33 protein-coding genes and 1 tRNA gene (2 of these 34 running past the window's edge) are annotated in these 57,671 nt (G+C 63.8%); 20 read left to right on the top strand and 14 right to left on the bottom strand.

What is annotated here, in order from left to right:
* A protein-coding gene (locus OVA24_RS15240) for a LamG domain-containing protein (RefSeq protein WP_267670779.1) crosses the window boundary here: on the bottom strand, window positions 1-3,076 show its 5' portion. Its footprint begins 155 nt before the window's first position; 3,076 of the gene's 3,231 nt are visible here — the first part of the coding sequence; it begins with the start codon at window positions 3,074-3,076; the stop codon falls past the left edge of the window.
* 42 nt (window positions 3,077-3,118) lie between these two features.
* Between OVA24_RS15240 and pyrF the strand changes: the two genes are divergently transcribed.
* From pyrF to OVA24_RS15220, 4 genes are all read left to right on the top strand, one after another.
* Window positions 3,119-3,934 (top strand): orotidine-5'-phosphate decarboxylase, encoded by an 816-nt coding sequence (pyrF, locus tag OVA24_RS15235; protein WP_267670778.1) that lies wholly within the window; start codon window positions 3,119-3,121, stop codon window positions 3,932-3,934.
* Between the two features lie 40 nt (window positions 3,935-3,974).
* Entirely contained in the window at window positions 3,975-4,901 is a 927-nt protein-coding gene (locus tag OVA24_RS15230) for an MBL fold metallo-hydrolase (protein WP_267670777.1), read from the top strand.
* 118 nt (window positions 4,902-5,019) lie between these two features.
* Entirely contained in the window at window positions 5,020-5,580 is a 561-nt protein-coding gene (gene msrA, locus OVA24_RS15225) for a peptide-methionine (S)-S-oxide reductase MsrA (RefSeq protein ID WP_345783445.1), read from the top strand.
* Window positions 5,581-5,878: 298 nt separating this feature from the next.
* Complete coding sequence (locus OVA24_RS15220) at window positions 5,879-6,853, top strand: D-2-hydroxyacid dehydrogenase (RefSeq protein ID WP_267670775.1); 975 nt, start codon at window positions 5,879-5,881, stop codon at window positions 6,851-6,853.
* Window positions 6,854-6,971: 118 nt separating this feature from the next.
* On the opposite strand, the gene OVA24_RS15215 is transcribed toward OVA24_RS15220, so the two are convergent.
* From OVA24_RS15215 to ftsH, 3 genes are all read right to left on the bottom strand, one after another.
* Window positions 6,972-8,093, bottom strand: a complete 1,122-nt coding sequence (locus OVA24_RS15215) for an SGNH/GDSL hydrolase family protein (RefSeq protein WP_267670774.1) — start codon at window positions 8,091-8,093, stop codon at window positions 6,972-6,974.
* Between the two features lie 36 nt (window positions 8,094-8,129).
* Entirely contained in the window at window positions 8,130-9,104 is a 975-nt protein-coding gene (locus OVA24_RS15210) for a glycoside hydrolase family 43 protein (protein WP_267670773.1), read from the bottom strand.
* A gap of 380 nt (window positions 9,105-9,484) precedes the next feature.
* Entirely contained in the window at window positions 9,485-11,833 is a 2,349-nt protein-coding gene (gene ftsH / locus OVA24_RS15205; RefSeq protein WP_324287863.1) for an ATP-dependent zinc metalloprotease FtsH, read from the bottom strand.
* 299 nt (window positions 11,834-12,132) lie between these two features.
* Between ftsH and OVA24_RS15200 the strand changes: the two genes are divergently transcribed.
* Window positions 12,133-15,723 (top strand): ATP-binding cassette domain-containing protein, encoded by a 3,591-nt coding sequence (locus tag OVA24_RS15200; RefSeq protein WP_267670772.1) that lies wholly within the window; start codon window positions 12,133-12,135, stop codon window positions 15,721-15,723.
* Between the two features lie 7 nt (window positions 15,724-15,730).
* Here OVA24_RS15200 and OVA24_RS15195 read toward each other — a convergent pair whose 3' ends face one another.
* The gene (locus tag OVA24_RS15195; protein WP_267670771.1) at window positions 15,731-16,378 is read right to left on the bottom strand and encodes a hypothetical protein; all 648 of its coding nucleotides are present in this window, start codon (window positions 16,376-16,378) and stop codon (window positions 15,731-15,733) included.
* Window positions 16,378-17,169, bottom strand: a complete 792-nt coding sequence (locus OVA24_RS15190; protein WP_324287862.1) for a ParA family protein — start codon at window positions 17,167-17,169, stop codon at window positions 16,378-16,380. Before OVA24_RS15190 ends, OVA24_RS15195 begins: the two co-directional genes overlap by 1 nt.
* 119 nt (window positions 17,170-17,288) lie before the next feature.
* Between OVA24_RS15190 and OVA24_RS15185 the strand changes: the two genes are divergently transcribed.
* Genes OVA24_RS15185 through hisH form a run of 4 tightly spaced genes read left to right on the top strand, consistent with a single transcriptional unit; the run spans window position 17,289 to window position 21,763 of the window.
* Complete coding sequence (locus OVA24_RS15185) at window positions 17,289-19,448, top strand: DUF255 domain-containing protein (RefSeq protein WP_267670770.1); 2,160 nt, start codon at window positions 17,289-17,291, stop codon at window positions 19,446-19,448.
* 42 nt (window positions 19,449-19,490) lie between these two features.
* The gene (locus OVA24_RS15180) at window positions 19,491-20,549 is read left to right on the top strand and encodes a PTPDL family protein (protein ID WP_267670769.1); all 1,059 of its coding nucleotides are present in this window, start codon (window positions 19,491-19,493) and stop codon (window positions 20,547-20,549) included.
* A gap of 9 nt (window positions 20,550-20,558) precedes the next feature.
* Window positions 20,559-21,152, top strand: coding sequence for an imidazoleglycerol-phosphate dehydratase HisB (hisB, locus tag OVA24_RS15175; RefSeq protein ID WP_267670767.1), 594 nt, complete (start codon window positions 20,559-20,561; stop codon window positions 21,150-21,152).
* Window positions 21,149-21,763, top strand: coding sequence for an imidazole glycerol phosphate synthase subunit HisH (gene hisH / locus OVA24_RS15170; protein WP_267670766.1), 615 nt, complete (start codon window positions 21,149-21,151; stop codon window positions 21,761-21,763). Before hisB ends, hisH begins: the two co-directional genes overlap by 4 nt.
* A gap of 413 nt (window positions 21,764-22,176) precedes the next feature.
* On the opposite strand, the gene OVA24_RS15165 is transcribed toward hisH, so the two are convergent.
* Window positions 22,177-24,891 (bottom strand): MGH1-like glycoside hydrolase domain-containing protein, encoded by a 2,715-nt coding sequence (locus OVA24_RS15165; protein ID WP_267670764.1) that lies wholly within the window; start codon window positions 24,889-24,891, stop codon window positions 22,177-22,179.
* A gap of 183 nt (window positions 24,892-25,074) precedes the next feature.
* Between OVA24_RS15165 and OVA24_RS15160 the strand changes: the two genes are divergently transcribed.
* Window positions 25,075-28,062, top strand: coding sequence for a c-type cytochrome (locus OVA24_RS15160; protein WP_267670763.1), 2,988 nt, complete (start codon window positions 25,075-25,077; stop codon window positions 28,060-28,062).
* Between the two features lie 47 nt (window positions 28,063-28,109).
* Here OVA24_RS15160 and OVA24_RS15155 read toward each other — a convergent pair whose 3' ends face one another.
* Genes OVA24_RS15155 through OVA24_RS15140 form a run of 4 tightly spaced genes read right to left on the bottom strand, consistent with a single transcriptional unit; the run spans window position 28,110 to window position 31,336 of the window.
* A complete protein-coding gene (locus OVA24_RS15155) occupies window positions 28,110-28,700 on the bottom strand; it encodes a riboflavin synthase (RefSeq protein WP_267670762.1) in 591 nt (196 codons plus the stop codon).
* A gap of 44 nt (window positions 28,701-28,744) precedes the next feature.
* Window positions 28,745-29,452, bottom strand: a complete 708-nt coding sequence (locus OVA24_RS15150; protein WP_267670761.1) for a hypothetical protein — start codon at window positions 29,450-29,452, stop codon at window positions 28,745-28,747.
* A gap of 18 nt (window positions 29,453-29,470) precedes the next feature.
* The gene (locus OVA24_RS15145) at window positions 29,471-30,175 is read right to left on the bottom strand and encodes an SDR family oxidoreductase (protein WP_267670760.1); all 705 of its coding nucleotides are present in this window, start codon (window positions 30,173-30,175) and stop codon (window positions 29,471-29,473) included.
* Window positions 30,176-30,205: 30 nt separating this feature from the next.
* Complete coding sequence (locus OVA24_RS15140) at window positions 30,206-31,336, bottom strand: M20 family metallopeptidase (protein ID WP_267670759.1); 1,131 nt, start codon at window positions 31,334-31,336, stop codon at window positions 30,206-30,208.
* A 139-nt stretch (window positions 31,337-31,475) separates the two neighbouring features.
* Between OVA24_RS15140 and OVA24_RS15135 the strand changes: the two genes are divergently transcribed.
* Both OVA24_RS15135 and OVA24_RS15130 read left to right on the top strand, forming a co-directional pair.
* A complete protein-coding gene (locus OVA24_RS15135) occupies window positions 31,476-31,799 on the top strand; it encodes a YegP family protein (RefSeq protein WP_267670758.1) in 324 nt (107 codons plus the stop codon).
* Window positions 31,800-31,951: 152 nt separating this feature from the next.
* Window positions 31,952-32,026 (top strand) — tRNA-Val (locus OVA24_RS15130).
* Between the two features lie 66 nt (window positions 32,027-32,092).
* Here OVA24_RS15130 and OVA24_RS15125 read toward each other — a convergent pair.
* On the bottom strand, window positions 32,093-32,782 hold the full coding sequence (locus tag OVA24_RS15125; RefSeq protein ID WP_267670757.1) for a hypothetical protein: 690 nt from the start codon (window positions 32,780-32,782) through the stop codon (window positions 32,093-32,095).
* 647 nt (window positions 32,783-33,429) lie between these two features.
* Here OVA24_RS15125 and OVA24_RS15120 point away from each other — a divergent pair.
* Window positions 33,430-33,813, top strand: a complete 384-nt coding sequence (locus OVA24_RS15120) for a hypothetical protein (RefSeq protein ID WP_267670756.1) — start codon at window positions 33,430-33,432, stop codon at window positions 33,811-33,813.
* Between the two features lie 316 nt (window positions 33,814-34,129).
* Entirely contained in the window at window positions 34,130-39,031 is a 4,902-nt protein-coding gene (locus OVA24_RS15115; protein WP_267670755.1) for a beta strand repeat-containing protein, read from the top strand.
* Between the two features lie 48 nt (window positions 39,032-39,079).
* Here OVA24_RS15115 and OVA24_RS15110 read toward each other — a convergent pair whose 3' ends face one another.
* Together OVA24_RS15110 and OVA24_RS15105 are read right to left on the bottom strand one after the other, a co-directional pair.
* The gene (locus OVA24_RS15110; RefSeq protein WP_267670753.1) at window positions 39,080-45,316 is read right to left on the bottom strand and encodes an immunoglobulin domain-containing protein; all 6,237 of its coding nucleotides are present in this window, start codon (window positions 45,314-45,316) and stop codon (window positions 39,080-39,082) included.
* Window positions 45,317-45,564: 248 nt separating this feature from the next.
* Window positions 45,565-46,866 (bottom strand): alpha/beta hydrolase family protein, encoded by a 1,302-nt coding sequence (locus tag OVA24_RS15105; RefSeq protein WP_267670752.1) that lies wholly within the window; start codon window positions 46,864-46,866, stop codon window positions 45,565-45,567.
* A 202-nt stretch (window positions 46,867-47,068) separates the two neighbouring features.
* Here OVA24_RS15105 and OVA24_RS15100 point away from each other — a divergent pair, with 202 nt between their 5' ends.
* The 6 genes in view from OVA24_RS15100 to OVA24_RS15075 are tightly spaced (at most 47 nt apart) and all read left to right on the top strand, a layout consistent with a single transcriptional unit that may run on beyond the window.
* The gene (locus OVA24_RS15100; protein ID WP_267670751.1) at window positions 47,069-47,608 is read left to right on the top strand and encodes a sigma-70 family RNA polymerase sigma factor; all 540 of its coding nucleotides are present in this window, start codon (window positions 47,069-47,071) and stop codon (window positions 47,606-47,608) included.
* Window positions 47,605-48,966 carry a FecR domain-containing protein gene (locus OVA24_RS15095; protein ID WP_267670750.1) on the top strand — a complete coding sequence of 454 codons (1,362 nt, stop codon included), beginning with the start codon at window positions 47,605-47,607 and terminating at the stop codon, window positions 48,964-48,966. The genes OVA24_RS15100 and OVA24_RS15095 overlap by 4 nt, the downstream gene beginning before the upstream one ends.
* 39 nt (window positions 48,967-49,005) lie before the next feature.
* Entirely contained in the window at window positions 49,006-49,929 is a 924-nt protein-coding gene (locus tag OVA24_RS15090; protein WP_267670749.1) for a hypothetical protein, read from the top strand.
* Window positions 49,930-49,953: 24 nt separating this feature from the next.
* Window positions 49,954-54,372, top strand: coding sequence for a PVC-type heme-binding CxxCH protein (locus OVA24_RS15085; RefSeq protein ID WP_267670747.1), 4,419 nt, complete (start codon window positions 49,954-49,956; stop codon window positions 54,370-54,372).
* 5 nt (window positions 54,373-54,377) lie between these two features.
* Window positions 54,378-56,273 (top strand): hypothetical protein, encoded by a 1,896-nt coding sequence (locus tag OVA24_RS15080; protein WP_267670746.1) that lies wholly within the window; start codon window positions 54,378-54,380, stop codon window positions 56,271-56,273.
* A 47-nt stretch (window positions 56,274-56,320) separates the two neighbouring features.
* A protein-coding gene (locus tag OVA24_RS15075) for an FAD-dependent oxidoreductase (protein WP_267670745.1) crosses the window boundary here: on the top strand, window positions 56,321-57,671 show its 5' portion. Its footprint extends 770 nt past the window's final position; the window shows 1,351 of its 2,121 coding nt (coding positions 1-1,351); it begins with the start codon at window positions 56,321-56,323; the stop codon falls past the right edge of the window.

Raw genomic sequence — 57,671 nt, 5'->3', positions numbered from 1 at the left:
CCTTGCCGTTGGCGTCGTGGATCCTCACCCGCAGCGGGATCACCGCATTCACCGGTTGGTCGTTGTCCGTGGTGATGCGGACGCGCAGTTCCGCCGTTTCGCCGCGCTTGATGCTGTCCGGCAGATCGGCGGAGACCGACCGGAGAGGGGCGGGGAGAATCATGAAAATACGTCCGTCACACGGGCCGAGATCCACCGGGAGCTGTGGTTTTCCGCTTTCGCCGCGTTGCGGCTGGAGCTGGCGTCCGCGGGTGAGGTCATACACCGCGCCGGCATCTATCGGGAGAGTCACCATTGTCCGGGTGGGCAGGCCGTTCTCAAGCACCAGCCCGTTCTGGCCCACGTAGTTGCCGGCCTCACGGCGGTCGTTGATGACGAAAAGATAGCGGGCATCTCCGGAGCGGCGCATGCGCAGGATGGCGTCCGGGGTGTCGGCCGTGACGGCCGGGACATGGCCGCTGGCGGTCATCCGTGAGGAAAGTTCCCCGGCCATGGCCAGCAGGCCGGTGCGGTCCACGGCGGCACTCCGTGTGCGCTTGTAGGCAGGCAGCGGAACGTCCGCCTTCAGGGCCGGGCAGAGGTGTTCATCCGCGATGATCTTTCCACCCTCTTCCTGCCATTTCCGGATGCGTTCCACCACCGCTGCGGTGAGTACATCACAGTGGGGCATGACGAGGAAACGCCGTCCTTCCAGGCCGTCCTTGAGGAGCGTTTCCTCATGGAGGATGTCCGTGCGCACGTGTGCGTGCTGGAGTGCCAGCCAGACGTCCGTGGGCCAGCCGTTGTTGTAGCCGTAGCCCCCGCGTTTGGAAAACATCTGGGCGGTGAAGCTTTCCAGAAATGCCACGTCCGCAGGGCTGTCGGGAACCGCCATGAGCGTGGGACCCAGCGGGCGGACGACGTCATGGATCAGCTCCCGCAACACATGGACGGTGTTGGGATTGGTGAACTTGTAGGCGCTGGCGCTTTCCGTGGGGACGAGTGACTGCCAGCCATGGTACATGATACCGCTGACGGGGCGGGAAAGTTTTGTCCAGAATGCCTCCCGCAGGTGCATGGGGGCGATGGTGATGTAGGCGGCGTCCGGGTCCTGGTCCACCCACGGCACGGGGTCATCCGGCGCGGTCTTCGTGACCGGTGCGGTCTGGCTGCGGTACCAGATGAGCTGGGTCATCTTCATCACCTGCTGGCCTTTGCCGGAGGCCTCGCTCATCGCGAGGAGCTGGTCGGTCGCCAAGCCGATGCGCTGGGGGTCCGGATAGGTGTAGGTCCAGTGGGACAGCACGTCCACATTGCCACCCGCGCCACTGATCGCAGGCTGGCGCACGGCCGGATCATGGAAGGTCCAGTGGCCGGGGCGGGCGGTTGCTTTCACCCCATCGCTCAGGGCGGTGTGGAGGGCATTCCAGCCGTCCCCGGTGGTCCAGAACCAGCGGTAGTAGCTTAGGATGGGATGGTCGTCCGGGATGACGCGATCCGTGGGAAAGTCCGCGAGTGTCCGCCAGTCCACGCCACCACGGGACTGCACCTCCGCCGGGATGTCCCTGCCGGAAAACGCACGGTAGGCGTCCACCTCCAGCGGTGAGAAGGATGGCTGGGAAGCGTCCCTCACCTCCGTGTTCACCAGGGTGGCGCTGAAGGCGGGATGACCTCCATAGGTGGTTCCCAGGCTGCGGCCCACCTTTTCGAAGAAGGGAGGCAGTTCGGGATTCAGCGCAATGATGTCCTTCCGCGCGAGCGGCTTGCCATCCCTGCCCACGCGGAGCATGCCGGGAAGGGTTTCCGCATACCCACGCGGGGAGACCCGGGCGACCACCCGGATACCGGCGGCCAGGGCATCATCCAGCAGAGCCATGTTCCTGCCGATGGTGTCCGGCGCTCCCGCGGGTGGTACCGCCGCGGTGTCACGGCGGGATTTCCAGATCTCCCCCATGTTGTCCACTCCCAGGGCCATGTAGTGGGTGAAACCGGCGTCCTTCATGCGCGGGATGTCACCCCCGCCCCAGAGGATGACGGGCATCGCCGGAGCGGGACGGGGGACGATCTCCAGCGGAGTCTTCTTCTCCACGGTGGTCCCGCCGCTTTCCAGGCGGGCGGCCAGGGTATAGGCGGCGGGCTTCAGGACGGTATCCACGGGGATGGGGAAATCATGGCTTTTCCCGGGTTCCAGTGGCGGAATCTCCAATGTCTGGATTTTCTCCCCCAGAATAATGGTCAGGCGTGACCCGGTGACGGTTTTCCGCTGGAGGTTGGTGCAGGTCACCACGATGGGTTCCGCCTTTTCCATGCGTTCCCACACATGGCGTGTGCTCCGGATGTGGAGGCCGATGCTTTCGAAGCGCAGCGCGCCTTCGCTCAGCCTCACCTCATCGATGATGCCGGGAAATCCCGAAAAGGTGCTGCCCACCCGGTCTCCGATGTGGAGGTTCTTCGGTCCCGGTTTCACCGCTCCGAGGCCGGGTCGGGTGGATTGGCTGACCAGCGAGCCGTCCCGATAGAAGGTGACGGTCCCTTTCGCATCATAGGTGACGGCGACGTGCTGCCAGCCACCCGCCTCCAGCTCCATGGGTTCCGAGTGGAAGGTCTCCGACATGGAGCCGAAGCCGAGGGCGAGCGACATGCGGCGCAGGCCGGATTTTTCCGCCTCCATGAGCTTCCACGCATAGTCCGTGTGGTTGTCCGGAGTGTAGCGTTTGTCCACCAGGTGGCAGGCCGCGGGGTTGCCACCGGGGTCGGGTTTCACCCACATTTCGAGGGTGAACGGGCCGGAGGGGCTGAGGCCGCCGCCGCTGGCTCTGGCGGAGTGGGAACTGGTGGGGGAATATCCACACTTCAGGCCACCGCCGGAGCGGCCCTCCACCCCGGTGGCGGCTCCCGACAGGGTGAGGTCATGCCCTTTTCCGGAGCTGTCCCGCAGCTCCGCTCCGGAGGTGAATTTCCAGTAGCCCAGCACGTGCGCGCCGGTGGCATCCTTCCCCTCATAGCCGTCCAGCCAGGTTTCCTGGAGGTCGGCGGCTCCTGCCGGTGGCAGGCCAAGGAACGCCAACAGGAGAAAAGCGCGGGTGGTGATCATCATGAAACGTCGGATACCTCAGGGCACCGCTTTCCGTTTCATGAAATGTTCGACTGGCGGCGGCGCGGCGATATCATCCGCCCGATGACCTTCACCGAACGCCTGCAGCACCGCATCGACACGACTTGCTCCCGCCTCTGCGTGGGACTGGACCCACGGCCCGGAGATGGCGGCGCCTCGTTCGCGAGGAATTTCCTCACCCAGGTCATCGAAGAGACCGCGCCCTGGGCGGCGGCGTTCAAGCCGAACATGGCCTACTTCGAAGCCATGGGCATCGAGGGCATCCAGTTGCTGGAGGACCTTCTGAAGATCATCCCCGGCGAGATCCCGGTCATCCTGGACGCGAAGCGCAGCGACATCGGCGAGACGCAGAAATACTACGCGCAGGGTTACTTCTCGAACTGGAACGTGGACGCGGTGACGCTCAACCCGTTCCTGGGCTATGATTCCATCGAGCCGTTCCTCGATTGGGAGGGCAAGGCGGTCTATCTGCTGGCACTGACGTCGAACGCGGGATCCGCGGATTTCCAGCAGCAGAAGCTGGCTGACGGACGCTCCGTGTTCGAGCTGGTGACCGCGTTGGGCCAGCGGGCGAAGGAAGAGGGCCGGAAGACGGATGTGGGCTATGTGTTCGGCCTGACGAATGCGGGCGGGCTGCTGGAAAAGATGCCGGACGCGCCGCTGCTGGTGCCCGGTCTGGGCGCGCAGGGCGGGGACCTGGCCTCCCTGGCGGCGGCGGGACGCTCCGCACCGGATGTGATCAATGTCTCCCGCGGCATCCTGTATGCGGCGGATGACCGGGGCTTCGCCTCCCGGGCGCAGGACTGGGCGGAGAAAATCGCAGGCGCATACGCGGGATAGGTGCTAGCGTTTCCCTAACAACGAATCCACGGAATCGACCATGGGAAACGCGAACGACAGCCAGCCCCCTCCGGGGTTCAATCCCCACTACTCAGGAATCCTGCCGCAGAAGGGCTGGCCGAGCCGGAACCTGAAGTTCTGGCGGCACCGGATCGTCCCGGGAATGTTCAGCCGCGCGGCGGGCAGTCATTCCTCACCGGTGCTGGATGCTCCGGCGGATGGAAAGGTGCGGGTGACGTGGATCGGCCACGCCTCGTTTTTCGTCCAGTTCGCGGGACATTCCGTGATCGTGGACCCGAACTGGGCGAACTGGCATGGCCCGGTAAAGCGGCTGCGTCAGCCGGGATTGAAACTGCGGGAGGTGCCGGAAGTGGACCTGGTGCTGGTGACGCACGCCCACTTCGACCACCTGCACAAGCCGAGCCTGAAGGTGCTGAAGGCGAAGGAAGGCATCGTGGTGCCGAGGGGCAGCGGCTCGCTGGTGAAGCGGCTGGGCTTTTCCTCCGTGCATGAGATGTGCGCCTGGGACGAACTGTTGTTCAACGAGCTGCATGTCACCCACACGCCCTGCTTCCACTGGGGCGCGCGCTACATCCATGACCGCCACCGGGACTACGGCGGCTACCTGATCCGCGCGGGCGGAAAGAGCGTCTTCCACTGCGGGGACAGCGCGTATTTCGACGGCTTTGAGGAGATCGGGCGGCGGCAGGAGATCGACGTCGCGCTGATGCCGATCGGCGCGTATGAATCCCCCAGCGGGCGGAACGTCCACATGAATCCGGAGGAGGCCGTGCGGGCCTTCGCGGAGCTGGGGGCGAAAGTCATGATCCCCATGCACTACGGCACCTTTCCGTTGGGGAATGAGCCGCATGAGGAGCCGGTGGAACGGCTGCTGATGGAGGCGGACCGGCTGGGCATCAGCGAGCGGATCCTGATCCCGGAGGCAGGGGTGGGAATCGAATGGTAGTTGATATTTTCTCGGGATTCCGTTCGTTTCCGTGTATCGTATGAACATGACGCGTCGAATTGCCCTGCTCTTCCTGTGCCTCTTTCCGGCGCTCGCCCAATGCGAACCCGCCAAGAAAATGCCTGCCAATGCCAGAGCCCGCGCCGAAATGCCGAAGATCCCCGAAGGAATGGAAGCCGCCACACTGGGGGCAGGATGCTTCTGGTGCACGGAGGCGGTCTACCAGAAGCTGGACGGCGTCGTTTCCGTGACCTCCGGCTACACCGGCGGCAAGGTGGACAAGCCGACGTATGAGGAAATCTGCACCGGTGCCACCGGCCACGCGGAGGTCGTCGTCGTCGTGTTCGACCCGAAAAAGATCACCTATGAGCGCGTGCTCGCGTGGTTCTGGGATCTGCATGACCCCACCACGCTCAACCGCCAGGGAAATGACGTCGGCACGCAGTACCGCTCCGCCATCTTCTACCACTCCGACGAGCAGAAGAAGATCGCCGAAGCTTCCAAGGCCGCCGCGCAGGCAAACTTCGACAAGCCGATCGTCACCGAGATCACCAAGGCTCCCGAGTTCTATCCGGCGGAGAACTACCACCAGAACTACTACGCGGAGAACAAGTCGAAGAACCCCTACTGCAAGGCCGTCATTGAGCCGAAGCTGAAGAAGCTGAAGCTGGAGGACTGAGATGATACGTGGCCATTATCGTGGCTGCGGCGTCCCGCCGCAGGTTTCATCATTGGTAGCGTGATGGCTGCGCCATCACGGCTGGGAGGATGGGTGCCGCCTTCCGATGTGGGTTCATCTTGATGCCATCTTCCCCGTGTGGATTCGTGGGATTCAGGCGGGTTTTCCCAACCGTCATGGCGCAGCCATGACGCTACTCCCCGCTACTCCCGCTGTGCACCCCGGGATTCACCCATCCTGATACCTGGCAGGCGCATATCCGGTTGATCTCCGCTGATGCGGCATCCAAGCTGGCGGCATGCCCGACCACACGATTTTCTCCGACCCGAAACTGGACGCCGACACTCTGGAAGTTCTGAAAAAGGGCGTGGCGCCCCACCGGCTGATCCTGCCGGAAAAGGTGGCGTCGTCCGTGCTGTCACAGGCGGAGGCGGACCCGGCGTTCGTGGAGGCGGACATCGCCTTCGGCCAGCCGTTGATCGAGAGCATCAAGGCCTCGTCCAAGCTGAAGTGGATCCACCTGAGCACGGCGGGATTCACCCGTTATGACACGCCGGAGTTCCGTGCGTATGCGAAGGAGAAGGGTCTGGTGGTGACGAACAGCTCAGGGGTCTATGCCTATGCATGTGCGGAGCACGTGTTTTCCTTCATGCTGGCGCAGGCGCGGAACCTGCCGGCCTCCCTGGCATTGCGGGTGCCGAATGGTCATCCGGAGTGGACCGCGCTGCGGAATTCCTACCGCCCGCTGCGCGGCCAGCAGGTGTTGATCCTCGGCTTCGGCGGCATCGCCACGCCGCTGGTGAAGATGCTCGCTCCTTTTGACATGGATGTGGTCGCCATGCGCCGCACCCCGCGAGGCGACGAGGGCGTGCGCGTCGTGACCCCGGCGGAGGTGGACGGCGTGCTGGCCACGGCTGACCACGTGATCAACATCCTGCCGGACAACGCGGAGTCCGTTGGCTACTTCAACGCGGCGAGGTTCGCTTCCATGAAGCCCGGCTCCGCCTTCTACAACATCGGCCGTGGCACGACGGTGGATCAGGACGCGCTCTACGAAACACTGAAGTCCGGCCACCTGGGCGCGGCTTGGCTGGACGTGACCGTGCCGGAACCACTGGCGGACGATCATCCTCTGTGGACGCTGGACAACTGCCACATCACCCCCCACACGGCGGGCGGCCATGGAAATGAGTCCCTCACGCTGGTGAACCACTTCCTGGGGAACCTCCGGAGATACGTGAACGGCGAACCGCTGGTGGACCGGATCATGTGACGTGGGAGCATCGCTGGCTCCACTGGGACCGCGGGATTCATCCCGCTTGGCTTCGCGGAGGCTGGATTCTCCGGGGCGGGATGAATCCCGCGGTCCCAGTCCCGGAGCTTTGCCTCGCTCAGAGCTTGAGGATCTTCCTGAGCACCGGCTCGAAGGCATTTGCCTGGCGGAAGAATCCGAGGTCATTGGGATGGGATCCATCCGTCGCGCCGTCCGAATCATCCCCCAGCAGGGCATCGCCGTGGAGGTAGTGGAGGTTGCCGATTCCCTCGCTCTTCAGCTTGTCGAACTCGGCCTTCATGGCGGCTTGCTTCGCGGTGTTCAGCGTCTGCAATGAGGAGTCGATCCATGACTGCGTGTGGCGGCGGTTTTCCACCAGCAGGATGGGTGTGGCGGGGTGCTTCGCGCGCAGTTGCTTCACCAGCGGGATGGTGCGCGCGGTGATATCCGCCGGGGACATGTTGGGCAGGCAGTCGATCACGAACACCGCCGGGTCCGTCTGGACCAGGAAGTCACCCACGGCGGCATCCATCTTTCCATTCCCGGAGAAGCCCAGGTTCACGGTGGGGATGTCCAGCCGCCGCCCCAGGATGGCCACATGGGTCATCCCCGGGCGGGAGGCACAGGCTCCGTGCGTGATGGAGGTGCCGTAGAAGATCGCCTGCTTTTCCGTCCGGGGCGCCAGTCCCTGGAAGGTGGAGCCCTCCTTGACGCCGATCTCCAGCGAATCCACGCAGTTGAAAAGCGGCAGGTACATCATCCACTCGCGTTCTTCTTCGGAGATGCCACGGATCATGACGGTGGAGATGTCCTTCGAGGCGGGTTTGTTGACGGCCACCCAGCGCCACTTGCCGTCCGGCGCCTTCGCGTAGAGGTCCACTCCGCTCGCGCCTGTGGCCGGCATGTGCGGCATGGCCAGCGTATCAAGCAGCAGCTTGTAGCGGACGTGGATGACGGGGGAGTTCGTCCGGAAGCGGACGGCCATGCCCGCACTGTGACGGCTGAGGCTCCAGACCGGCTCCGTTACCTTCGGCTTCGCGTCCGCCGGTAGGCGGTCATACCAACGCTCCCGCACCGCGTCCCCGCAGATGCGGCCTTCCACTCCCCAGGTCTTCGGGTCGTGCCAAACGGGGCCGGGTTCGGCCTTGGGAGCCGGATTCGTGTTGGTGGCACCGGTCTGGGCAAGCAATGGAGCAGCCCCCAACGAAATGGTTGTGGCCAGAAATTGACGTCGTTGCATGGGATCATTCTCTACAGGGACCATCCGGTGGAAATTTCATGGGGCCTCACCTGATGGAGCCGCCAGGTCCGTCTCCAGCGGCAAGGGGACGACCTTTTCCGGAAATCCATCGGCGTCCCAGGTGAGCTTCTGGACGCGGGAGGTGCGGCCCTTGTAGGTGAAGATGTCGGTGGTCTTCGCGTGGTAGGCGATCCAGTCTTCCTTGCCGTCCGGCGACTTGAAGAAGGAATGGTGGCCGGGGCCGTAGGCACGGGCGGCGTCGTTGCGGGAGAGCAGGGGAGTGGGGTGCTGGACCCATGAAGAGGGCTTCATCGGGTCGCCATCGGCGGGGAGCCAGAGATAGCCCACCTGGTAGTCCGGCTTTCCGGTGTCGCAGGCGGAGTAGGTGAGGAAGGTGCGCCCGCCGTGGTGGATGGCGAAGGGACCTTCCCGGACCTCCTCACAGCCGAAGCCGGAGGCGGGGATCATGACGCGATGCCCCTCCAGCGTGAAGGGATCCTTCATCCGGCTGAGGTAGAGGCGGTGCCCGGGATGCCCGGCCCAGGCGAAGTAGTGACGCCCGCCGTGTTCGAAAACGTGGCCGTCGATGGCGTAGTATCGGTCGTCCGGGTCGGTGAGGATCTGCCGCGGCGGGGCATAGGGACCACGGATGCTGTCGGTGGTGCTTTCCATGACCCACATGCGGTGGTCGATGTCCTCCCCGTCCGTCTTGGTGAAGTAGCCATACCAGCGGCGCGTTCCATCCGGCCCTGGCAGGTGGTGGAACTCCGCCGCCCACACGCCCTTGCCCTTTTCCCAGAGGGTGACGGGTTCAGCGGTCTTCAGCCCGTTGAGGGTGGGTGCGCTCCAGAGCTGGACGCGGCTGCCGGAAGTGGTCGTCAGGTGATAGCTGCCCTCCGCATGCGCCAGCCAGGGATCGGCGGACGGGTTGATGGGGTTGCGGAAAGTGGGTGGCTCCGCCGTTGCAGCCACCGTGGTGAAAAGAAGCGCGAGAGAGGTAGGTTTCAGCATGGAGGGAGTAAGGAGGGTGGACACTGTGGCTGCGCCGCCATGTCCGCTGCGCTCCCATTCTTGTCCACCGGCGGCATTGGCGAATCAAAAAAGATTCACCGCCAAGGCGCAAAGGACGCCAAGGAAGAAACGGACTTCTGTATTCTTCAAACTTTATTCTCTTTGCCTATCTTGGCGATCTCCGCGGCTTCGCGGTAGGTTTTTCATGTTTCGCCAATGATGATAAGGTCTGTCGTGAGATGCTTTTGTTAGGGGTTCCGGTTGCAGCCGGAGGACAGGAATGGGAGCGCAGCGGACATGGCGGCGCAGCCGCAATGTCCTCCCTCCTTACTGAAAACGCCGGTCTTTCGACCGGCGTTCAGGGAAGCTCTTGAGGCGGATCAGGCCGGGGCACCTACGGCACCGGGGATGGGCGTGCCATCGTCCGGGCGATCGTCGCCGGTCGCCTTGGCGGCAGGCTTCTTGCGAAGCTCATCCGGGACGGGCGGCGGCTTGGGGGCGGATGGCGGGTTGCGCATCTCGCCGAAGTCGATGATGTCGCGGAGATGGGAGGCATCCAGCGTCTCATACTCCAGCAGCGCCATGGCGATCTTCTCGACCACCTCGCGGTTCTCGGTGAGGACGCGCTCGGCTTCCGCGTAAGCGTTGTCGATGAAGCCCTTGATCTCCTCGTCGATGACCTTGGCGGTGTGGCCGGAGTAGTTGACCTTGCGGCCGCCCATGTCGCCGCGGCCGAGGAACACCGGACCGTCGCCGTCGCCGTACTCCACCATGCCGAGCTTGTCGCTCATGCCCCATTCGCAGACCATGGCACGGGCGAGGGAGGTGGCCTGGCGGATGTCGCCGGAGGCACCGTTGGAAACGTCGTCGCTGTGGAAGGCTTCCGCGATCCGTCCGCCCATCGTGACGATGAGGTTGGCCAGCGCTTCCTTCTTCTGTGTGGAGTATTTGTCGCCGTCCGGCAGATACATCGTCGCGCCCAGGTAGGGACCGCGCGGGATGATGGTCACCTTGTGCAGCGGGTGGGTGTGCGGCAGGACCATGTTGAGGTAGGCGTGGCCGGCCTCATGCCATGCGGTGCCGACGCGCTCCTTGTCGGACATGGCCAGCGAGCGGCGCTCACGGCCCCAGCGGACCTTGTCGCGGGCTTCCTCCATTTCCGCCAGGGTGACGGCGGTCATGCCCTTGCGGGCGGCGAGAAGGGCGGCCTCGTTGACCAGGTTGGCCAGCTCCGCACCGGAGAAGCCGGGCGTGCCACGGGCGACCACGGCGAGGTCGGTGTTGGCGGCCAACTTGATCTTTTTCACGTGGACGCGGAGGATCTCCTCGCGGCCGTTCACATCCGGCAGGGAAACGGTCACCTGGCGGTCGAAACGACCGGGGCGCAGCAGCGCGGGGTCCAGCACGTCCGGACGGTTGGTGGCGGCGATGATGATGACGCCCTCCTGGGTGTCGAAGCCGTCCATTTCCACGAGGAGCTGGTTGAGCGTCTGCTCGCGCTCGTCATGGCCACCGCCCATGCCGTGGCCACGGTGACGGCCCACGGCGTCGATCTCATCGATGAAGATGAGGCACGGCGCGTGTTTCTTGCCTTGCTCGAACATGTCGCGCACGCGGGACGCTCCCACACCGACGAACATTTCCACGAAGTCCGATCCGGAGATGGAGAAGAAAGGCACATCCGCCTCACCGGCGATGGCGCGGGCCAGCAGGGTCTTGCCCGTGCCGGGGGAGCCGACCATGAGCACGCCCTTCGGGATGGAGCCGCCCAGCTTCTGGAACTTGCGCGGGTCGCGCAGGAAATCGACGATTTCGAAAAGCTCCTCCTTCGCCTCCTGGATGCCGGCCACGTCCTTGAAGGTGACCTTGTTGCGGTCCATGGTCAGCAGGCGTGCCTTCGACTTGCCGAAGGACATCGCGCCGCGACCGGCGGACTTCATCTGCTGGCGGAACAGGAAGAACAGCAGGGCGATGATCAGCAGGAACGGCAGGAACATCGAGATGGCGCTGCGCAGGTAGGCGGGATCTTTCTTGTACTTCGCCTTCGAGCTGAGGAGCGTGGCGAGCTGGTCCTTCAGGATGGTGCCGGAAACCGGGACGGTGAACTGGCGGGTGGCCTCCTCCTTGTTCGTCTGCGCGTCCTTCTTCGCCACGTAGTCGTAGCTGTTGATGGTGCCGGTGAGGATGGTCGCTTCCGGGGTGGTGACGATGCGCAGCGGGTTCTCCACGTTCTTGTCCTGCGGGATCTCACCGAGGGCGTGGGCCTTGCGGAAGTCCGCGAAGGTGAGCGTGCGGGTCCCCGCAGGGGCCTGGAAGGAGGCTTCCTGGACGTTGGTGACACCCTCACCGGCGATCTCGCGAACTTCTTTCTGGAGATCCGGGTCGAGGATGACCTGGAACGAGCCGCTCTCCGTCTTGGAATTCGGCGCCGGAACCATCTCAGGGGAAATCCAGCCGGTGATTGTCACATCACTGGAGGAGTCCGAGGTGACGATCTGGAGCGGCTTTTCCGCCTCATCCGTAACGATACGGCCCTGGTCCCACGCCTTGCGGAACTGGGAGTAGCTGAGAATTTCGGCGTTGCCGGTCGGCTGGACGAAGTAAGCGATGCCGAGGATCACCACCGCCACGCTGAGGAGGCCGAGAAGACGCCAGTTGAAGCCGGGGCTGTCGCCGGGGCCTCGGTTCTGTCCGGGAGGCGGGGTGGGATTGTTCTGTTGATCAGACATGATGGATTTCGGAATCCGGAGGGAAAGACGGTGGCGGGGAAGCAGTTTCCCGGCCAGCGTCACGCCGGAGTAATCGAGAATAAGCCAGAGGGGTGAAAAGGAAACTGCTTTTTTGCACCCTTCCGGAGCTGCCTGGGGAGGGGGATCCACCGCAAAGCCGCGGAGTTCGCGAAGGATCGCAAAGGAAGGGATAAAGGGGGGATCTTTGCGATCCTTTGCGTCTCTGCGGCAGGTCTTCCTTTTGAAATCACCGGTTCACGCTCTTGCGGGCGGCGTGATCGTCTGGCAAGGAAGCGGGCGTGGAATCCGAACCAGCCCCCGGAAAGAAAAAAACGCCGCCGTCACGGCGCGGGCGCTGGCTGGGGTGGCTGCGGACCGTGCCGGGCATCGGCAGGCTGCGCTCCCTGAGGCCCGGGTCGGACTCCCATGTCGGTCCGCTGGTCGATGCCTTCGCCGCGTTCGCGACGCTGGATGACGTGCTCAGCCCCATGGAGGCGGATCTGATCCTGGACATGCTGCGCAGCGCCTTTCCGGAGGTGGACCACGGCTGGCTGGCGAAGCGCCTGCAGCGGGCGGTGAAACACCCCCGGCCGCTCCAGGGACTGGCCATGGCCCTCAAAGACACCCTAGACGATCAGGGGAAAATGGCGCTGGGCCTCCAGTTGTTCACCCTGGTGGACGCCGCCGGAAAGTCCGAACGGAGCCGGGCGACCTTCGAGATTTTCATGCGCCGCCTCGGCCGCCCGGAATACGGTCTCGCCATCCTGCGGGAGATGCGGGGTGACGGCGGACTGGAGGAACCTCCGTTCGAGCGGCTGGTCTTCGGCTATGAAAATGCGGACGTCATCCTGCCTCCTGCGGCCCGTGACCAGGAGTTCCGCGTCTACCGGACCGGGGATCTCATCCTGGTGAGGAACACCGGGGTCGCCCCGCTCTGGATTCGCGGACGTTCCCTGGAGACAGGAGCGTTCCTCCGCATGCGGGAGCGCCAGCCGCTGGTGGTGCCGGGGTGGACCCTCAGCCATGAGGACGTGATCTTTTTCCTCAATGTGAAGCGCACCGGGAACGCGCCATCCATCTACCTGCGGAAAGGGGATGAGGGCATCACCGCGGAGCGGACCCGTGGCCGCCAGAGCGTCATGCGGGTGCGCTTCGGCCTGGATGCGGAGGTGGAGGCCCTCCAGGACATCGACATCCACGCCGGCAGCAAGGGCGCGATGAAAAAGGGCGAGGTGGTCACCTGCCGGAACCATGAACGCATCGCGGACTCCGGCGAATTCAGCCTTTCCATCAACGAACTGCGGCGGATGGCCACCCAGTCCGGCCGCCGCTTCCGGCTGGCGGCGGAACGCCAGGAATACGTCGTGTCCAATGACGCCTCCGCGCTGTCCGCCGGGGACCTGCTGCTGGGCGCGAAGCTGGCCCCGAGGGTGGTGATGCACATCAAGTTCGACGAGCAGCTCGGCGAGGGCATGCTGGAGGTGAAGGAAAGCGACGGCCAGGTGATGGTCGATGGCTTCCCCGCCCGCGGAAAGGTGCCGCTGCGGGATGGTTCGCTCATCCGCCTTTCCGGCAGCCAGGCCGTGCGCTGCCGCTTCAGCGAGGGCTTCCTCGATGAGGAACGGACGCAGATCGAGGCGCTCCAGGTGGAGAACCTGATCCATGACTTCGGACCGGACTCCCGTGCTCTGGACCACGTGAACTTCGAGGTGAAGCGCGGGGAGATGCTCTGCATCATCGGCCCCAGCGGCAGTGGCAAGAGCACCCTGCTGGCCGTGCTGTCCGGCCAGCGGCGGCCCACGCGGGGCGAGGTGAAGCTCAACGGCATCCCCCTTTACGAACACCGGGAGCAACTGGTGCCTTTCATCGCCCACATGCCGCAGGAGGAGGCACTGAACCCGCAGCTCACCGTGCGTGAGCACCTGCGCCACGCCATGACCATCCGGCGGCCCACGCTGGCGCTGGCGGAGCATGAACGGCGGGTGGACTCCATGCTGGCGGAGCTGGGCCTCCAGACCATCGCCAACCGCCGGGTGGGCTCCCCGGGGGAGAAGACCATCTCCGGCGGTGAGCGCAGCCGCCTGAACCTGGGCCTCGATCTCGGCAGCCGGGCGGAGGTTTTCCTGTTCGATGAGCCGATCTCCGGCCTGTCCTCAAAGGACTCGGAGCACGTCGCGGAAACCCTGCGCTCGCTGGCGCGGGAAAAGATCGTCATCGCCTCCCTGCATCGTCCCGGAGCGCCGGTGCTGCGCCTGTTCGACAAGGTGCTGCTGCTGGACAGCGGCGGCAGGCTCGCCTACTTCGGCACGCCGGTGGGCATGGTCGGATATTTCCGGGACGCCTGTGAGGAGCTGGCCATTTCCCATCCGTCCGTGCATGCGAAATCGCCCCTCGGCGCGGACTTCGTGTTTGATGTGCTGGAGACGCCACTGAGTTCCATCGGCGGCGGATCGAATACCGGTGCCGCCCGCCGTTTCCCGTCGTCCTTCTGGCAGGAGCGGTTCGAGAGCGTGGCGCTGCTGAAGTCTCTGCTGCCGCAGGAAACCGGGCCGTCCTCCCGGCTGGGGGAGCGTTCGTCCAAGGAACGGCTGCCTGTCCCGCCCCGGCCCAACCGCGTGGTGCGCGCGGTGATCGCGGTCTTCGCCACCCATTTCCTCCGTTCCCTGCTGTCGAAGGTGCGGAACCGTGGAACCATCTACAGCACGTTCCTGGAGGCACCACTGCTGGCCGCGCTCATCTCCATCACGCTGCGTTCGTCACCGAAGGGACCGTATGACTTTTCCACCGCCCTGCACATCCCCGCCTACCTGTTCCTGAGCGTGACGGTGGCCATGTTCCTGGGCCTCACGAACTCCGCCACGGAGGTGCTGCGGGACCGCTCCGTGCTGCGGAGGGAGCGCAACTGCCAGCCCGGCGGCACCTCCTACATCATCGCCAAGTTCGTCGCCCTCGGTCTGGTCGCTTCCGTCCAGTGCCTGGCCTACCTCATCGTCGGCAACCACTTCCTGGAGATCCGCGGGATGCTGATGGACCACTGGCTGTGGATGACGCTCACCGCTTGGGCCGGGACCGCGATGGCGGTGGTGGTCTCCACCCTGGTGAGGACGGAGCGCGCCGCCCTCACCGCCGTGCCGCTGCTGCTCGTCCCGCAGATGCTGCTGGCCGGGGCGCTGGTGCCCTACCGGGAGATGAACCGGGGCCTGTTCGAGAACGCCGGCCTCAACCGTGAAAGGGGAGGCTCACCCGTTCCCGCCCGCATCATGCCGCTGCGCTACGCTTATGAGGCGATGATCGTTTCCCAGGCGACGCGGAACCCGTTCGAGGTGGAACGCGTCCGGCTCCAGCGCAGCATCGACCGCAACATCGGCAACGCCGCCAGCGGCAGTCAGGGTGTCGAGCGGCTGGAGCTGCTGAAGGAAGGCCTGCGGCGTCTCATGGCCGCCGGCGCCACCACGCCGGAAGAGGCGGGTGCCCTGGTCACCCGCATCATGGAAGCCACCCGCGAAGGGAAGAAAGGGGAGGTGGAGACCATGAAGATCTGGCCTGATGACGAGGATCAGGCGCGGCCCGCCGCGGAGTTCTTCGTCAACGAGCGCATCGACCTCATGGTCCGTGAGGCGGAGACCTTCCGCAACGACTACCGGAACAAGGAGGCGCGCAACATCTTCCTGGCCCTGAAAAAGCCGCTCCCGTTCACCAGCCACAAGAAAGACCCCGAACCGGAAGGGGTGCTCTCCGGAGCCGCCGCCCAGGCGGAGATCGAGAGGAAGAACGCGGATTTCCAGGTGGAAACCCAGCGCTACTCCGGGGCGGTCCTCATCCTGCTGGTCATCGGCTGCGGCATCGCCTCCAGCACCATCCTCTACTTCCAGAACCGGAAGGTGACCTGAGTGTTTCTCAAGCGACGGGCGGAGACGCTGCCTTTGCCAGTCCGTCCATCACCGAGGCGATGGCGGGGGGAAGGAGGATGTCCGGGACGATGGCGGCAAGCACGAAATACCCGTAGGTGGTGTCCACGGGGATGACCTCCAGGATGGCCCGTGTGCCGATCTTCAGCCGCACGTTCGCGGGTGGTGCACCCGGCTTGCGGGAGGCCAGGGCGAGGTTCCGCGCCAGCGAGTGGAGTTTCTCATTTCCGTTCTCGTCGAAGATCACCGCACCTTCGCGGTCGAGGATGAAGATCCCGGTGGCGGAGAATTCCCTGGCGAACCAGTCGCGGAAGCGGGTGATGCGGTCCAGGAACGGACCCCGCGCCACCGTGCGGGACTCCGTCACCGTGTGGAACGGGGAGGAAATGGCATCCCCGTCCGTGGGTGCGGGCGTGACCGTGCGCTCGATGGTGACGGGAGGTGGGGGAGGGGCGGCGGGCGCTGGAGCCGGTTGGGGCGGTGGTGTGCTGGCCGGGGCACCGGACGCGTAGCCGATGAATCCGGCGTCGAACCCGGCATCCCGGATGCCGGGGTCCGGTTGGTGTGCTGGGGCCAGCAACCGCTCGGCCATGCGGCGCACCTCGTCCGCGTCCACCCATGGATTGATCGGGTTCATCAGCTCCGGAATCCGCCGGCAGCGGCGTTGATGTCGAGTTTCGCTTCGATCTCCGAGCGCATGGCGTCGAACACCACCTGGGCACCGGCGCCTTCCTCCAGCACGCCGATGGGGAGGCCGCGCGCGCTGGCGCGGACAAAGAGGCCGTCACGCGGGACCTGGGTGTTGAAAACCATCTCCGGTGGCAGCAGGGCACGCAGGGCGGTGGCCGCCTCACGGCTTTCCGCCAGGTCATTCTGAACCATGGTCAGGACCACGCCCAACACCGTCAGCCGCGGGTTCATCACCCGCAGGCGGTTCAGCCCCTCCAACAGTTTCGGCACGGAGCGGATGCCCAGTGGCTCCGACTGCTGCGGGATCATCACCGCATCACTGGAGGCGATCACGTCCCCCGTGACCCCGAAGAGTCCGGCGGCGGTGTCGATGAGGCAGAGGTCGAAGCCGCGCGCGCTGACATTCCGCAGGAACGCACGCACCCGCGCGAGGTGGGAGCCCATGCCTCCACCGCCCGTTTCGTAGTCACTCGCCTGGCCGCTGGCGACCAGCGAAAAGGTCTCCAGCCGGGTCGGCACGATGACGCGGTCCAACGGGATGGCGGGGTCCGCCAGGAAGTCGTAGAAGCCGGTGAGCAGCCGTGACTGGCGGGTCAGTGAGAGTCCCACGGATCCTTGCGGGTCCGCATCCACCAGCAGGGTTTTCACTCCTGCCCGGGCGAAAGCGTGCGCGAGATTGATGGAGACGGTGGTCTTGCCCACTCCGCCTTTCTGACTGGAAATCGCAATACTGATCACGTGTGGAAAATCTTCGGGGAGGTTACCCGCCGCGGGGCACACCGGAAGTCTTTTCTTTGATCGGGGATTGTTACCTTGCGGCTGGGGGGTATTCTGGTTTTCTCGCAGAACCAATGACCATGTCCCCCGCAAGACGTTATTGCCGGTATGCGTTGGTGCTGGCGCTCTCCGCTGCCTGCACCGTTTCATGCCGGAACCGGAAGGAGGCAGCCGCCCCACCACCTCCAGCAGTTCCGGAGAGTCTCCGCGGAAACCGGATCGGGGAGGTCCCGGGGCCGGTCTATCAGTCGCAGGCCGCATCCTCCATTCCCTGGCAGCCATGGAGCAGGGAAACCTTCAAGGCGGCCGGAGAGGCGGAACGTCTGGTGCTGGCGGTGGTCGTCATGCCCCAGCAGCAGGACTTCGCCTGGATCCTCCGCGGGCTGGAGAACGAACCCGTCGTCGCAAAGGCCATCCGTGATACCTACGTGCCCGTCCTGGTCGATGGGGATGTGGTCAGGGAAGTGGGCCTGCTGGCGGACCCTCTCTGCCGGGAGATCAAGCGGCAGCTCCAGATGCCCGTCTTCATCTGGATGACCCCCGGGGGGAATCCCGTCGCATGGATCCCCATCTCCGGCTCCAGCCAGGAGGAGATGGAGCAACTTTTCCTCCAGTCCCATGGCATGGTGGAGCGCATGTGGAAGGATGATCCCGACTACGTCCGGCGCAACAGCGCCCTGGACAACACCAACCGCCGCCAGCGGCTGGCGGACATCCTCAAAAACATCACGCCTGCCACCGACCCTGCCATGGAGAGCCTCAACGGCGCGCGGCAGTTGATGTCCCTCTATGATCCTGTCTCCCGCACGATGGATGAAACCGGAGGGCTTTTCCCGGTCGGTCCCATCGATGTCGCCGTGGCCTCCGGCCTGCTGCCCGGTGTGCCCGCCTCCCTGAAGGCCCGCGGAAAGGAAACCAGCGTGGAGATGCTGGAGGATCTGCTCACCAGCGCGATGTTCGATCCCCTGGAGGGAGGGGTGTTTTCCGGCAGGGTGGACCGCTCCTGGGCGCTCCCCATGTTCGGCTGGAACTGTCCGGACCAGGCGAAGGTGGCCACCGCCCTCTTCCGCGCGCATCGCCTGACAGGTGACGAACTCGCGCTCGAGCGGGCGGCGGGTGTGCTTGCCTTTGCGGAGCGCAGGTTCTCCGGGACGGACGGCCTGTTCCGTTTCGGCACGGTGCACACCATTTCGCCGAAGGACTGGATGTGGAGTGTCGGGGAAATCCGCAAGGCCCTTCCCGGACAGGATGCCGAATGGTGGATCGCGGCCACCGGCATGCAGGAACGCGGCAACCTGCCGCCGGAGATCGACAGTGCCCGGAGGTATTTCCGGACCAACACCCTGTCCCTGCGGCAGACGCTGGAAAAAACCGCCGCGGAACTGGGCGCGGATCCCGCCGCCTTCACCGCCAGTTTCCGCAAATCCCAGGAAACCCTCCGTGGCCTCCGCGAGGCGCGTTGGAAGAAGGTCCCCGTGGATGACATCCCCAGCGCATCGGCGAGTTTCAGGATGGTCTCCGCCTATGCCGCGGCCTACACCGCCACAGGTGAAGCCTCCTACCGCGAAAAGGCCGCCGCGCTGCTGGAACGCGCGTTCCAAGCCTTCTACAAGGACGGGGTTCTGAAAGCGGTGGCCGGGCAGGGGATCCCCTCCGTCACGGACGCGCGCGCATTCGTCCACGCCCTCGCCGCCCAGGCCGCGCAGGATGTCGCGGACATCACGCTCGACCCCGCTGCCCTGCAGGGGATGGAAGCCATCGTCACCACGGTGACCGGCACCTTCCTGAAAGACGGCGTTCTGATCGAGGTATCCCCCTCCGCAGCGGTTCTGGACCTGCCCATGGTCGATGCGTACCGGGTCTATGACGACAGCACCGGAGGGCTTTTCGCGCAACTGGAAGCCCGGGCACTGGGGGCCAGGGGGGATTTCCGTGAATCCCTCGGCAAGCTGGGCAGACCGCTGCCCTCCGCCGCCACCACCGCCCCGGTGCTCTACACCGACTCCATCATCGCGGCACTGGTGAAACATCACTCGCGGTCCATCCTCGTCGGAGCCGGGTTGTCCTCGGAGATGGCCGGCGCCGTTTCGAGGCTTCCCCTGCAATGGTTCCCGAGGGCGATTGCGAAAGATTCGGATGGAATTCCCGCCGGATCGGTGAGAGTCATTTCTCCCGATGGCACGGGGAAATTGATTGCCAATCCCACCGATCTCCTGAAGGAACTGTATTTGTCAGATTAACAATCCGGATTCCCCATCACTCCCAGAAAAACCCGACTCTGCATGAAATCCCGTCTCACCACCCTCATCCCGCTTGCCTGTGTCCTGATGTCCGCCGGTGCTTCCGCCGATACCTTCGTCCTGAAGAATGGCGAGCGCCTGGACGCGAAGATCCTCAAGGAGAATGATGATTCCTACGTCCTGTCCGTGAAGATCACCAAGAGCATCCGCGACGAGAAGACCATCGCAAAGGCGGATGTCGCCGAGATCATCCCCGAGAAAACCGATGAGGTCGCCTTCGAAGCGCTCAAGGGGCTGGTGCCGGCTCCGGACCTGACGGGGGCCGACGAATACTCCCGCCGCATCGCCCTGCTCACCAAGTTCACCAAGGAAAACCCGAAGAGCCCGCTGGTCGCCCAGGCGGAAACCATGCTCGCCACCCTGAAGTCCGAGCTCGCGGCGACCTCCGCCGGAGGCATCAAGCTCGAAGGCAAGATCATCCCCGCGGAGGAATACGCCAAGGACGCCTACGACATCGACGCCCGGATCATCGAGAAGCGCGTCCGTGAAGCCGCCGCCCGCGGCGACCTCCTTTCCGCCATGCGCGGCATCGACCGCCTCCAGACGGACTTCAAGCTCACTGAATCCCGGCGCGCGCTTCTCCCGCTCAAAGCCCAGATCCTCCGGGCCTACAAGGCGCAGATCGACGAGCAACTGGCCACCTTCGACGCCCGCACCGAGGAACGCCGCGTCGGCCTCGGACGGATGGCGGGGGATGCCCGGGCGAATGCGGAACGCGCGCTCGCCGAGGAACTGGCTGCGGTGAAGGCATCCGCAGGAACCGACAATGCCAGCAAGCCGCGGTGGGGTCTCACCCATCCTTTCGACAAGGACTCCCTCGAGGAAGCCCAGGAAACCATCGAGGACGAGATGGACGACACCATCGAGGACAACGGCAAGGACGCCGGAAAAGTCTACCGGAATATCCATCGCATCATCGGCGAGCAGAGCGATCCGGAGATCCTCCAGGACACTGTTTCCAAGGCGGACGAATATGAGATCCCCGCCAAATATACCGACATCCTCAAGGAAGCCGCCAAAGCCAAGGGCGCCCAGTTCTAACCATCCATCATGCCTGCATCCCGTACCGCCAGCCGCAGCCGGAAGACCGCTGAAACCGACATCGAACTGTCCATCGACCTGGACGGCTCCGGGGTTTCATCGATCGACACCGGCATTCCGTTCTTCGACCACATGCTCACGCTGTTTTCGAAGCACGGATTGTTCGACCTCAACGTGAAGACCGATGGCGACATCGAGGTGGACGGGCACCACACGATCGAGGATACCGGCATCGTCATCGGTGACTGCATTCGCGAGGCACTGGGTACGAAGGAAGGCATCCGCCGCTACGGCTGCTGCTACCTTCCCATGGACGAGACGCTGGCCCGGGTGGTGGTGGACCTGAGCAACCGCCCGCACCTGGAGTTCCGCGCCCCGGCGAACACCGCTTCCGCGCCGAACATGCCCTTCACCCTGGTGGAGGAGTTCTGCCGCGCCGTGGCGTCCAACCTGCGGGCGAACATCCACGTCGAGCTGCTCTATGGCCGCGACGGCCACCACATCGCGGAGGCCATCTTCAAGGGCCTCGCCCGGGCGCTGCGGGACGCGTGCGAGCGCGACCCGCGGGTGAAAGGCATCCCCAGCACCAAGGAGGCGTTGTGAAGGTTTCCCTCATCGACTACGGCGCCGGGAATCTCCGCAGCGTCGCCAACGCGCTGCGTGCCATCGGCGTGGAGCCTGACATCACCGCAGGACCGGGCATTCCGGAAGGAACCACCCATCTGGTCCTGCCGGGCGTCGGTTCGTTCGGTGACTGCATGGACGAACTGTCGAAGCGCGGCCTCATCGAGCCGATCCGGCAGTGGGTCCTGGACGGGAGGCCGTACCTGGGCATCTGCCTGGGCTACCAGATCCTTTTCGAATGGAGCGAGGAAACGCCCGGTGTCGCCGGTCTCGGCGTGCTGCCGGGCGGGGTGAAGCGTTTCATCGACCAACCGGGGCTGAAAGTGCCGCACATGGGCTGGAACTCCGTCATCCCGCGCAGGGCGGAAGCCGGCAACTGGCGGGACCTGGGTCCGGCGCCGTATTTCTACTACGTCCACTCCTACTTCCCCGTGCCTGCGGATGACTCGATCATCGCCGCGGAGACGGAATATGGGGCGGACCGCTTTGCCGCCGCCGTCGAGCGCCCGAACCTGCTGGCCTGCCAGTACCACCCGGAGAAAAGCCAGGAGGCAGGCCTCCGTCTCATCCGCAACTTCCTGGGAGTGTAAGGAGGGAGGACATGGCGGCGGAGCCGCTATGTCCGCTGCGCTCCCATTCCTGTCCTCCGGCTGCATTGGCGAATCATAAAAAGATCACCGCAAAGCCACAGAGGCCACAAAGATATGCAAAGACCAATGAGGTTTCTCTGAGCGTTGTCAGACTTCGGAAGATTCACTGCGGGTTATCTTCTTTCCTTTCTTTGCGTTTTCTCTGCGCCCTCCGCGGCTTTGCGGTAAATTCTCTCTGATCCGCCATTACCGCCGAGTAAGGAGGACGGACATGGTGTCTCTGCCGCAATGTTCGCTTCGCTCCCATTGCTGTCCACCGGGCATTGGCGAATGAAGGAACGTGGCTGTTCTGTTAGGAAACCCCATTGCCATGGGTTCCCATTGCAGCCGGAGGACAGGAGTGTCCTCCCTCTTTACCTCACCGGGTTCACTTCCTTGCCGCCCTGGATGGCGCACATGCTCTGCGGGTTCACCAGCTTCTCGCGGCGCTCACGGACCAGGCGGACCACCAGTGCGGTCCAGCCGGTCTGGTGGGAGGCGCCCAATCCTTCGCCGGTCTCCGCGTGGAAGTACTCGTGGAACAGGAGGAGGTTCTGCCAGTGCGGCACGTCCGTGTAGCGTTCCGCGTCGCCGAAGCAGGGGCGGTAGCCCTTGTGATCCGGCATGAACAGGGAGATGAGCCGGTCGCACAGGTCGATGGCGACCTCCAGCAGCGTCTTCATCTTTCCTGAGCCGGTGGGATGCTCGATGGTGAACGTGTCGCCGTAGAAGTAGTAGTATCTCTCCAGCGCTTCGATGATGAGGAAGTTGATGGGGAACCAGATCGGTCCGCGCCAGTTGGAGTTGCCGCCGAACATGTCTGTGGTCGCCTCGCCCGGGGTGTAGGCCACCTCGTGGCGTTGGCCCGCATGCTCGAAGACGAAGGGTTTCTTCCAGTGCGCCTTGCTGAGCGAGCGGATGCCGAAGTTGGAAAGGAAGTCCTCCTTGCTGAGCATGCGTTGCAGGCACTTGCGCAGCCGTGCCTCCGATGGGATGGCCAGCAGGCAGCGGCCCGGATTCTTGCTGCCGGGCACGCGGCGGACGGTGATGTATTTCAGCAGCTCCGGGCGGTTGGTCAGGAACCAGTCCATCCGTTTGCGGAAGCCGGGCAGGGAGTCGATCGTCTTCTGCTTGAGCACCGTCACCGCGCAGAGAGGCAGCAGCCCCACCAGCGAGCGGATGCGCAGCGGGATGGGGTCCTCATGGTCGATGATGAGCTGGTCGTAATAGAAGCTGTCCTGCTCATCCCACAGGCCGGTGCCCCCCAGGGAGTTCATGGCGTCCGTGATGCTGACGAAATGCTCGAAGAACTTCGAGGCGATGTCCTCGTAGGCGGGCTTCTGCAGCGCCAGTTCCAGCGCCATGGCCAGCATGGTCAGGCAGAAGGAAGCCATCCACGCGGTGCCGTCCGCCTGGTGCAGGCGGCCACCACCGGGCAGGGAGGAGGAACGGTCGAAGACTCCGATGTTGTCCAGCCCGAGGAAGCCCCCGGCGAACACATGGCGTCCCTCCACGTCCTTGCGGTTCACCCACCAGGTGAAGTTGAGCAGCAGCTTCTGGAACGCGCGCTCCAGGAAGAGGATGTCACGCTCGCCTTTCTTGTCGGCGATCTTGTAGACCCGCCAGACCGCCCACGCGTGGACGGGCGGGTTCACGTCGGAGAAGTTCCACTCGTAGGCGGGGAGCTGGCCGTTCGGGTGCATGTACCACTCCCGCAGCAGGAGCAGGAGCTGGTGCTTCGCGAAGGCCGGGTCGATCGCCGCGAAGGGCAGCATGTGGAAGGCGGTGTCCCATGCGGCGAACCACGGGTACTCCCACTTGTCCGGCATCGAGAGGATGTCGCGGGCGTAGAAGTGGGGCCAGTCGTTGTTGCGGCCCTCATAGCGGTTGGCCGGCGGCTTCGCCATCGCGGGGTCGCCCTTCAGCCAGTCCTCCACCACGTAGTGGAAATATTGCTTCGTCCACAGCAACCCGGCGTAGCCCTGGCGGCAGATCATGCGCTCATCCGCGGAGATGCCGGAGGGGATGACCTGGTCGTAGAACTCATCGCTTTCCCCGGCGCGGGCCGTCATCGTTTCGTCGAACTGCTCCAGCCCGGTGATGCCGTTGTCCTCCTTGATGGAGTGCAGGCGGCAGCGGATGACCACGGACCCTCCCGCAGGCACCGTGAACTGGAGGTGGGCCGCGGTCTTCGTGCCGGTGGGGTTCGGGGAGACGGCGTCCTTCTGGCCCTTGATGATGAAGTTGTGGAACGCATCCTTCACATGGGGTGTGATGTTCTCCGTGCCGAAGACCGACTGGTTGTTCGTCTCGTTCTCGGTGAACAACCATGGAAAGCCGCCGACATCCGGTGAGTCCACGATGAAGCGGTAGGTGCCCAGTTTTTCATGGAACGCGGTGATGCCTTCCTCCTCCAGTGAGATCACCGGCTTGAGCAGCGGCATGTCCCGCTCGTTGCCCCAGACCCAGTCGTTGCGGAACCACAGGCTGGGCAGGACGTGGATGGGGGCTGCCTCCGGGCCGTGGTTGGTGACGGTGATCTTCCACAGCAGGTCGTCCGGCGAGCGCTTCGCCACTTCCTGCATGACGTCGAAGTAGCGGCCGCCGTCGAAGACTCCCATGTCCGCGATCTCCAGCTCCGGACCGGTACGGCCCAGCCGCTGGTTCTCCACGCGGATGGCGGTGTAGGGGTAGGTGACCTGCGGGTACTTGTAGAGTGCCTTCGTGTAGGAATGGGTGGGGGTGGAGTCCAGGTAGTAGTAGCACTCCTTCACATCCTCCCCGTGGTTGCCCTCGTTCCCGCCCAGACCGAAAAGCCGCTCCTTCAGGATGGTGTCCTGGCCGTTCCAAAGCGCGGGCGCGAAACAAAGGTGGCACTGGCGGTCGCTCCAGCCGTTCAGGCCGTCCTCACCCCAGCGGTAGGCACGCCGCCGGGCCTGGTCGTGGGGGAAGTTCGCCCAACTGTTCCCATGCTCGGAGTAGTCCTCACGGACGGTACCCCACTGCCTCTCGCTGAGGTAGGGCCCCCAGCGCTTCCAGTTTTTCTCGCGCTCCTTGTCTTCGGCAAGGCGTTCGTGTTCCCGAGTCATGTCGCGCACAACTAAGCAGTATCCGTGCGCAACCGCCAGAAAGAGTGAGTTTCGCGGAGGTGAAACCTGTGACGGAGTATGGGTTTATTTGTGTTTTTCTTTGGAAAAATGGTTTTTTCTGGTCCGGTTTTGAAATTTGGCCCAGCCTGCGACCGTTAGAAATCCCACCTTTCCCGACAACCCATGCGACCTACCCCGTCCCTGTTCCTGCGGCCTGCCCTGGCCGCCATTTTTCTTTCCGCACTCCCGCTCCATGCCCAGGAGAAGACCCCTTCGTGGATCTGGGATAAAAAAGGCGGGGCCGACGGTCAGGAACTCCACATCCGCAAGGTATTCACCGTCCAGGGAGGGGAGAAAGTCCGCCTTTCGGCCACCTGTGACAACGAAATGGCCGTCTTCGTGAACGGCAAGAAGATGGCGGCGAGCAAGGAGTGGGAGAACCCGGCCAGCGTGGACATCACCCCGGCGCTGGTGAAGGGAAACAACCTCATCGCCGTCAAGGCGGTCAACCGTGGCAATGGCGCCGCCGGCTTCATCGCGAAGCTGGTCATCGAAAAGGAAGGGAAGAAGGAGGAGATCGTCACCGACGCCTCATGGAAAGTTTCCGCAAAGGGCGGGAAGGATTGGAACACCTCGGCGACGCTGGACGACAGCGGCTGGGCGTCCGCCGTGCCCGTCGGTCTGGCAGGGGAGGGACCATGGGCCGGACAGATCAAGGCGAAGACGCTCGACAACGTGGCGGACGTGAAGGAGCCGGAGGCCACTCCGGTGGCAGCGATCAAGGTGAAGGAAGGCTTCAAGGTGGAGCTGCTCCATACCGTGAAGATGGCCACGGAGGGTTCATGGGTCGTGTCCTGCTTCGACGACAAGGGACGGCTCATCGTTTCCGACCAGTACGGCGGGCTTTTCCGCGTGACGGTGCCCGCCATCGGCGGAAAGCCGGAGGACACCAAGGTGGAGCCGATCCCGGTGCAACTGGGCGAGGCGCAGGGGCTCTGCTGGGCGTTCGGCTCGCTCTACGCGGTCACCAACTCCGGCAAGTATCCGCGCGGCCTCTACCGCGTGACGGACACCAACAAGGATGACGTCCTGGACAAGGTGGAGCAGCTCCGCCAGTTCGCCCCTGCGGGTGGCGAGCACGGGCCGCACGCCGTCCTGCCAGGGCCTGATGGAAAATCCCTCTACGTGGTCGTAGGCAACCAGACGCCCATCACGGAGATGAGCGGCAGCCGCGTGCCGAAGCACTGGGCGGAGGACAACCTGCTGGAGCCGCCGCTGGTCGGCCGCGGCTTCATGCGCGAGGTGATGGCCCCCGGAGGCTGGGTGGCGAAGACCGACAAGGACGGCAAAGAGTGGGAGCTGGTCACCACCGGCTTCCGCAACCAATATGACGCCGCCTTTGACAAGCATGGCTCCCTCTTCACCTATGACGCTGACATGGAGTGGGACTTCAGCGTGCCGTGGTACCGTCCCACCCGCGTGTGCGAGGTGATCAGCGGCGGTGAGTATGGCTGGCGCTCACTTTCCAAGAAATGGCCGGTGCGCTGGGAGGACGGACTGCCTCCCGTGTCCGACATCGGTCCGGGATCCCCGACGGGCGTCTCCTTCGGCTATGGCACGAAGTTCCCTGCGAAATACCAGAACGCGCTCTACGTCGCGGACTGGAGCTATGGAAAGCTCTACGCCGTGCACCTGAAGCCGGACGGCGCGGGCTACAAGGCGGACTTCGAGGAGTTCATCACCGCGAACCCGCTGCCCCTCACCGACCTGTCCGTGAACCCGAAGGACGGGGCGATGTATTTCATGATCGGCGGCCGCCGCGTGCAGAGCGGACTCTACCGCGTGACGGCCGTTTCACCCGCAGCCCCGGCACCCGCTCCGGAGGCCCCGCCGTTGCTGGGGCTCCGTCACCAACTGGAAGCCTTCCACGGCAAGCAGGACGCGAGGGCGGTGGACTTCGCCTGGAAATACTTCGGCCATGAGGATCGCTTGATCCGCTTCGCCGCCCGCATCGCTGTCGAGCACCAACCGGTGGCGCAGTGGAAGGACCGGGCGCTGGCGGAAAAGGATCCGCGTGCCTCGCTGACCGCACTCATGGCGCTGTGCCGTGCCGGGGAAGGGGACAAGGCCCTGCTGGGACCGGTGCTGGATTCCCTGGACCGGATCGACTTCTCCAAGCTCAAGGGCCTGGACCGCGAAACCTACGTGCGTAACTACCAGCTTGCGTTCGCCCGCTTCGGTGAGCCGGAGGAAGCCGTGCGCGCGAAGGTGGCGAAGAAGCTGGGCGCGCTGTTCCCGACGAAGGAACCATGGCTGGATGTCGATCTGGCGGAAGTGCTGGTCTATCTGAAGGATGCGGATTTCCTGCCGAAGGCGGTGGCCATCCTGGAAACCGCACCCACCCAGGAGGAACAGATCGCGCATGCCAAGAACCTGCGGCTGGCCAAGGCGGGCTGGACTCCGGAACTGCGCGAGCGGTTCTTCAAGTGGGTCTGCCTGCGCGCTCCGCTGCTGAAAGGTGGTGCCAGCTTCCCGATGTTCATGGCGGATCTCAGGAAGGACGCCATCGCCGGACTGACGGAGGAGGAGAAGGTGAAGCTCAAGCCCATCCTCGAGGCCAAGCCGGAGGTGAAGGGTCCGGAGTTCGACTACGCGGGCCGGAACTTCGTCAAGGAATGGAAGGTGGAGGACATCGACCCGGTGCTGGCGGTGGGTCTGGAAGGCGGGCGGAACTATGAGAATGGCCGCAACCTTTTCGGTGCGACGGCCTGCTTCGCCTGCCACCGCTTCGGGAGCGAGGGCGGCGCCATCGGCCCGGATCTGACCAGCGTGGCGGGTAAATACAGCCCGCGTGACCTGCTGGTGCACATCATCGAGCCGAACAAGGAGATCAGCGACCAATACGGTCAGCTCGAAGTGACCCTCAATGACGACTCGAAGGTCTATGGCCGCATCATGAATCTGAGCGGCGACAAGCTGATGCTCAACACGGACATGATGAATCCGGACGCCGTCACTTCCGTGGACCGCAAGCGGATCAAGGCCATGGACCAAAGCAAGACCAGCATGATGCCACCGGGCCTGCTCAACACCTGCAAGGACACGGACATCCTGGACCTGCTGGCCTACCTGCTGAGCAAGGGGAACAAGGAAGACCCGCTGTTCAAGTAAGGGGCATCAGCAAAGCCCTCCGCCCGCATGCGGCGGAGGGATGCGGCTCAGGCGCGTGCCGCCAGCAACTTGTCCACGTGCTTTGCCAGCAGGTCGGCCTCCAGGTTCACCGGCTGGCCTTCCGCCGCCGCGCTGAGGTGCGTGTGGTCCCACGTGTGCGGGGTGATCCAGAACACGGCGCTGCTTTCCCGCAACTCCGCGATGGTCAGGGAGATGCCGTCGATGGCCAGCGATCCCTTGTCGATGCACAGCCGGTGGATCTCCGGTGGCAGGGAGATCTCCAGCATGTGGTCCTGCCCGTGCGGGCTGATGGCGATGATGCCGCCGGTGGCGTCCACATGCCCCTGCACGAAGTGCCCGCCCAGCCGGTCGCCGACGCGCAGCGCGCGCTCCAGATTGACGGTGGAGCCTTCCTTCAGGTGGCCCAGAGAGGTGACCTTCAGCGTCTGGCTGAGGATGTCGAAGGTCACGCCGCCTAGCTCGAAGGAAGCGACGGTGAGGCAGCAACCGTTGACCGCCACGGAGTCGCCGAGGGCCAGTTCCTCCGCAAACGGGATGTCCAGCAGCAGCTTCGCCTGCTCCCCGAGGGAGGTCAGGGAGACAACGGTGCCGGTGGCTTCAACAAGTCCTGTGAACATGCGCAGAGGATGCAACGGCTCCCGCCAATGGCAAGTAGGGAGCCTTACTTCCTCCGCATCTTCCTTACCACCAGTAACACCCCACCGGCCATCACCGACGCCAGTCCCGCTCCCGCTGCAATGATCCAGCCCGGCACCGGGATCTTTGCCTTGAAATGGATCACCACCGGCTTGCGGATGGCGGCGGACAACGGCTGGTCCCAGATCTGGGTCAGCCCTCCGTTCTCCGTCCGTGTGGCGGTGGATTCCTGCGGCACCACCGGCAGGTGGAGGATGTAGGTCAGCCTGCGATTGCGGAATTCCGAAGACGGGATGAACGCGGTCGGGAGCGCCTTCCCGGGGGAGACGGTCCTCGTGAAGTCCACCGCCAGCCCCTCGCGCTTCACTTCGAAAATTCCGGCCAGATGCTCCAGTGATCCGGGGACACGCTTGCCTTCGATGGAGGATTTCACCTTTGAAATCTCCTCCACGGAGGTGAACGCCAGCTTCACCTCGATCTTCAGCCGGTCCCCGTCCATCAACACTTCGGAAGTCGAGCCGGGAAAGTCCGCCAGCAGCGAATCCAGCAGCTCCTCCACGCCCTCCGTGCCACCTTGGAACTTCGCCGCGGTCGCGGGGATGTTGTAACGGAAATGCGCCCGTCCGCTGCCGTCCGCCTCCAGCCACACCTCCTCCCGCCCGTCGATGCAGGAGGAAAGAAGCAGGGCGTACGCCGCCAGCAGGACGGACAGGATGGCTCTCAGCGGCGTCATGGATCCACGGCCACCCTACTACATGTGCTGGCCGCTGCCACGCACGAGAATGTCACCGATCTCCACGTGCGGAGGGGCCTCCAGGATGCAAAGGATGGTCCACGCGACATCAAAGGGATCCAGCATCTTCATCGCCGCCTTGGTCTTTGTCAGGGATTCCTCCCGGCCCCGGAAATACTGCTCCAGCATCGGCGTGTCCACGAAGCCCGGGGAAACCGATCCCACCTGGATGGGGGAGTCGATGGATTTCAGCTCGCTGCGCAGTGCATCCGTCACCGCCCGCACGGCGAACTTCGTCGGCGCGTAAAAGCCACCTGACGGCGGCACACGGTGCCCGCTCATGGAGCAGACGTTCACGATCCGGCCGCCATTGGCGGGGAAGTGTTTCAGGGAAAGCTGGCAGCACTGGGAGAGCGCCATCACGTTCACGCGCCACATCTCCTCCCAGTCCGTCGGATTTCCGTCGATGATCCTGGAAAGGTAGGCGACCCCCGCGCAGTTCACCAATCCGTCGATCTTTCCCAGTCCGTGGAAAATGGAGGAGATCTCCTCACGTTTCGTCAGATCCGCCACGATGGGGGACACATCCTCCGACAGGGCGGAAGGATTGCGGGTCACCCCAAGCACATTCGCGTTGCGGGCGACCAGCAGTTCACAGAGCGCACGGCCGATGCCGCTGGAGGCACCGGTGACGAGTAGTGTTTTACCTTGGAGGGACGACATGAAATTCAGGCGATACTACGTGCGGAATCGTCACTTCGTTGCGAGATCGCGGATGAATTTCTCAAAGAAAGCCGCTCCTTTTTCGAGGTCGTCGATGGAAATGAACTCATCCACCGTGTGCGCCTGGTCGATCGACCCGGGGCCGATGCAGATGCTGGGGATGCCGCCGTCGGAAAGATGCGCCGCATCGGAGAACCACGGCGCTCCCGCCAGCTTTGATCCGGCGGCCAGCAACGCCTTGATCACCGGATGATCCGCCGGCGTCTCCATCGGCGGATTCTCATGCGGGTTCACGATCTCCACCGGCAGGTCGAAGTCCGCGATGGTGTCCGCCAGCAGCTTCAGCGCGCCGCCGCTTTCCGCGAGGGAAGGGGTGATGCGGATGTCGATGACGGCATTCGCCAGATCCGGCACGATGTTGGGCCGGGAACCGCCGTTGAAGACACCCACGTTCATCGTGGACGTGCCCAGCACCGGATGGGTGAAGGTGGCCAGCTTTGTCCCCAGGTGGTGGTCCAGTGTGTCCAGTGCCCGTGCCAGCTTCATCACCGCGTTCTCCCCGCGCTGAGGCTGGGAGCTGTGCGCCGCCTTTCCGGTCGTCCGCAGGGTCGTCCAGAGCGAGCCTTTCGTGACGTGCACCACCTCCATCGAGGTAGGCTCGCCCACCAGCGCGAAGGTGTATTCCTGCGCGTGGTTCTTTGCGAAATCCTTTGATCCCCACTGGTTCGACTCCTCGCCCATGAATGCCACGAAGTCGAAGGCAATGGGGGAACTTTTCTGGAGTTCCCGCGTCTGGCGCAGCGCCCACAGCATCGCAGCCATCGGGCCTTTCGTGTCGGACGCGCCGCGCCCCCACACCCTGTCGTCACGGATGTCCCCGCCGAAGGGATCGATGGTCATGCCACCCACGCCAACCGTGTCCAGGTGCGGGCCGAAAAGCACCCGCGGGCGGCCATCCGTCGGCGCGAAGCGGGCGATCAGGTTGGGCCTGCCCGGGCGGATCTCCTCCAGCGTGACCTCCGCGCCCAGTGCCTCCAGCCAGCCGCTCAGGAACTTCGCCATCTCCGCCTCTCCGGTCAGGTCGGTGCCTGGGGTATTCTCCGGATTGACCGAGGGGATCCGGACCAGATGCTGGAGCAGGGAGACGACATCAGCGGGCATGCGGATAGACTCGGTGTTCATCCGTCGTGAGGCAAGGACGGAGGGGGAATGCGGAGAAATGCGTCGCGCGGAATGCATGCGTTCTTGCATTTTTCCGGGTTTCTGGACAATGGCGGATGAATCGAATCCCCAAAGATCCATGAGTTACGAAATCAAGACCGACGCCGCCGGAAAGTTCCGCTTCAACCTCAAGGCCGGCAACGGCCAGGTCATCCTCAGCAGCCAGGGCTACGCCACGAAGGCGGACGTTCTCAGCGGCATCGCCTCCGTGCAGAAGCACTCTCCGGACGACGGGAATTTCGAGCGCAAGGACTCCGCGAAAGGGGAACCCTATTTCGTCCTCAAGGCGAAAAACGGCGTCGTGATCGGCCAGAGCGAGATGTATTCCTCCACCGCCGCCCGCGACAACGGCATCGCCTCCGTCCAGAAGAACGGCCCGTCCACGGACGTGAAGGAAGTTTGACCGGGAAGGCGAATTTCCGGAGTGCGGCTCCTCCGCCAAGGGCGGGGCGAGGCCCGCAAAAAAACCTCCGGAGATTTTCACTGAATTGCTTGCCAAGCCATCACCGGATCCATAATCCTCCGGCCCGCCCGATTCCGGGCGGCAACATCAAGGCGCGCTTAGCTCAGTGGTAGAGCACATCCTTCACACGGATGGGGTCGCAGGTTCGAACCCTGCAGCGCGCACCATCTCTCTCCCGGCCTCCAAGCCGGGTTTTTTGTTGGGGGCTGCAACGCGATGTCCGAAGGCAAAGCCTAGCCGAGAATTGAACGTGCATCGGCGTCCAGGCGGGCAGGGATGCAATCAATCGGGACGATCAAGCCTTCAGGCGTTCTCACCACGTTGGCTGGCCTCAGGTCGAAAACGGCAACGTTGTTCCGGATGAATGCGAGGGAATCCGCGTAGCCGACAGAGAAACGCGCCGGAAGTTGTCTGAAACCCAGTGCGGAGATCATCAGGTAGATGATCTCATCGGGAGATGCCGATGATCCCTTGATGTGGGGCTGTCGGGTGATGATTCGCGGAGAACGACGCGCCCCTCCGATTCCGACGAACGTTACCTGATCGGCGAAAAGTTCATTCTGGAGATCGATCCGATCAAGATACTCCAAAGGAAGTGCAGGCTCCAAGGCTGGAGCACATGATTCGAATGAAACAATGTAACCTGCGGCAGCAGGCTTGGTGAATTTCAGCCAAGTCCGGATTTCCTCGTCGTACGTCAGGTCGTGCTCCCGGCCGCCTTCTTTCAGCGGCTGGAGCCCTTCGAAGTGGCATCCAGCCCCTTGCGCCCATCGGACAAGTCGGCGGAAACTTTCGTCGTAAACCGACCATTCGTCGATTTCGCCATCCGGTCCACTTGGGCGTAGGCTTCCTGCGAGGTCGTTGCAGGCCTCGCTGAGCGAGCGGTCGCGATCCGGTTGAGGTAGGCGGACTGGTTCATTCAACTGGAGCGATCCTAGCGCACGGTTCCCTTCATTTCCACTGAAATTGGTTCCCTTCTTCGGAACTGAAAATCCGCCCTCTTTTCACGCTGCTGCGACCACCGGGGCCCCGGATTCACGGCAGCGAGAGTCGGAGGCTTTATGCTCCGCCTCTGAAGGCTTCACTTGCCTCTCGACTTAGCTGAAGGGATGGTTACCCGGAATGGGTTCTTCCCCGCACGCTGCCGCCCAAATCTTCCGTAGTTTCAGAATCCTCTCCCGAATCGACTCTTTGCTTCGATTCAAATCAATGGCGGAGGGTTCCGTGATTCGAGAGAAATACGGAGCCTGGACCAAGGTAGCCAGGACGGTATCGGGCCTTGGCGCGGAACCTCCCGAAGCACCTGTTAGCTCTGGACGGGCGTTCCGGTTCGAAATCCTCTCCCGTCTCGAACCCATTCCGGAGTGAACCGATAGCTTAGGTTCGAACCCTGCAGCGCGCACCATTCCAAGCCCGGCTTTCCCGCCGGGTTTTTTGTTGATCTGTGTTGAAGGCCGGGGAGTCCTGTTGTGGAAGCTCCGTATTGCCGGCAGATGCGGGATGGGTCTCCGGATGGTTCTGGACAATGGCGTGGGGGTTGTGGTATCCGGCGAATCAACGAATAGTTGTAATGAGCGGCTACATACAGATTTCCCAGCTCCCATGGACTGATATTCCGAGGCATCTCCTGGGTTCATTCATCAATCTGAAAAATCGCGTGAAGGACCATTCTCTCGAAGAGAATAACAACAAGGACCGTGAAACAGGGCTGAAGGTTTTCAAAAACAACTATGGAGACAGCGGGAGCGGATCACCCCTGCCTTCCCTGAGTCACGGGACGATTTATTTGGAAGGAGATCTGGGGCAGGCGAGATCGACTGACCCCCAGGGGCCACGGGGGAGGAAGCGTGTGGTTTTCATGGTCAGAAAATCCGACCACTCGATCATGGCCGCTTTTGTCTCCGAGCAGCATCATCTCCGGGGTGGATACGCCCAGGTGAGGGACAAAGGATGATTCCATGTCCCGGCGGAGCCGAAAGCTGGAGCGGACAACGACGGTTTCGGTGGTGCTGACGACCTGGATCGGGATGAGTCTTTTTAACTTGGATCCAAGGAATGGGATCATTGATTTTTCCGGCCACAGCCGTGTTGGACGGAAAAAGAGCATTTTTCTTGCTTTCTGAGCACGTTTCAAATAGGCGGTCGCCTTGAAAATCCATCGTGTTGCCATCCCCATCTGGCAACCGGCCTGTCATCCACACTCCCCCCGAAAAACCTGACCCCAGGGGAGAAATGGCTGGTATCTCAAAGATGAGAGCCTCCTGCGTTCGATGAAACCCACCTCCAATCCGTTCCTGCGTACCCTCCTGTCCGGAATCCGCGCTCCATTCCAGCTTACGCTCGTCGTAACAGCGGGTATGCTGTCGGGGGCTTGGGCGGCGAACGACCTTTACTGGGACATTGACGGAGCCACCGCAGGGGGATCCGGTGGCAGCACCGCCGTAGGGAACTGGGGGACCAGCACGTTCTGGAGTGACAGTGCGGCGGGCTCCTCCGCCACACTGACCGCCACGACCACCAACATCAACGACCTTCACTTTTCCGCAGGCACGGACGTCACCGGTGCCTCCACGGTCACCGTCACCGGCACGCAGTCGGCGAACATGCTGATCTTCGAGGAAGGAGCGGTCACGCTCAGCGGCGGCACCTCGATCACCCTCGGTGGTGGCGGTGGCGTAACCCCGGGCCTCCAGTTCGTGAACGGTACCGGTGCCAACATCATCAACACGGCTCTGGTTCTCGGTGCGGACTCCACGTTCACCAATCTCGACAACACCACGCAAGTCATCGGCGGCGGGATCACCGGCACGGCGAACCTGATCATCAACAACAACAGCACCGGGGGGACGACCATCGGCACCACCGGCACATTGAACCATGCCGGAACGGTGACGAACTCCGGTTCCGGAGCGGGAGCAACCCTGATCAGTTCCGTGATCGGCTCCAACGTCGGTGTGATCACCCAGGACAGCACTACCTCTTTTTTGCGCCTCACGGGGGATAACAGTGCGTTCGCCGCTGGGGTGTACATCAAGTCCGGCACCGTTACCGGAGCGACGAGCGCCAATGCCTTCGGCTCCGCCGCGATCCGCCTGGGCAATGACTCCGCCGCAGGTGTGGGAAACAACGCGTCCGCCACGCTGGTGCTCAATTACGGTGGCACCTACGCAAATGACGTCGTTCTCGGAAACACCAGCGGCGCGCTGACCATCTCGACGCCGAACTCGTCGACGGCGCAGGTCCTCAGTGGCGGCATCAGCGGCAACAACAACCTCATCCTGAGCAACACGGGAGCCCAGACCTTCACCATCTCCAGCTCCGCAGGAAAGGAGATCACCATCAACGGAACGATCACCGGTGCCAGCACGACCACGAGTGCCACCACCATTTCCCAGAAGATCAACAGCGGCGTCACGGGCATCATCCAGAACGTGCAGGGAACCAGCGCCAGCACGCTCAACCTGACGAACACCGCAAACGCTTTCAACGGCAATATCACCGTCCTGCGCGGCAACATCGGCTATGGCGGCACGGGTGCCTTCGGCGCGGTGACCAACAGCGTCATCCTCGGCGATGCCGCCGGAGCGGTCGGCACCTTCAACGACGCGTCGCTGGTCATGACCGGCGCCTATACCATCACCAATCCGATCATCCTCGAAGCGAATGCCGCCGGTCTGCAGCGGATCGTGGCGACCACTGGATCGACCCACACAATCAACTCGGACATCACGCTCAATGGCAAGGTTCTGACCTTTTCCCACAATTCGAGCGGAGGTAGTGCCGTCATGAACGTCCACAGCGCCGCGGGATCGTTCATTGGCAATGGCTCGCTGGTCAACGCGGGCACCAGCACCGGTATCGTCAACCTTGCCGGGTCCATTGGTTCCAACGTCACCAGCGTGACGCAGAACAGCGCGACGTCCCAGTTGCGTCTGGCCGGTAACAACGCGTTCGGTTCGCTCATCATCAATGCAGGTGCTGTCGAAGGCCGCCAGGCGGCGGGCATCACCACCTCCCTCGGTGGTGGCACCGTGACCCTCGGTGGTTCCGGCACGGACTCCGCCTCCCTGTTCGGACAAGGCGTCAACGCGACCTTCGGCAACGCGATCGTCCTCGGCAGCACCTCCGGCACGCTCACCATCGGTGCCCTCGCCGCGACCGCTCCGGTCACGTTCACCGGTGGCATCACCGGCACCAACAATATCAATCTCAGCGCGGGATCGAATGCGGCGGGCGCGTCTCCCGTGACCTTCTCCGGTGGCTCCATCAACAACACCGGCACGATCACCAACGCCACCGTCACCGGCACCAGCGAGATCACCATTTCCAGCGTTATCGGGTCCAATGTGACCGGGCTCATCCAGAACAGCGCGACCTCCGGCATGACGCTGCTCGGCGCGCAGACTTTCACCGCACCGATCACCATCACCCAGGGAATCCTCTCGCTTGGCGCCGACGCTTCACTCGCGGGCGGCACGATCAATGTGAACGGCGGCACCCTGCGTGCGGCCGGGAACAACGCCATCGGCACTTCCGGAAGTCCGGTGATCACCATCGGCGACAACAGCTCGCTTTCGCTCCAGAGCGGTGGCATCAACACTCTGCTTCTAAATACCACCACCCCGGCCTCGAACGTGCTGAGCTTCTCCAGCAGTGTGGCAAGTGCTTTCAAGGTGGACTTGCTCGGCTCGACGTCCGACCTGGTGGATATCGGCAGCGGTCTGGTTTCCATTGGCTCCGGGCCGGTCACGATCAACGCCAACGCGATCGGCCAACTGACGGCTGGGACCCGCACGATCATGACCTCCGCCAACGGCGGTCTTAACGCCGGTGGTGGCTTCGTGCTGGACCAGACGACCGGGAACTTCGGCGGCTCCCAGATCTCCCTCACCAATCTCGGGACCTCTCTGGTGCTGAACGTCACCGCCGCTTCCGCGGCTCCCACCGTCCTTTATTTCAACGGCTCCCAGGACAACAACTTCTCCACCTTCACCGGCGGAAACACCAACAACTCCAATTTCAGCACGGACGCCGCGGGCACCGTCAATGCCTTCGCCGCTCCTGACGCTGGCACGGAGTTGCACATCCAGGCCACCAACCTCGCCAGCGCCACGCGCACCGTCACGCTCGGCCGGGATTTCGCGATCAAGTCGCTGTTCATCGACTCGCAGGTCGCCAACGCGCTGACCATCGCCTCCGGCGTCGGTTCCTCGGCGCTGACCATCGGCCCCAGCTCTGCCAGCGAAGGCATCACCGTCAATTCGTCGGCGGGTGGCACGGTGGCCATCAGTGCGCCGGTCATCCTGGCGGGGAACCAGACCTTCACCAACAACTCGGCGAACCTGCTCACGATCTCCGGCGGCGTCAGTGGCACCTCCAACCTTGAATTGAAAGCGAACGCCGCTGGGGGCATCACCATTTCCACCGGCGGACTCACCACCACCGGCACGCTCGTCAACTCCGGCAGCGGCACCGGTGTCGCCACCATCAACGGCGTCCTTGGTTCGAACATCACCAGTCTCCTCCAGAACTCAGCCACTTCGAACATGACGCTGTCCGGATCGGCGGCGAACACGTTCACCGGCCCGACGACCGTGACAGCAGGCTCGCTGACCTTGGGCAAAACCGCAGGTGTGACGGCCCTCACCGGGGATATCCTCATCAACGGAGGCAACCTCTCGTTCTCCGCCGACAACCAGATCGCGGACACCGCCGCGGTGACCCTCACCGCGGGCACCTTCAACACCACCGCCGGGGTTCCCAATATTGGTTTCTCGGCGCTCGATGAAAAGTTCACCACGCTCTCGGTCTCCGGCACCGGCCACTACAACAACGGCAACAACGCCGCGGAGACGGGTGTGGAAATCACCGGAACCGCCACCTTCACCGGTGGTAGCGGCGCGAGCTTCTTCGGCGGCAGCGGCACGTTGTTCACCGCGAACACGCTGAATCTGATCAATATGTCGAGAACTTCGACCTCCGCGACCGGTGCGCCGACCCTCGCGCAGATCAGCGACGGCTTCATCGTGTTCGGCAACAACGCCGAGCAGAGTGTCATCAACGTCGGCAGCGGTGGGCTCAACCTGGAAGGCAGCAACATCGTCCTGCGGGCCGGTATCGGCGGCAGCAAGGTGACGCTCGATGGTGATGTGACCACCACCGGCAGCTCCACTTCCGGCATTGTCTTCGACGCCACCGGCGGTACGACCGGCAGCACTTCGGTCGACCTGGCGAAGACCGCGACGGGTGCCACGACCCGGACCTTCAACATCGGCGGCGGGGGAGCGGACATGCTCATCGGAGTGGCCGTTGCGAACGGCTCCTCCAGCGCCGCCACCCTCAACAAGACCGGCCTGGGTAAACTGACTCTCTCCGCAGCCGCCACCTACACCGGAGCCACCAACATCCAGAGCGGAACGCTGCAGATCGGCGCGGGTGGTGCGAACGGAAGCCTGTCGGCGTCCAGCGCCATCTCGATTTCCGACGGTGCCACCCTCAGGACGGCACGCAGCGGCACGCTCACCCTTTCCCAGGCCATCACCGGCGCCGGTTCGCTGGAAGTGGCAAACACCGCCACCGGTATCACCAGCCTGACCGGAGCCGACAAGGCCTACACGGGTGCGACCGTCGTCAACAGCGGCGTCCTGAATGTGACCGCAGCCATCAACGCCTCCACTTCGATCCAGATCAACGACGGCGCGTCGCTCGAACTGGGAGCCAGCCAACGGATCCTGGATTCCGCGGCGATCAGCCTGATCAACGGGAGCACCCTCAACACCAAAGGATTCAGTGAAACCGCCGGTACCCTCAGCCTTACCGGTCTGGGTAACACCATCAATCTCGCCGACGGTGCGTCCATCCTTCAGTTCGCGGACTCCAGCGGGGTCGTTTGGGGCGGCAGTGTGAACATCCTCAACTGGACTGGTACCGCCACCACCGGTGGCGGCACCGATCAGGTCATCTTCGGAACCAGCAACTCCGGCCTGACCACCCCCCAGCTTGACTCGATCTTCTTCGTCAATCCCTTCGGCGACGGCAACACTTACACCGCGCAGTGGAGTTCCGGCCTCAACGGCGAGATCGTCCCGGGATTCATCATCCCCGAACCATCCGCCTTCCTGCTGGTTTCCATCAGTGGTCTCGGTTTGGCCATGCGCCGGAAGAGGAAGTGAGCAGCCCGTCATCCGTCTGTGGGATCGAGTCCGGACCTGCCCGGCGTTTCAGGGGTGCGTGACCTTGATGGTGAAGAACTGCTTGCTGGCGGCGGAGACGGGGAGGTTGGTGCGGACGACGACGGTTTCCGTGCCGTCGCCGTTGTCGGTGGTGCTGACGACCTGGGTTGGGATCGACGGGATGACAGGGAGATCGGAGGCGGCGAGGACCTCGATGGTGACGTCCCCGATGTCTTTGCGGCGGTTGAAGACAACGGTGGGGTAGGCGGTGCCGGAGACGGCGGTGGAACCAGCGGTGGACGCGCTGCCGGCGGGGATGGCGGGAGTCAGGCCAAGGGCGAACTTGATGAGGTTCGAAATCCCATCACCGGCGGGGGTATCGAGCAGGCCGCGCTTGTCGGCAGGCACGTTGAGCAGGGCGGACCAGGCGCTGAAGCCGGCGGCGGGTGGTGGCTCCACGGTGAGCGTGGCGGTCCGGGAGCGGATGCCGGCGGAGTTGGAGATTTCCAACCGGACGGATCCATTGTCACCGGTCGTGGTGTTGGCGATGGTCAGGCTGGCGGTTCCCGCTCCGGAGTAGCGGCCGCCGTTTGCAACCAGCATGCCGTCATGGTACCACTTGTAGGTGATGCCGGTGCCGTAGGTGGTCGCGGTGAAGGTGGCGGCCTGCCCGGTAGGGACGGTGAGGTTGGTGTGGGCGGTGGTAAAGCCGATGTCGGGAGATTCGATGTTGAGTCGGATCAGATCGACACGGTTGTTGGTCGCAGCGGTGGCATTGAAGTTGCCGATGGCGTAGAGATGGCCGGTGGCGGTGGAGAGGATGTCGGTGATTTCACCTGCCACCACGGGCGCGCTGAACGCCGGATCGAGCGTGCCGTTGTCCAGGAGGCGGCGGACCGTGTTGGTGCCTGCGACGATGAGCTTTCCGTCAGTCTGGAAAAAGCCCCGGTAGGCGTTGAGCGGGATGGTCGTTTCATTCCAACCGGAAGTCTCCCGGGCACCGGTGGACGTCAGGCGGAGGTTGCGGAAGTGGACCTTTCCGCCGGGTGCTTCGACGAGGAAGGGACGCGAACTGAAACCGGACTGCCCGGAAGCGTTGTGGCTGAAGGTCGGATCGATGATGCCGTCCTGGCCGACGCGGACGATGTAGGTGGTGGCGTGGGCGTTGGAGAGGCCGGGGTTGTTGGCAGTGGTGACGTTCGGCCCCACGACATACCAACCGCCGGTGGCGGGTGAGGGGTAGAGACCCCAGATGCTGCCGGTGTTCACCTGGTTGAAGGTCGCATCGAGGGCGAACGTGTTGGCCGTCGTGTTAACCGTGTAGCGCCGCAGATTGCCGTTGCTGATGCTGGCGGTGGCGATGAGGAGCCTGCCGGAGGCGTCGAAGGCGATGTCTTCGATGATGCCGGCAAGGTCCCCGCAGGCGGTTGCGGTTCCGTTGGAATTGAAGCGGAAAATGGCGGAGCTGCTGCCGATGTTCGCGGAGGCGTAGAGGATGCCATCCGGGTGGACGGCCCAGCGGATCTTCCCGTAGCTCTGCAGCGGGGAGACGGAGTTGTGGGTGAAACCAGTGAGCCGGGTGCCTGTGGCGTCGAACTGGGCGGCATAGCGCTGGGTGCCGGAAACTCCGGCAAAGCCGAAGTAGCTCGCGCCGATGAAGAAGCTACCTCCCGGGACGGGGAGCAGGCGCGCGGGGTGGGAATCGGTGGCACTATCGATGAATGGATTCGGACTCGACCACGACGTGTCGATGGATCCGGCAAGTCCGGTGACGGCGATGTTCGCCGCGGTGCTGCGGGTCACGCCATGGGCATTGGTGACGACCAGGCGGTAGGCCCCGGAATCCGTCTCCGCGAGGTTGCTGATGACGAGGGTGGTGGAGGTCGCTCCGGTGATCCTGCCGCTGACGTTGGCGATGGTGACGCCGTCTTTCTGCCAGGCATAGGAAAGGGTGGGGGCGCCTTTGGCCGTGCCGGTGAGCGTGGCGGTGGAGCCGCTGGTGTTGTAGGTGAGGGAGATGTCCCCGGAGATCTCCGGCTCCGCCAGCACATCCAGATACATGGGGCGGCTGGTCACGGTGCCGGAGGTATTGGTGGCGCTGACCGTGTAGGTGCCTTCATGCGCCCGCTGGACGGGATTGCGGGTGAGGGTGGCGGCATTCGCTCCGGAGATAGGCTCGCCGTTGAGATACCATTGGTAGGTGATCGCCCCGGTTCCCAGCGCGGTGGACGTGAGGGTGACGTTGGCGTTGAGGTTCACCGTGTTCGCCGGGGTGGTGGCGGTTGCCGTCACGGGGTGGGTGGAGAAGGCAAGTTCGGTGTCAGCGGTGAAGTAGCGGACGAAGTAGGAATGTGAGGTCGCCTCATCGGTGAAGGTACCTGCCAGGATGTGGGTGCCGTTGGTGGACGGTGCCATCATGAGGGCCGGGCCGGTGGCGGCGGAGTGCCCGGTGGTCGCGCCGAATCCACGGCGGTCGCGGGCACCGTTGGGGTGGAGGACTTCATGGACCGTGCGGTTGCCCTGGGCGTCCATGGTGATGTTTCCGGCCAGGGAAAGGCGGCCGTCCGGCAGGACCCGCAGCGCATGGACCACCCCGGTGAAAGATGACGGGAAGAAGGACGGGATGTGGGCACCGGTGATGGCGTCGAACTTCGCGACCCGCCCGGCGGGAGCCGCGCCAATGAGAGTGATGTTCTCTCCGCCGATGAAGACGGAGCCATCCGCTCCGGCGGTGATCGCGTTGATGCGAGGGATGCCGCTGGAGGTGGCGAACGCTCCGGGACCGGCGAATTGCGGATCGAGCACGCCTTCCGCGTCCAGGCGTGCGACACGGTTCCGGGTTTGTCCCGCGACATGGGTGAAGGAGCCGCCGAGGAGGATGCGGCCGGAGGTGTCCTGGGAGATCGCGGTGACGGAGGCGGCTGGAGTCAGGGAGACCGGCGCGAAAAGCGGGTCGATGGCCCCGGTGACCTTCGTCCGGAACAGCTTTGAAGGATGGCCGGACACGGTGGCGGAGGCACCTGCCTGGACAAGCAGGCGGCCATCGGAAAGGAGGGCCATGGCGGCGATGGCGCTGCCGCCGCCGGTGCCGATGTTGGTGAAGCTGAATTGGTCGTCCTTCGTCAGGTCCGCATTGAGGCGGATGGCGCCGAACTCGGAACCGACGATGATCTTTCCGTCCGGCAGGCGGAAGAGCCACTTCACCGTGCCGCTGATGTCCAGGGGACTGGAATCGAAACTGGTGTCGATGGTGCCGTCCGGGAAGAGCCGGAAGAGCGTGCGGGTGCCGGTCGCGGCGGAGCTGAACGAGCCGCCCGCGAGGTGGCTGCCATCCGGCAGGGTGAGGATGGTGTTGTAGCTGCCGCTGGTGGGTGAAGTCGGTGTGAATCCAAAGCGGAATGAAGGATCCACGGTGCCGTGGCGGGGGAGGACGGAGAGGTAAAAGGTGGGGGTGTCCGTGCTGCCGCCCGGGCCGGTGATACGGAGGAAATAGTTCCCTGCGTCAGCGGCGGTGAGGGCGGGGAAGAAGTAGCCCGCGTTCGCCGCGCCGGAAAGGGCGGAACCGTTCTTGTACCACTGGTAGGTGAGCGGACCGGTGCCACCCGCCTGGGCGGACAGGTGGTGCCGGTAACCCAGGTAGCCGGGGGCTGCGGACGGTGGATGGATGATGTAAGGTGCTCCTCCGATGTTGAGGCGGCTGGACTGGCTGACCAGCACCGTGCCGCCGATGGTCACACGCACGTGGTAGCGGGCCGCGTCCGACGTGGATACGGACGGGATCACAAGTGAAGCTGAGGATTGTCCGGAAATGATCTGGCCGTCCTTGAACCATTCGTAGATGGCTCCGGATGCGGGGCCCGCAAGGGTGACGGTGAAAGTTGCCTGCTGTCCCGGGGAAGCGGTCACATCCCCCGGGAAGCTGCGGATGGAGGGATAGGCAGGAGCCGCGCCAGTGAGGAGGTGGAAGGTATTGGCGGCACCAACGAGGATGTTGCCGTCCGGTTGGGCGTGGAGGGTATTGATGGTCTGGGCCGCGGGGCGTCCCGGAAAGCTGGTGTCGAGCGTGCCGTCCGTGTTCAGGCGGGCGATGTTGTTGCGGGTTGTGCCGTTGACCTGGGTGAAGGCTCCGCCGAGGAGGATTCGGTCCTGGCCATCGAGAGCCAGTGTGAGGACCCGGCCGTTGTTTCCGCTCACGAAGGTCGGCGGCGTGAACGAGCCATCAATGGCACCGGTCGGCAGGATGCGGGCGACGCGTGCGATGTTCGTGCCACGGTAGCTGGTGAAGTCCCCCGTGGCGACAATGGAACCATCCTTCTGGAGGGCGATGGTGTTCAGGTCGCCATTGAAGCCATTGTTGGAAGTGCCGCCCGTATCGAAGGTGAGATCCAGCGTGCCGTCGGGATGGAGGCGGGCGATGCGGCCTCGCTGGAGTCCGTTCACCGTGTTGAACTCTCCGGCGATGATGAGCTTTCCGTCCGGCGCGATGACGAAGGAGCGGACGAAATCGCCGGTGTTGGGCGGGTTGAATGAAAAGTCGATGCCACCGTTGTGGTTGAAGATGCGATGGATGCCGTAGCTGCCTGCCACGTAGGTGGTGTCCCCTGGGCCTGGGCGGATGGCGTAAGTCGTGCCACCCAGCTCATTGGGCCAGTCAAAGGCATGGTCGATGGAACCATCCGGCAGCACCTTGCGCAGGTATTGGCTGGAGGTGCCGCCTCCTCCGACGAGGACGGAGCCGTCGGAGAGGGGCTGCATCGCGTAGGGTGTTTCGTTGGTGGTGATGGTGGTGGTGGAAGGGAGGAAGGCGGGATCCCTCGTCCCGTCGGGCAGCAGGCGGGTCAGCCGGTGACCGGGCGTATTGGGGAAAACCGTGCCGAACGCTCCGCCGAACCAGAGGGTGCCATCCTGCCCGCGGGCGACGGCGTGGACCGGCCCGGTGACGGAGAGCGGCTGCACGGAGTAGTCGATGTGGCCGGGGGTGGCGGGTTCCACGTTCACGGTGGCCGCGTTGGATACCGCCGTGCCGCCGCCATTGGTGATCTCCAGCGTGTAGCTTCCGGCGTTGGCCGCGGACGCGGACGGGACGGTGTAGGTGCGTGAGGTGGCACCGGAGATGATGTTGCCGCCCAGTTTCCACTGGTAGGTGATCGGCAGGGTGGCGTTGGAGTGGCTCGCGGTCAGGGTCAGGGTTGCCCCTTCGTTGACGCCCTTGCTCTCCGGCTGGGTGATGATCGCGGGTGCGATGGCGACCCGCGGCGCGGAGGTGAGGTCGATGCGGAAGAACGCCGTCGTCGATGAGTAGATGAGCGTGTTTCCGCCGATGGAGAGCTGCCGTGCGTTGGAACCCCTGAAGGCGGGAGCAGTGCCGCCATTGATCCTCGCGAAGGAGTTTCCGCCATCCGTGGACTCCAGCAGGTTCTGGCTGCTGGTGAAGGCGTAGATGCGCGTGCCGTCGGTGGCAAGGCTGCGGATGCTGCCCTGGCCAAGGGATTGGGTGACGTTCGTCCAGGTGTTCCCCTGGTCGGTGCTGCGGAAGATGTTGGCATCCTGGACCGCGGCGAAGATGGTACCATCATCCAGCGTCACGATGTCCCGGGCGGAGGCGGAGGAGAGACCGTTGTTGACCGCCGTCCAGTTCGCCCCGCCATCCATGCTGCGGTAGATGCCCGTGGAGGGACCGGTGGCGAAGACCGCTTGGGATGTGGAAGCGATGCCGCTGAGGACGGTCGCCTGGTAGGGCCAGGTGAGGGTGGCGGGGATCCCGTTGCGGGCAGGTGCCCAGGTGAGGCCGTTGTCGGTGGATTTCCAGACTCCTTGGCCAAGCTGGTCGCTGGCATAGAGCGCCCCCTGGTGCTCGGTCATTCCCGTGAAGCCGATGCCGGGCGGATAGCTGGAAGGGGAGGGTGTCGGTACTTCGGTCCACGAGGCTCCGTTGCTGTCGGAATACCAGACCGGACTGCCGATGCGGTTGTCCCAGGTGGCGAGATCCCCCATCCGGAACAGACGGCCGGAGGATGCCTTGAAATAGTGGTTCGCCGTGATGATGCGGTTGGATGAATCCAGCAGGTTCCCGGAGACATTGGTCCAGGTCACCCCTCCGTCATTGGAGCGGTAGTCGCCCGTGGTGGTGCCTGCGAACCACGACGTCCCGGTGAAACGCTGGGGGCCCGATCCGGCGGGTGTTCCGGAGATCTGCCCGGAGAGGGACTGCCATGTCTGCGCGGAGGAGGGAGTGGGGACGAGCAACGCGGATAGGATGAGGGAGGAGCGGAGGACGCTTTTCATGGGATGAAGGGCGGGGAAGGTTGGAAGGGAGTTGCGGCGGATGCCGTGGAGGCTCGTGTCAGGATGCTTTGCCGGGGTAACAACGATCCGACGGAGTTTGTATTGGATGAAAATTTCCGGATATCCCCTGAACCGGGGATATGGCATTCCAATCAAAACGGATGTTTTCCGTCCTGCTGTTGGAATATCCCGGGGGGATCCGCCTGCGGAGGATCCGGAAAACGGAACATGCCTGCTCCGGAAGGTGGTTATGCCAGCCACCTGGCAAACCAACCGAAGGCCTCTTCCTGCATCGGGAGGTCGAACTTGTGGTGGCCCTCATGATAACCCGACCGGTATCTGTCAGCGGCGTCCGCCTTCGTGTAGATGTCCCGCAGGATGGAGTCCGCCTTCTTCATCTGTTCCAAGGTGAAGAGCTGGTCCTGGCTGTTGTTCAGAACCATGACCGGGACGGAAGGGCGGATGCCCAGGATCTCCGGGAAATCGAGGAAATTGGACAACAGGGGGCAGTAGATCATCCACGTATGGGTGTATGCCTTGTGCAACAGGAAGTCATCCCAGGTGGACATGAAACCGATGCAGACGGCGCACTTGATCCGGTCGTCGAGGCCGGTGAGATAGACGGTTCTCAGCCCACCGCCGGAAAGTCCCCCGCAGCCGATCTTGTCCGGGTCCACATCCGCGCGGGCAGACAGCACGTCGAGGGCGGCCCTGTCTTCCGCGAGGGTCACGCCCGGCCAGGTCGTGCCGGCGCAGAACAGCGACTTGGCCATGACATTTTCATGTTCGGCGGCCCATGTGTTGTAGGCGGCGATGTTCGCGCCGTCCTCAGGATCAGCGTCCGACTTTCCCGCCACATTGAGGGGACCCCATGGAATGCCTTCCATATCCCCGTAGTGGACCCGTCGGCTGCCGAAGGCGAAGGTGTCATGGACCAGCACGACATGGCCGCGTCTGGCGACCTCGTTCGCCCACGCCATTCCGCTGTAGTATTTCTTCTGGTGCTCGATCTGCAGCGGATGCGCTTCAGCGGAGGTCCGGGTGATCTTCCTCGTGCCGAAGTACTTGTTCCCGCCATGATCGTGCAGCGCGAGGATGCCCGGCAGCGGTTCCCTGGCACCTTCGGGTTTGAGGAGGATTGCCTGGGTGCGCCTGCCATAGGGCAACTGCCAGCTCAGTTCCTCGACGGTGAGGCCTTCATAGGTGTAGGATCTGTCCACCACCGCCTCCGGTTTTTCCAGCACCGGAGGTGAAAGCAGTTCCCAGGTCTTTTCCCGCGCCGCCTTCCGCCAGGATTCCAGGTCTTTCCATCTGTCATGACGGAAAGAAAGGGAAGGTATGGCGGGACGCAGCGATGAAGCCCAGTTACCGTAGTTTCCGATGATGCTTTTCTCCTGCTGGGCGGCGGCGGTGGAGGCCGCACGGGCTTGATCCGGCGGCAGAAGCGATGATGCGCCCAGCCATGCGGGAATGCCGCCCAGGATCCCCGTGGAACTTTTCAGAAAGTCGCGGCGGGTGGTGTTTCCTTCTGCATCAGGGTTCTCGTTCATGATCTCGGGAGGTCGATCCGGACGTCGGCGATACGGGCGGTCTCCGGATACACCTAGATTTCCTACAGCGGTAACCGCTGGATGTTAAAGCATTTCGTGAATGCCCGCCATGCCGCGTGGGAGGGCGGAATTGACGATTCCGGGGCGGGTGAAGATTTGCGCGTCATATTTTCCCGGGATCGGCTAAATCTTCATGACACTTATGGCTGTCGATTCTTCCAACCGGGGGCACACCCCAGCGTTCGTCGGGCATCTCACGGGATGCCAGAGTGCGCTGTATGCATTCATCTGCGCGCTGCTGGGAGGTGCGGAGGGAGCGGGGGACGTCCTGCAGGAGACGAACATCGTGCTCTGGAACAAGGCGGCTGACTATGATCCCGCCCGCCCTTTCCTGCCGTGGGCCTACACATTCGCGCGGTTCCAGGTCCTGGCGTGGCGGAAGAAACAGTCGCGGGACCGGCTTGTTCTGGATGATGACCTGCTGGACCGTGTGGCGGATGACTTCGTGGCGCTGGATGTGACGGCGGAAAAGCAACTGGAGGCGCTGGAGGGATGTCTCTCAAAGCTGCCTCCGCCCCAGCGGGAACTGCTGGATTCCCGTTACACGAAAGGGGAGCCGGTCAATGAGATCGCGGTGCGGATGGGACGGGATGAGAACGTGGTTTCCGCAAGTCTCTACCGCATCCGGAAAACGCTGATGAGGTGCGTCGAAAGCACCCTTGGACAGGAGGCCCGCTCATGAATCCGGCAGGTGAATTTGAACTGTTGCTGGCCGCGGTGCTTCATGGGGAAGCGTCTCCGGCGCAGTTGGAACGGCTCCGGGAGCTGATGCGTTCGGATGCCTCGCTGCGTGCGGAGTATGTCGCGCAGATGCGGGCCCATGCCCTCCTCCGGTGGAGCGCGGGAACCGCAACCCCGGAGGAAAGTCCCGCGGCGGCGGTGGTGGCATTTCCACAGCGCCGTTGGGGTAGATGGCTGGCGGGCGTTGCTGCGGTGGGTTTGCTGGGGTTCTTCCTCTCTCCCCGGCCTGCGGAAAAGCCGCAACCTCCCGCCATGGTGAAGCTGGAAGTGCTGGAGGCATCCCAGCAGGGTGGGGTGGGGGGAGGGTCCATCCCCATCACCACGGGTATGGAACTTTCGGTGAGTGAACTGCAGATGCCGGAGGGATCGTTCCGCTTCCGCCTGGGATCGGGCGTGGTGGTCGGTGTCACGGGGCCGGCTGAGCTGCAGTTTTTCAACGCCATGCACCTGCGCGTGATCCGCGGAAAGGTCACGGCGGATGTGGGTGAAGAAGGCAAGGGCTTCATCGTGGACACCGCCCAGACGCGGGTGGTGGATCTGGGTACACGCTTCGGCGTGGATGTTGCGGAATCCGGGCATACCGATGTGGTGGTGTTCCAGGGGGAGGTGGAGCTATATGATGCCGACCGCAAAAGCGGGGCTGCCCGGCCAACCTCCGTCAGCCGCCTGGTGGAAGGAGAGGCGGTGCGGGTGAACGTGGCGAAGGAGGTGAGCCGCATCTCCAGTGTCTCCTCCGGTCCGGTGGGCGATGATGAATGGTCCACCAGTGGTATGGGCGATGGTCTGTCCACCATTTCCGCGGTGCATGACAATCTCCACAACCCGAAGTCGAACTTCTACTACCGCATCCTCCGTGGAGGGATGCGGGAGGATGCCCGGGCATTCATCGCGAAGCGCCATGAATGGAATGGTCTGGATGAAGAGGGCCTGCCCGACTGGCTGGTGGGGGCGGATCTGGTGCAGACCTTTCCGGCCGGCGACCGCAACGGAACCCTGCAACTCACGGTGACCACCACCATGCCCGCCGAACTCTATGTGATCGTGGACAGCCGCGTGCCCGCGCCCACCTGGCTGGCGGACGCGTTCCAGGACACAGGAGAGCGGATCGGTCTGGAGAACGCGCCGCTGCCGGACAGCGGGATCGATACGGGGAAAGGGCCGGGGGGGGGGAATCTCGCGCCATTCGCGGTCTGGAAACGGGTCCTCCCCCAAGCGGGTGACTATGTCCTCGGACCGCCGCCGCTGGGGCCGGAGGACCGCCCGCACTGGATGTATGGCATCGCCGCCCGGAAATTCTGAAAACCTTTTCCCCCCCAAAAAAAAAGTACTCCGAAACCCATGAAACCCATCCGTATCCATCACCTCCTGGCGCTTCTGCCGGCGCTCTCCGCTTGTCCGTATGCCCGTGCGGCGAATATCGTGTTCACGGTTTCCTCGGGTAACTGGAACTCCAGCAACTGGACCGGCGGAGGTGTGCCTCCGGGTAGCTCGGATTCGGGGCTGATCCGCGGGAACAGGACGGTGACCCTGGACCAGGACCAGGGGACCATCATCAACGTGTTCCTCGGTGAGGACTCGGGATATGGCACCTTGCTTTTCAATGCGGGTGGCTCCCTGAACCTGACAGGTACCATGGATGTGATGCGGCGCGCGAGCGGCAGCATGCCGGATGCGGTGGGCACCCTGACGATGACAGGAGGCGCGCTGACTTCCGCCGGAGGCATGTATGTCGGGGTTGGTGGAGCGGGGAACACCGGCACCAGTTCCGGCACGGCAACCATTTCCGGAGGTTCCTATACGGGCGCGGTGTCCATCGGCTCCATTTCCGTGTCCACTGCGGTTGGAGTCTTCAATGTGGTGGGGTCTTCCGCATCGATCGGTGATGGTGGCGCCGCGAGGTCGTTCTCCGTGAATCCCTATGGCACGCTGGGCTTCACCCTGGGGGCCACGGGAGTCTCCACCCTCGACTATGCGGCGAGTGCCGTGAACTTCGCCAATGGTTCCTCGATCGTGATCGATGGCAGCGCCTACACCGGAACCGGAGGTGACCTGGTGCTCATCAATGGTGGAACACTCACTGGCACTGCGGCGCGGACTTTCACCGGCTTTACGGGGTTCACCCCGGAACTGATCTACAACCAAGGGGGGGACGGCGACCTGATCCTGCGTCTCACCGCCGTGCCGGAACCGGCGGTGATCACCCTCGCCTCAGGATGGATGGCGTTCGGCCTCCGCAGAAGGCGCACCCGCTCCGCCGCCTGATCTCCGGCAACATTTCCTGATTCCATGAAATCCGCCCCATTTGTCGCGGCAGTCCTCGCTTTGTTCTCCACCGGTGTTTCGACCGCCGTGGAGGTGAAGAAGGTGCTGTTTTTTTCGAAATCCTCCGGCTTCGAGCATTCCGTCATCCGCCACACCGACGGCAAGCCGAGCCACGTGGAGAACGTGCTGGCGGAGATCGGAAAGGCGCATGGCATCGAGTTCACCTGCACGAAGGACGGCGGGATTTTCACCAAGGAAGGGTTGGCCCCATTTGATGCGGTCTTCTTCTACACGACGGGGGATCTCACGAAGCCGGGGAATGACGGCCAGCCACCGATGCCGGCGGACGGAAAGCAGGTGCTGATCGATTTCATCAGCTCCGGCAAAGGCTTCATCGGCACACACAGCGCGACGGATACCTTCCACAGCGCGGGAGACCGCTACACGAACAACCACGAGTGTGATCCGTATATCTGCATGCTCGGCGGGGAGTTCATCACCCATGGCTCCCAGCAGGAGGCGACGCTCACAGTGGCCAGCCCCGCGTTTCCCGGCATGGCTGCGGCGGGCGGGGGCTTCAGGATCATGGAGGAGTGGTATGCGATGAAAAACTTCGCGCCGGATCTCCATGTGCTGCTGGTCCAGCAGACGGCGGACATGACGGGAAACAAGAAAGGAAATCCGTATGACAGGCCGCCATTTCCCGCGGCATGGGCGCGGACGCAGGGGAAGGGGCGCGTCTATTACACCTCGCTCGGCCATAAGCCGGGCACGTGGACGAACCCGATCTTCCAAGGCATGCTGGTGGGGGCGCTGAACTGGACCACCGGCAGGGTGGATGCGGATGTGACGCCGAACATCACGAAGGTCACGCCCGGCTTTGCGACGAACGGACCACCTTCAAAGACTACGGCGGAGATCGAAGCAGGTGAGGATGCGGACGGGGGGATGACGGAGACTGCTCCGTCAGGGGTGGCCGGGCTGGTGGTGACCGCGTCCGGCCACCAGGGAGGTGCCCGTCCGAACCCGCCGGAGAATGCCATCGACGGGAAGCCGGAAACCTATTGGGCGGCGAAGGGACTGGAGTTCCCCCAGTGGCTGCAGGTGGATTTCGGGAAGCCGGTGAAGCTGGGGATCAGCCGCATCACATGGACCTCCGCGAAGCATCGTTTCCACTATCGGATCGAGGGATCGGATGATGGAAAGCAGTGGAAGATGATCTTCGATGGGACCGCGAACACGCGGATCAAGGTGATGGAGGACAAGCTGGAGGGAATGGCCAGGTATCTCCGTGTGACCCTTGTCGGTGTGGCGGATGGGATTCCCGGAAAGGTCCGCCCCGGCATCTCCGGATGGGAGTTTCCCGGCATGGTGATGCCGGCGAAGGCGAAGCCTGCTACCGCCGTGGCCAAGGTATCCATTTCCCCGGAAAAGGAAAAAGAGCTGCTGGCTGAGACACGCATTCCGGACGGCTATGAGGCGACGATTTTCGCCGCGCCGCCGATGATCAACTACCCGACGTTCATCGCGACGGCTCCGGATGGCACGGTCTTCGTCTCCTGCGACAAGAACGGCGCGGGCGGCAGGAAGCCGCATCAGGGGCGGATCGTCCGGCTGCGGGATACGGACGGCGATGGCCGGGCGGACAAGGCGACGGATTTCGTAGCGGACATCGACACGCCGCGCGGCCTTGTATGGGACCATGACAGGCTCTACGTCATGCACCCGCCGCACCTCAGCGTCTTCATCGACAAGGACGGCGATGGTGTTTCCGATGAGCACAAGATCCTGGTGAAGAACATCGGCTGGGGATTCAAGGATCGGTCGGGCGACCATGCTTCGGATGGCCTGGAAATGGGCATCGACGGCTGGCTCTACGGATCGGTCGGTGATTTCGGATTCTTCCAGGCTGAGGGTGCGGATGGAAAAAAGGTCACTCTGCGCGGCGGCGGCGTCATCCGGGTGAGGCCGGATGGAACGGGACTGGAGATCCATTCGCGGGGCACGCGGAATGTCTATGCGGTGGCGGTGGATCCGCTGCTGAATGTCTATGGCCGCGACAACAACAACGACGGTAGCTGGGGTGTCCTGCTCCATCATTTCACCGGCATGGACCAACGTGGCTATCCGTCGCTGTTCCTGAACTTCCCGGAAGATGTCCTGCCGCCGATGGCGGACTATGTCACCGGCTCCGGCAGTGGTGCTTTCTATCTCGATGAACCGGGCGTCCCGGAGAAGCACCGTGGTCTGTTCACCTGCGACTGGGGTAAGAGTTTCGTCTATCATCACCCGCTGACGCCATCCGGTGCCACATTCAAGGCAGGCCAGGAGGAGTTCATCGGCGTGCCGCGCACCATCGACATGAAGGCGGACGCTTCCAGCAACCTCTACGTGGCGAGCTGGCGCGGCGCGATCTTCAACTACTCCGGCGAGGACGTCGGTTACATCGCACGGGTGAAGCGTGGCGGCTATCAGGCGCAAGCCTTGCCGGACTTTGCGGAGGCGGGGCCACGGGAACTGCTGGCCCTGCTCGGCTCGGATAGCCATCGCCGCCGCATCGAGGCGCAGCGTGCGCTCGTCCGTGGCGGGGGCGCGGTCCGCCTGGCGGCGCCACTCGCCGCGCTGGCTGGAAATGCCAAACAACCGCTTGCGGTGCGGGTGGCGGCGGTTTTCGCCCTGAAGCAGGCGCTCGGTGAGGAATCACATTCCGGGCTGGCGGCACTGGCGTCTGACGCGGAGATCCGGCCCTTTGTCATCCGTGCGCTGACAGATGATCTTGGCAAAATGAAGCAGGTGCCGGTTTCCACACTGCTGACCGCGCTGGACGACGAACTGCCGCGCACCCGTCTGGAAGCCGCCCGCGCCCTGGGTCGTCTGGGGGATCTTTCACAGGCTGGATCCATCGCCGCACGCCTCATTGAGAAGGATCCGGTGGTGCTGCACACCGTCGTGCGGGTGCTGGATGAACTGCGGGCGGACGATGCCTGCTTCGCGATGCTGTCACGCCGCGACCTCCAGCCCTCCGCCCATGCCGCCGCGCTGCGGGTCGTGCGCGGCCACCATCAGCCGGAGGTTGTGGGGAATGTCATAGGCCTCCTGGAAAAGGAAAAGGATACTGCCCGCCGCAGGGATCTGCTTTCCGCTCTCTGCCGCCTTCATTCCCGTGAAACGGAATGGAAAGGGAATGGCTGGGGATTGGCACCGGATACTACGGGACCGTATTTCCTGCCGGAAGCCTGGGCGGAGACTCCGCGCATCACGGCGGTGCTGAAACAGGAAGTCCTCGCCGCGAAGGGCGACGAAGCCGCCTTCCTCATCGGTGAGCTGAATCGCCACCAGATCCATCTGGAGGAAGCGGTAGCATCCATCCTGAAACTGGCGGAGGACGACGCGCGCCACATCCCGGCGGCGGTGGACATGCTGGCACGCGGCACCACCGTGCCGGAGCAGGGGACACCCATCTTGGTCCGCGCCGCCCTCGACAAGAAATCATCCGATGACGTTCGCGGGGATGCGGTCGTCGCGCTGTCCCGCACCACCAGCGCGGAAGGTTGCCTCGCCAGCCTGGAAGTCTTCGCCGACTTCGAGAAAAAGCCGCGCGGCGAACGTCTTCGCAGCCGCCCGTTCAAGCGGGCAAAGGAAGCTTTCTTCAGCTCGCAGGCACTCCCGTCGCACACGGCCCTGCTCATCCGGACGGCCCTGGGATCCGGGGATGGCACTCCCGCATGGGCGGACGCGGCTTTGCTGAAAGTATCCGCCGGTTCCGCCGAGGCACGTGGCCACATCGATGACTCCTGGAAGTCTCCCGCCGGTCGTGTGCGCATCCTTTCCGCCATCACCGTGTCCATGGACCGTGGCGCGAAGGACAGGGTGCTTTCCGCGCTGGCGGATCCGGACAAGGCGGTGGCCACGGCGGCGGCCGTCGCGGCAAAGGCGCTCAAGCTGGACCCCAAAGCGACGCCATCCGCGCTCATCGGCACGCTCAAGCAGGAGGCCGTGCTACGCACAATGGCGAAGATGAAGGGCGACCCGGAGCTGGGTGAGCAACTCTTCACCCAGCAGGGCTGCATGGCATGCCATACGGTGAACGCGGGCGACGCCCTGCGTGCCGGACCTTACCTCGGAGGCACCGCCGGGGTCTATCGCAAGGACGAGCTGGCGGAAATGATCCTCAATCCGTCGAAGTCACTCGCCCAGGGATACGAGCCGCACCAGATCACCACGAAAGATGGCGGTGTCCATCTCGGCTTCATCGAAACGGCGGACAAGGAGAAACTCGTCGTCCGCGACATGGCGATGCAGAGGAAGGATATCCGCGCGGGCGATGTCACGGAGAACCTCGCGCTGGAAACCTCGCTGATGCCACCGGGACTGGTGGACAGCCTCACCGAGAAGGAACTGGCCGCCCTCCTGGCCTACCTCGAATCCCTCGCCGCCCATTGAGAAACATGTCATTCATCCGGTCATCGGCGCTGCTGGGCGTCTTGGTCATCGCTTCCCACATGGGCGTCGCGCGTGAAGCCGCGCCGCAGCCCGTGGTGGACATCCGCGGCAGCGTCCGCCCGACTCCGGTCCGGCATGCGGCGGATGGTGCGGTGAAAATTTCAGGCTCCGTTTCATCGCCGGATGCGGAGGTCAATGTCCGCGTCACGCTCAGCACGGGTGGCAGTGCGGAGGCGGTGGTGCCCGTGGCGGGAGGAAAATTCACCTGCAGTTATCCCGCCGACTTCACCGGTGCGCCGCCACTGGCTGCCAGCCTGCTGTATGTGGATGCCTCCACCGGGCCGGACCTGTCCGGGCAACGGGCGGAGTGCGTGTTCATCATCCGTGGGGCGGACGGACCACCTGACCTGCCATCCGCATTCAGTGACGACTTCATCGATTCGAAGGGGAAGAAAGATGCCGACGCCTCCACCTGGGCCGGTCACCGGGAATTGGTGAATCTTTTCATGCGCAGCCGCGGCGCAAAGCTGTCGGGGATCGGCCGCGCCGATTTCGATCTGGCGAAGAAAGCTGACTTCGCGCGCTTCAAGGAACTGGGGACCTTGTATGATTTCGACCACCGCGACCGGGACTGGAGCACGCCGCTGAACCATCGTGTGGCACGGGCCTTCTGGCAGGCGGAGTGGAACCGCTGGTTCGGCCCCGGGAACGACCATCCTTGGGATGGCGATGCGGACAACCGGAAGCCGGAGAATTACCGGCCATACACCTTCACGAACGATCTCGCGGATCTCTACATCCTCCACCGGATGCGCCAGTCGCTCCATGGTGCTGCCGGTGACAACCGTGCAACGATGTCCTCGGAGTCGCTGGCGAACCTGATCGCCCTCCAGCAACGTGGAACGGAGAACTTCGCGAAGGAAGACGGTCTGCACTACACGGCCGGGGCCTTCCGCTACGGCATGTTCGAGACCGGGGAATGGCTGGAGGAAGGAACCGGTTGGTTCGTCAGCCCCAAGTCGGGCGATCACCGGCATGGTGGAGTGTTCAACGGACGGTCCGCCTGGGCGCTGGGGGAGGCCGTGAGGCATGACCCATCCGGACCGGATGCCGCTGTCGCGGCGGAGGCCCTTGCGCTGACCTTGCGCTTCTGTCTGCACGATGGCCTTGCGAAAAACTACACGAAGCGGGTGGGGGACGGCTTGCCCTTCTGGCGGCAGGCCGGGGAGCATGGATACCTTACCCTTGGCATGGTCGCCGCGGCATCCGTGAAGCCGGATTTGCCGGTGGTTCTCCAGATCGGTGCGCCGCCGGTGCCGCTGAAGGATGTCACCGCCCGTGCGCTGGACGCACTGGTGGCCGCGCTCAACAAGGACGGCCACTGGACGAAATATCCGGACCAGGACGCCATGGGGCTGGCCGCCCTGGCGGAAGGAGCGCTTGCTTTCCCGGATCATCCGCACGCCGCGGCATGGAAAGGTGCCGTGGTCCGCGTCGCGGACGGTTGGCTCGCCGCGAAGCATGATCCGTCCGAGAGGAAATCACCCTGCCACCACTTCGGCCGCCGTGAGGGATCCCGCATGACCTACTACATCGGTGACAAGGAGGAGGTCCACATCAACCTCTACATCTCCGGGCTGTGGATCCACGCGCTGGCGAAAACCTGGCACCTCACCGGTGGTGCCCAATACCGGGCGCGCCTGGAGGGCATGCTTTCCTATCTCTGCGGGGACAATCCCTTCCACGTCCGGCTGCTCAACGAAATGGGCGGCGTGCCCAACATCATCCGCGACACGGATGACAGTAACAGCCGCATGAGCTGGGACTGCTACCCGGAGTCCACCGCCTTCGTCCAGATCGGACTTCTTCACTGGCTCGATGCCATCCATCCAAAACCATGATACCTGACTTCATTCGTCGCATACCACTATTCCTCGGCCTAGCCACCATGTGTCCGGCGCAGACGGATCTCCTCGTCTATGGCGGCACCCCCGCCGGGGTTTCCGCCGCGGTGTCCGCAGCCCGCCAGGGCCGCAGCGTCGTGCTTGTCGAGCCACTCTACTACGTCGGCGGCATGATGTCCGGCGGCCTCACCAAGACGGATATCGGGGACCGTGCCACCATCGGTGGCGTGTCGAAGGAGTTCTTCGACCGCGTGCTGAAGCACTACCAGAAAGCTTATGGTCCGGAGTCAGAGCAGGTGAAAACCAGCAAGGAGGGCGCTTTCTTCGAGCCGAAGGTCGCCGGTGAAATCTTCCGCACCATGCTGGATGAGGCCGGGGTCAAGGTGCTGCTGAAGCATGACCTGGTGTCCGCATCGATCAATGGCGGAGCCGTTTCCTCCGTAGTTCTGAAAACCGGAGACGCCACCTCCACCCATGAGGCGAAGGTTTTCATCGACGCCACCTACGAAGGGGATCTCCTCGCCGCGGCGGGTGTCCCGTATCGCGTGGGGCGGGAGGCCAGGTCGGAGTTCGGCGAATCCCTCGCGGGCATGACCGAGGGTCCGGAAGAGTATCTCGGAATGGGTGACCACCGGGTGCAGTCCTACAACATGCGTTCCACCCTGACAAACCGGGCGGACATCCTGGTGCCCGTCCCGAAGCCGGATGAATACATGCCGGATGCCCACCGTGGGTTCATCGATGCGGTGAACCGCAACGGCTACAAGACCTTCGAGGAGCTGTTCCATGATGTGCCTCTGTGGGGCGGGGTGAACGGAAAGTTCGACCCCAACAAGGCGGACGCCGTCGGCATGAACCTCGGCTACGTGGAGGCGGATCCGGAGGGACGCCGCCGCATCGTGAAGCGTCTCCAGGACTATTGGCTGAGCCTGTGGTACATGCTCCAGAACGATCCGGATCTGCCGGAAGAGTTCCGCGCCAGCGCGAAAAAGTGGGGCCTGCCGAAGGATGAGTTCGTGGAAAGTGGTCATGTCAGTCCACAGCCGTACGTGCGGGTTGGACGGCGGATGATGGGGCGATATTTCCTCACCCAGAACGACGTGATGGACGACCGCTACAAGGAGGATGCCATATGCCTGGGCAGCTACAACATCGACTCCCATGAGATCCAGCGGATGCTGACGGACAAGGGATGGGCGAAGGAAGGCTTCATCATCGAGAAGATTGATCCCTATGAGATTCCCTACCGCTCCATCACCCCCTATGCTCCGAAGAACCTGCTGGTGACCTGCGCGGTGAGCGCTTCGCACATCGCCTACGGCACCCTGCGGATGGAGCCGGTCTTCATGATGATCGGCCAGGCGGCGGGGGAGGCGGCGGACCTTTCGCTGAAGC

It is taken from the genome of Luteolibacter sp. SL250 (assembly GCF_026625605.1).
Lineage (GTDB): Bacteria > Verrucomicrobiota > Verrucomicrobiia > Verrucomicrobiales > Akkermansiaceae > Luteolibacter.
The sequence above is the reverse complement of the archived record's forward strand: the minus strand, read 5'-3'. Positions and strand labels throughout refer to the sequence as shown.

What these genes read in the sequence shown, in the direction of transcription:
- pyrF (WP_267670778.1), top strand. Translation starts at nt 3,119, where the DNA reads ATGTTCGACTGGCGGCGGCGCGGCGATATCATCCGCCCGATGACCTTC.
- OVA24_RS15230 (WP_267670777.1), top strand. Translation starts at nt 3,975, where the DNA reads ATGGGAAACGCGAACGACAGCCAGCCCCCTCCGGGGTTCAATCCCCAC.
- msrA (WP_345783445.1), top strand. Translation starts at nt 5,020, where the DNA reads ATGCCTGCCAATGCCAGAGCCCGCGCCGAAATGCCGAAGATCCCCGAA.
- OVA24_RS15220 (WP_267670775.1), top strand. Translation starts at nt 5,879, where the DNA reads ATGCCCGACCACACGATTTTCTCCGACCCGAAACTGGACGCCGACACT.
- OVA24_RS15215 (WP_267670774.1), bottom strand. Translation starts at nt 8,093, where the DNA reads ATGCAACGACGTCAATTTCTGGCCACAACCATTTCGTTGGGGGCTGCT.
- OVA24_RS15210 (WP_267670773.1), bottom strand. Translation starts at nt 9,104, where the DNA reads ATGCTGAAACCTACCTCTCTCGCGCTTCTTTTCACCACGGTGGCTGCA.
- ftsH (WP_324287863.1), bottom strand. Translation starts at nt 11,833, where the DNA reads ATGTCTGATCAACAGAACAATCCCACCCCGCCTCCCGGACAGAACCGA.
- OVA24_RS15195 (WP_267670771.1), bottom strand. Translation starts at nt 16,378, where the DNA reads ATGAACCCGATCAATCCATGGGTGGACGCGGACGAGGTGCGCCGCATG.
- OVA24_RS15185 (WP_267670770.1), top strand. Translation starts at nt 17,289, where the DNA reads ATGTCCCCCGCAAGACGTTATTGCCGGTATGCGTTGGTGCTGGCGCTC.
- OVA24_RS15180 (WP_267670769.1), top strand. Translation starts at nt 19,491, where the DNA reads ATGAAATCCCGTCTCACCACCCTCATCCCGCTTGCCTGTGTCCTGATG.
- hisB (WP_267670767.1), top strand. Translation starts at nt 20,559, where the DNA reads ATGCCTGCATCCCGTACCGCCAGCCGCAGCCGGAAGACCGCTGAAACC.
- OVA24_RS15165 (WP_267670764.1), bottom strand. Translation starts at nt 24,891, where the DNA reads ATGACTCGGGAACACGAACGCCTTGCCGAAGACAAGGAGCGCGAGAAA.
- OVA24_RS15160 (WP_267670763.1), top strand. Translation starts at nt 25,075, where the DNA reads ATGCGACCTACCCCGTCCCTGTTCCTGCGGCCTGCCCTGGCCGCCATT.
- OVA24_RS15155 (WP_267670762.1), bottom strand. Translation starts at nt 28,700, where the DNA reads ATGTTCACAGGACTTGTTGAAGCCACCGGCACCGTTGTCTCCCTGACC.
- OVA24_RS15150 (WP_267670761.1), bottom strand. Translation starts at nt 29,452, where the DNA reads ATGACGCCGCTGAGAGCCATCCTGTCCGTCCTGCTGGCGGCGTACGCC.
- OVA24_RS15145 (WP_267670760.1), bottom strand. Translation starts at nt 30,175, where the DNA reads ATGTCGTCCCTCCAAGGTAAAACACTACTCGTCACCGGTGCCTCCAGC.
- OVA24_RS15140 (WP_267670759.1), bottom strand. Translation starts at nt 31,336, where the DNA reads ATGCCCGCTGATGTCGTCTCCCTGCTCCAGCATCTGGTCCGGATCCCC.
- OVA24_RS15135 (WP_267670758.1), top strand. Translation starts at nt 31,476, where the DNA reads ATGAGTTACGAAATCAAGACCGACGCCGCCGGAAAGTTCCGCTTCAAC.
- OVA24_RS15120 (WP_267670756.1), top strand. Translation starts at nt 33,430, where the DNA reads ATGAGCGGCTACATACAGATTTCCCAGCTCCCATGGACTGATATTCCG.
- OVA24_RS15115 (WP_267670755.1), top strand. Translation starts at nt 34,130, where the DNA reads ATGAAACCCACCTCCAATCCGTTCCTGCGTACCCTCCTGTCCGGAATC.
- OVA24_RS15110 (WP_267670753.1), bottom strand. Translation starts at nt 45,316, where the DNA reads ATGAAAAGCGTCCTCCGCTCCTCCCTCATCCTATCCGCGTTGCTCGTC.
- OVA24_RS15105 (WP_267670752.1), bottom strand. Translation starts at nt 46,866, where the DNA reads ATGAACGAGAACCCTGATGCAGAAGGAAACACCACCCGCCGCGACTTT.
- OVA24_RS15100 (WP_267670751.1), top strand. Translation starts at nt 47,069, where the DNA reads ATGGCTGTCGATTCTTCCAACCGGGGGCACACCCCAGCGTTCGTCGGG.
- OVA24_RS15095 (WP_267670750.1), top strand. Translation starts at nt 47,605, where the DNA reads ATGAATCCGGCAGGTGAATTTGAACTGTTGCTGGCCGCGGTGCTTCAT.
- OVA24_RS15090 (WP_267670749.1), top strand. Translation starts at nt 49,006, where the DNA reads ATGAAACCCATCCGTATCCATCACCTCCTGGCGCTTCTGCCGGCGCTC.
- OVA24_RS15085 (WP_267670747.1), top strand. Translation starts at nt 49,954, where the DNA reads ATGAAATCCGCCCCATTTGTCGCGGCAGTCCTCGCTTTGTTCTCCACC.
- OVA24_RS15080 (WP_267670746.1), top strand. Translation starts at nt 54,378, where the DNA reads ATGTCATTCATCCGGTCATCGGCGCTGCTGGGCGTCTTGGTCATCGCT.